The 57671-nt window shown below is 63.8% G+C and carries 55 protein-coding genes (1 of these 55 running past the window's edge); 29 read left to right on the forward strand and 26 right to left on the reverse strand.

Going from position 1 to position 57671, the window contains the following annotated elements; all coding sequences use genetic code 11:
- Positions 1–170: 170 nt before the first annotated feature.
- The 6 genes from MTR64_RS18285 to MTR64_RS18310 all read right to left on the reverse strand — a co-directional run bounded on the left by MTR64_RS18285 (position 171) and on the right by MTR64_RS18310 (position 4694).
- Positions 171–653: an NUDIX domain-containing protein gene (locus tag MTR64_RS18285; RefSeq protein ID WP_243995947.1), complete on the reverse strand. Its 483-nt coding sequence runs from the start codon at positions 651–653 to the stop codon at positions 171–173.
- The gene (locus MTR64_RS18290) at positions 641–1258 is read right to left on the reverse strand and encodes a 6-phosphogluconolactonase (protein WP_243995948.1); all 618 of its coding nucleotides are present in this window, start codon (positions 1256–1258) and stop codon (positions 641–643) included. The genes MTR64_RS18285 and MTR64_RS18290 overlap by 13 nt, the downstream gene beginning before the upstream one ends.
- A 38-nt stretch (positions 1259–1296) precedes the next feature.
- Positions 1297–1755, reverse strand: a complete 459-nt coding sequence (locus MTR64_RS18295; protein WP_243995949.1) for a Dps family protein — start codon at positions 1753–1755, stop codon at positions 1297–1299.
- 85 nt (positions 1756–1840) lie between these two features.
- Positions 1841–2398 carry a hypothetical protein gene (locus MTR64_RS18300; protein ID WP_243995950.1) on the reverse strand — a complete coding sequence of 186 codons (558 nt, stop codon included), beginning with the start codon at positions 2396–2398 and terminating at the stop codon, positions 1841–1843.
- A 34-nt stretch (positions 2399–2432) separates the two neighbouring features.
- Positions 2433–3185 (reverse strand): HAD-IIB family hydrolase, encoded by a 753-nt coding sequence (locus MTR64_RS18305; RefSeq protein WP_243995951.1) that lies wholly within the window; start codon positions 3183–3185, stop codon positions 2433–2435.
- 120 nt (positions 3186–3305) lie between these two features.
- On the reverse strand, positions 3306–4694 hold the full coding sequence (locus tag MTR64_RS18310; RefSeq protein ID WP_243995952.1) for a mechanosensitive ion channel family protein: 1389 nt from the start codon (positions 4692–4694) through the stop codon (positions 3306–3308).
- A gap of 164 nt (positions 4695–4858) precedes the next feature.
- Here MTR64_RS18310 and otsB point away from each other — a divergent pair, with 164 nt between their 5' ends.
- From otsB to galE, 5 genes are all read left to right on the forward strand, one after another.
- Positions 4859–5659, forward strand: a complete 801-nt coding sequence (gene otsB / locus MTR64_RS18315; RefSeq protein ID WP_243995953.1) for a trehalose-phosphatase — start codon at positions 4859–4861, stop codon at positions 5657–5659.
- Entirely contained in the window at positions 5656–7485 is a 1830-nt protein-coding gene (locus tag MTR64_RS18320) for a glycoside hydrolase family 15 protein (RefSeq protein WP_243995954.1), read from the forward strand. The genes otsB and MTR64_RS18320 overlap by 4 nt, the downstream gene beginning before the upstream one ends.
- Positions 7486–7534: 49 nt before the next feature.
- Entirely contained in the window at positions 7535–8947 is a 1413-nt protein-coding gene (gene otsA, locus MTR64_RS18325; protein WP_243995955.1) for an alpha,alpha-trehalose-phosphate synthase (UDP-forming), read from the forward strand.
- Between the two features lie 287 nt (positions 8948–9234).
- Positions 9235–9495 (forward strand): hypothetical protein, encoded by a 261-nt coding sequence (locus MTR64_RS18330; protein WP_243995956.1) that lies wholly within the window; start codon positions 9235–9237, stop codon positions 9493–9495.
- A 162-nt stretch (positions 9496–9657) separates the two neighbouring features.
- Positions 9658–10662 (forward strand): UDP-glucose 4-epimerase GalE, encoded by a 1005-nt coding sequence (gene galE / locus MTR64_RS18335; RefSeq protein WP_243995957.1) that lies wholly within the window; start codon positions 9658–9660, stop codon positions 10660–10662.
- Between the two features lie 51 nt (positions 10663–10713).
- Here the strand turns inward: galE and MTR64_RS18340 are convergent, their stop codons facing one another.
- The 6 genes from MTR64_RS18340 to MTR64_RS18365 all read right to left on the reverse strand — a co-directional run bounded on the left by MTR64_RS18340 (position 10714) and on the right by MTR64_RS18365 (position 19731).
- Entirely contained in the window at positions 10714–11793 is a 1080-nt protein-coding gene (locus MTR64_RS18340; protein ID WP_243995958.1) for a HupE/UreJ family protein, read from the reverse strand.
- 112 nt (positions 11794–11905) lie between these two features.
- Positions 11906–13081, reverse strand: a complete 1176-nt coding sequence (locus MTR64_RS18345; protein ID WP_243995959.1) for a DUF3500 domain-containing protein — start codon at positions 13079–13081, stop codon at positions 11906–11908.
- A gap of 149 nt (positions 13082–13230) precedes the next feature.
- Positions 13231–14607, reverse strand: coding sequence for a phospholipid carrier-dependent glycosyltransferase (locus MTR64_RS18350; protein WP_243995960.1), 1377 nt, complete (start codon positions 14605–14607; stop codon positions 13231–13233).
- Positions 14608–14659: 52 nt separating this feature from the next.
- Complete coding sequence (locus MTR64_RS18355) at positions 14660–17818, reverse strand: autotransporter outer membrane beta-barrel domain-containing protein (protein WP_243995961.1); 3159 nt, start codon at positions 17816–17818, stop codon at positions 14660–14662.
- Positions 17819–17892: 74 nt separating this feature from the next.
- Positions 17893–18807 carry an intradiol ring-cleavage dioxygenase gene (locus tag MTR64_RS18360; protein ID WP_243995962.1) on the reverse strand — a complete coding sequence of 305 codons (915 nt, stop codon included), beginning with the start codon at positions 18805–18807 and terminating at the stop codon, positions 17893–17895.
- A 171-nt stretch (positions 18808–18978) separates the two neighbouring features.
- Positions 18979–19731: a response regulator gene (locus tag MTR64_RS18365; RefSeq protein ID WP_243995963.1), complete on the reverse strand. Its 753-nt coding sequence runs from the start codon at positions 19729–19731 to the stop codon at positions 18979–18981.
- A gap of 717 nt (positions 19732–20448) precedes the next feature.
- On the opposite strand from MTR64_RS18365, the gene MTR64_RS18370 reads away from it, so the two are divergent.
- From MTR64_RS18370 to MTR64_RS18455, 18 genes are all read left to right on the forward strand, one after another.
- Entirely contained in the window at positions 20449–22590 is a 2142-nt protein-coding gene (locus MTR64_RS18370; RefSeq protein ID WP_243995964.1) for an ATP-binding protein, read from the forward strand.
- Entirely contained in the window at positions 22587–23522 is a 936-nt protein-coding gene (locus MTR64_RS18375; protein WP_243995965.1) for an autotransporter outer membrane beta-barrel domain-containing protein, read from the forward strand. The genes MTR64_RS18370 and MTR64_RS18375 overlap by 4 nt, the downstream gene beginning before the upstream one ends.
- Positions 23523–23645: 123 nt before the next feature.
- A complete protein-coding gene (locus tag MTR64_RS18380) occupies positions 23646–24662 on the forward strand; it encodes an NAD-dependent epimerase/dehydratase family protein (protein ID WP_243995966.1) in 1017 nt (338 codons plus the stop codon).
- Positions 24663–24737: 75 nt separating this feature from the next.
- Positions 24738–26048, forward strand: a complete 1311-nt coding sequence (locus MTR64_RS18385) for a UDP-glucose dehydrogenase family protein (RefSeq protein WP_243995967.1) — start codon at positions 24738–24740, stop codon at positions 26046–26048.
- Between the two features lie 196 nt (positions 26049–26244).
- Positions 26245–27357 carry a sensor domain-containing diguanylate cyclase gene (locus MTR64_RS18390; protein WP_243995968.1) on the forward strand — a complete coding sequence of 371 codons (1113 nt, stop codon included), beginning with the start codon at positions 26245–26247 and terminating at the stop codon, positions 27355–27357.
- Positions 27358–27835: 478 nt separating this feature from the next.
- The gene (locus tag MTR64_RS18395) at positions 27836–28282 is read left to right on the forward strand and encodes a MarR family winged helix-turn-helix transcriptional regulator (protein ID WP_243995969.1); all 447 of its coding nucleotides are present in this window, start codon (positions 27836–27838) and stop codon (positions 28280–28282) included.
- A 94-nt stretch (positions 28283–28376) separates the two neighbouring features.
- Positions 28377–29273, forward strand: coding sequence for a LysR family transcriptional regulator (locus tag MTR64_RS18400; protein WP_243995970.1), 897 nt, complete (start codon positions 28377–28379; stop codon positions 29271–29273).
- A gap of 80 nt (positions 29274–29353) precedes the next feature.
- Complete coding sequence (locus MTR64_RS18405) at positions 29354–29818, forward strand: NAD(P)H-dependent oxidoreductase subunit E (protein ID WP_243995971.1); 465 nt, start codon at positions 29354–29356, stop codon at positions 29816–29818.
- The gene (locus MTR64_RS18410; RefSeq protein ID WP_243995972.1) at positions 29815–31368 is read left to right on the forward strand and encodes a formate dehydrogenase beta subunit; all 1554 of its coding nucleotides are present in this window, start codon (positions 29815–29817) and stop codon (positions 31366–31368) included. The genes MTR64_RS18405 and MTR64_RS18410 overlap by 4 nt, the downstream gene beginning before the upstream one ends.
- Before the next feature lie 6 nt (positions 31369–31374).
- Positions 31375–34215 (forward strand): formate dehydrogenase subunit alpha, encoded by a 2841-nt coding sequence (gene fdhF / locus MTR64_RS18415; protein WP_243995973.1) that lies wholly within the window; start codon positions 31375–31377, stop codon positions 34213–34215.
- Positions 34216–34222: 7 nt separating this feature from the next.
- Positions 34223–34453 carry a formate dehydrogenase subunit delta gene (locus MTR64_RS18420; RefSeq protein ID WP_243995974.1) on the forward strand — a complete coding sequence of 77 codons (231 nt, stop codon included), beginning with the start codon at positions 34223–34225 and terminating at the stop codon, positions 34451–34453.
- Positions 34454–34536: 83 nt separating this feature from the next.
- A complete protein-coding gene (locus MTR64_RS18425; RefSeq protein ID WP_243995975.1) occupies positions 34537–35469 on the forward strand; it encodes an MBL fold metallo-hydrolase in 933 nt (310 codons plus the stop codon).
- A gap of 59 nt (positions 35470–35528) precedes the next feature.
- Entirely contained in the window at positions 35529–36341 is an 813-nt protein-coding gene (gene mutM, locus MTR64_RS18430; protein ID WP_243995976.1) for a bifunctional DNA-formamidopyrimidine glycosylase/DNA-(apurinic or apyrimidinic site) lyase, read from the forward strand.
- Positions 36342–36476: 135 nt separating this feature from the next.
- The gene (gene rpsT, locus MTR64_RS18435; protein WP_243995977.1) at positions 36477–36737 is read left to right on the forward strand and encodes a 30S ribosomal protein S20; all 261 of its coding nucleotides are present in this window, start codon (positions 36477–36479) and stop codon (positions 36735–36737) included.
- 528 nt (positions 36738–37265) lie between these two features.
- Positions 37266–38699, forward strand: a complete 1434-nt coding sequence (gene dnaA / locus MTR64_RS18440; protein WP_243996004.1) for a chromosomal replication initiator protein DnaA — start codon at positions 37266–37268, stop codon at positions 38697–38699.
- A 298-nt stretch (positions 38700–38997) separates the two neighbouring features.
- A complete protein-coding gene (locus MTR64_RS18445) occupies positions 38998–39849 on the forward strand; it encodes a GGDEF domain-containing protein (protein WP_243995978.1) in 852 nt (283 codons plus the stop codon).
- A 126-nt stretch (positions 39850–39975) separates the two neighbouring features.
- Positions 39976–40374 carry a DUF983 domain-containing protein gene (locus tag MTR64_RS18450; RefSeq protein WP_243995979.1) on the forward strand — a complete coding sequence of 133 codons (399 nt, stop codon included), beginning with the start codon at positions 39976–39978 and terminating at the stop codon, positions 40372–40374.
- Positions 40371–41141, forward strand: coding sequence for a HesA/MoeB/ThiF family protein (locus MTR64_RS18455; RefSeq protein ID WP_243995980.1), 771 nt, complete (start codon positions 40371–40373; stop codon positions 41139–41141). The genes MTR64_RS18450 and MTR64_RS18455 overlap by 4 nt, the downstream gene beginning before the upstream one ends.
- A 13-nt stretch (positions 41142–41154) precedes the next feature.
- Here the strand turns inward: MTR64_RS18455 and MTR64_RS18460 are convergent, their stop codons facing one another.
- Positions 41155–41874: an NAD-dependent deacylase gene (locus MTR64_RS18460; RefSeq protein ID WP_243995981.1), complete on the reverse strand. Its 720-nt coding sequence runs from the start codon at positions 41872–41874 to the stop codon at positions 41155–41157.
- 98 nt (positions 41875–41972) lie between these two features.
- Here MTR64_RS18460 and dapB point away from each other — a divergent pair, with 98 nt between their 5' ends.
- From dapB to MTR64_RS18475, 3 genes are read left to right on the forward strand one after another with little or no spacing between them, the layout of a single operon-like run.
- Entirely contained in the window at positions 41973–42701 is a 729-nt protein-coding gene (dapB, locus tag MTR64_RS18465) for a 4-hydroxy-tetrahydrodipicolinate reductase (protein ID WP_243995982.1), read from the forward strand.
- On the forward strand, positions 42698–43357 hold the full coding sequence (gene nth, locus MTR64_RS18470) for an endonuclease III (RefSeq protein ID WP_243995983.1): 660 nt from the start codon (positions 42698–42700) through the stop codon (positions 43355–43357). The genes dapB and nth overlap by 4 nt, the downstream gene beginning before the upstream one ends.
- Before the next feature lie 12 nt (positions 43358–43369).
- The gene (locus MTR64_RS18475) at positions 43370–43762 is read left to right on the forward strand and encodes a hypothetical protein (protein ID WP_243995984.1); all 393 of its coding nucleotides are present in this window, start codon (positions 43370–43372) and stop codon (positions 43760–43762) included.
- Here MTR64_RS18475 and MTR64_RS18480 read toward each other — a convergent pair.
- The 3 genes from MTR64_RS18480 to dapE form a co-directional block, all read right to left on the reverse strand.
- A complete protein-coding gene (locus MTR64_RS18480; protein WP_243995985.1) occupies positions 43755–45080 on the reverse strand; it encodes a dicarboxylate/amino acid:cation symporter in 1326 nt (441 codons plus the stop codon). The two genes, MTR64_RS18475 and MTR64_RS18480, sit on opposite strands and share 8 nt — an antisense overlap.
- Before the next feature lie 107 nt (positions 45081–45187).
- Positions 45188–46519, reverse strand: coding sequence for a dicarboxylate/amino acid:cation symporter (locus MTR64_RS18485; RefSeq protein ID WP_243995986.1), 1332 nt, complete (start codon positions 46517–46519; stop codon positions 45188–45190).
- Positions 46520–46585: 66 nt separating this feature from the next.
- Complete coding sequence (gene dapE, locus MTR64_RS18490; protein WP_243995987.1) at positions 46586–47746, reverse strand: succinyl-diaminopimelate desuccinylase; 1161 nt, start codon at positions 47744–47746, stop codon at positions 46586–46588.
- A 57-nt stretch (positions 47747–47803) separates the two neighbouring features.
- Here dapE and MTR64_RS18495 point away from each other — a divergent pair, with 57 nt between their 5' ends.
- Entirely contained in the window at positions 47804–48268 is a 465-nt protein-coding gene (locus tag MTR64_RS18495) for a cupin domain-containing protein (RefSeq protein ID WP_243995988.1), read from the forward strand.
- Between the two features lie 15 nt (positions 48269–48283).
- On the opposite strand, the gene MTR64_RS18500 is transcribed toward MTR64_RS18495, so the two are convergent.
- The gene (locus MTR64_RS18500) at positions 48284–49129 is read right to left on the reverse strand and encodes a S1/P1 nuclease (protein ID WP_243995989.1); all 846 of its coding nucleotides are present in this window, start codon (positions 49127–49129) and stop codon (positions 48284–48286) included.
- The gene (locus MTR64_RS18505; protein ID WP_243995990.1) at positions 49129–49794 is read right to left on the reverse strand and encodes a glutathione S-transferase family protein; all 666 of its coding nucleotides are present in this window, start codon (positions 49792–49794) and stop codon (positions 49129–49131) included. The genes MTR64_RS18500 and MTR64_RS18505 overlap by 1 nt, the downstream gene beginning before the upstream one ends.
- Positions 49795–49913: 119 nt before the next feature.
- Here MTR64_RS18505 and MTR64_RS18510 point away from each other — a divergent pair, with 119 nt between their 5' ends.
- The gene (locus MTR64_RS18510; protein ID WP_243995991.1) at positions 49914–50336 is read left to right on the forward strand and encodes a DUF2141 domain-containing protein; all 423 of its coding nucleotides are present in this window, start codon (positions 49914–49916) and stop codon (positions 50334–50336) included.
- A 4-nt stretch (positions 50337–50340) separates the two neighbouring features.
- On the opposite strand, the gene MTR64_RS18515 is transcribed toward MTR64_RS18510, so the two are convergent.
- From MTR64_RS18515 to MTR64_RS18550, 8 genes are all read right to left on the reverse strand, one after another.
- Positions 50341–51342 carry an inorganic phosphate transporter gene (locus MTR64_RS18515; protein WP_243995992.1) on the reverse strand — a complete coding sequence of 334 codons (1002 nt, stop codon included), beginning with the start codon at positions 51340–51342 and terminating at the stop codon, positions 50341–50343.
- Positions 51343–51349: 7 nt separating this feature from the next.
- Complete coding sequence (locus MTR64_RS18520; RefSeq protein WP_243995993.1) at positions 51350–52486, reverse strand: DUF47 family protein; 1137 nt, start codon at positions 52484–52486, stop codon at positions 51350–51352.
- A 122-nt stretch (positions 52487–52608) separates the two neighbouring features.
- Complete coding sequence (gene yihA, locus MTR64_RS18525) at positions 52609–53265, reverse strand: ribosome biogenesis GTP-binding protein YihA/YsxC (protein ID WP_243995994.1); 657 nt, start codon at positions 53263–53265, stop codon at positions 52609–52611.
- Position 53266: 1 nt separating this feature from the next.
- Positions 53267–55054, reverse strand: a complete 1788-nt coding sequence (gene yidC / locus MTR64_RS18530; protein ID WP_243995995.1) for a membrane protein insertase YidC — start codon at positions 55052–55054, stop codon at positions 53267–53269.
- 69 nt (positions 55055–55123) lie between these two features.
- On the reverse strand, positions 55124–55369 hold the full coding sequence (gene yidD / locus MTR64_RS18535) for a membrane protein insertion efficiency factor YidD (RefSeq protein ID WP_419144965.1): 246 nt from the start codon (positions 55367–55369) through the stop codon (positions 55124–55126).
- Entirely contained in the window at positions 55366–55749 is a 384-nt protein-coding gene (rnpA, locus tag MTR64_RS18540; RefSeq protein WP_243995996.1) for a ribonuclease P protein component, read from the reverse strand. The genes yidD and rnpA overlap by 4 nt, the downstream gene beginning before the upstream one ends.
- Before the next feature lie 173 nt (positions 55750–55922).
- A complete protein-coding gene (gene rpmH / locus MTR64_RS18545) occupies positions 55923–56057 on the reverse strand; it encodes a 50S ribosomal protein L34 (protein WP_039388288.1) in 135 nt (44 codons plus the stop codon).
- Positions 56058–56131: 74 nt separating this feature from the next.
- Complete coding sequence (locus MTR64_RS18550; protein ID WP_243995997.1) at positions 56132–56914, reverse strand: alpha/beta hydrolase; 783 nt, start codon at positions 56912–56914, stop codon at positions 56132–56134.
- A gap of 152 nt (positions 56915–57066) precedes the next feature.
- On the opposite strand from MTR64_RS18550, the gene MTR64_RS18555 reads away from it, so the two are divergent.
- Positions 57067–57671, forward strand: the 5' portion of a protein-coding gene (locus MTR64_RS18555; protein ID WP_243995998.1) for a YifB family Mg chelatase-like AAA ATPase. 904 nt of this gene lie beyond the right edge of the window; 605 of the gene's 1509 nt are visible here — the first part of the coding sequence; it begins with the start codon at positions 57067–57069; its stop codon lies off the right edge, out of view.

Raw genomic sequence — 57671 nt, forward strand, 5'->3', positions numbered from 1 at the left:
GGCGGATCGACCGAAAACAGCAGCGGATACTGAGGAAAAAGGCCGGGGCCAGACGGGCGGGGAAGACCTCGAACGACTGGTCCCACGCTGCCACGCCAAAAATTGAGTGACCGAGCGAATTTGCGGCAGACGCTTAGCATTGCAGCTTGCTGCATCAATGGGGCCTGCGCCTATCTGCCCCCGTAGGCTTGCACCCACTCCCTGATGTTTTCCGCCAGCCCGGCGCGCATGTTGCCTGGCAACGCGTCCAGCCGGAAAAAGCCTGCCTCGACGATCTCGCGCTCATCAGGGACCGCTGGTCCGCGGGCACACCCCACGACGACATGGACCCGGTTGTTGAGGCCATAAAGGTCCTCGTCGACGACGGCCACGAGTTGCGCCCTGTCCAGTACGCAGCTGGTCTCCTCGGCCAGTTCGCGCAGGCCTGCTGCGACCGGATCCTCGCCACTACCCAGACCTCCCCCCGGCGGCGCCCAGTTGCGCGAACCGTAGGAATGCCGAACGAGCAGCACGGCCCCGGCGTCGTTGAGCGCAAGGACGCGCACGCCGATCACGTTCGAATGCCAGGCCTTCCACGCCTGCTTTCGCCCCCAGTGCGCCAGACGGTAAAGTGCCCGGTGAAGCGGTGCAGGCAGTATCTTCAGCAGAAACACGTAACCTTGTGCCGCGCGGCCCTCAGCAGGCGTGCGACGGGCAGGTCATTCTCTCCCTTCACCGCTGCGTCGAATACCGCGCGCTTGTCCGCCCCCCGGATGACGAACATGATCTCGTCGCTGTCGGTCAGCGCGGGGAGGGTGAGGCTGAGACGGTCGAACGGGGCGCCCGGCGGCAACGGATCGGGCGTGAGACGGCGTACCGGGTGCGGATCGTCAGCCTTGGGATCGGTATTGGGAAACAGCGAGGCGACATGCCCGTCGTCGCCCATGCCAAGCCAGGCAATGGCGAAATGCGGTGGGCGGGCGTCCTCGGCCAGCGGGACAATCTGCGCCCCCACGGGCTCAAGCCGCGCGCGGATCTTGCCGACATTGCTGGCCGGATGGTCCTCTTCGACAATGCGGTCATCGCCCGGCCAGATCGAAATCCGCTCCCATGGCAGGTCTTCGTTCGCCAGCAGGTCGAAGATCGGGAATGGGGTCGAGCCGCCCGGCACGCTGATCGCGATCTCGGGCGACTGGGCCAGCGCAGCGCGCAAGCGCTGGGCCAGCCATGCAGCAATCACACCGTCCCCGGCCTGTTCGATGATTTCGATCCTGGGCATGGGGCGTGTCTAGCACTCCCGATGCCCTTGCGGAATGGTCAGGCCATAATTTCGCGCAGGAACCACGCGCGCTGCTCGGCCTGATCGGTCCAGTCGTCGATAATGCCGTCGGTAGCATTGTCGCCCGCCTCGCCTGCCAGTTCCTTCACCGACTTGAGCGTGGCGACGAATGCCGTGTTGTCCTCGAAAAGACGCTTTACCATCGCCATCGCATCAAGGCTGGTATCATCCTCGTCGGCGACCTTGGTCTTGGCGGCGATCGAGCCGATCGAGGTCATGGTCGTCCCGCCCAGCTTGCGCACGCGTTCGGCGATGAGGTCGGTAAGGCCGAAGATTTCGGTCGCGTGCGTATCGAACAGCAGGTGCAGGTCATGGAACTGCGGGCCGCGCACGTGCCAGTGGAAGTTCTTGGTCTTCAGGTAGAGCGCGAAAGTGTCTGCCAGCAGGCCGTTCAGGCTATCGATCAGGGCGGCCTTGGAATTGTCCTTGGAAGTCATGGTCGTCGTTCCCTCTTTGACGTGTTGAAATCAATCTATGAGGTAAAACACCGATTATAAGACTTTGTTCTATCGGTTTTTCCGATTAGAGAATCCCGATTTCCGACAGGAACATTCCGAGCGCTACGACGGCCAGCAAGGCTCCCACTATCCGCCGTAGCCACCGCGCGGCGGGCCTGTCCAGCATCTGCGGGAACGCCCAGGCAAACCCGGCCAGAACACAGCCACCGACGATCCCGGCCACGCCTGATGCCAACGGCGCGGCGAAACCCACGCCCATGCCGAAGACGAGGAAACGGGCCGCATCGGTAACCTGATGCGCCAGCAGCACCAGCGCAAGCGCGCCAAGCGAATGCGTCGGCTCGCGCGGTTCGCGCCGGGGGGGCAGTATCATCGATTCCAGCCCTGCCATGCCGAGCGCGATGGCAGCAAAGATCGTCCGGGCCGGCGGCGGCAGTTCGGCCAGCACGACTTGCGCCGCCCAGGCCGCGAAGACAGCCGTCAGTGCGGCGGAGAGCAGCGCCACGATCAGCACACCCGGCCGCTGCCCCTGCACGCGCGCCAGCCCGGCAATGGTCACCTGATCACGCGCGCCGATCCCGGCGAACAGAACCGCGATCAGCGTCAGATAGAAGGCAGGCATCGCGGCCTTTCCCGGACGGATGCCCGCACTTGCGTCAGCCGGGCTTCTGGCAGGCGACGATCGCCGTAATCACATTGGCCGTGTCGCCCGGATCGCGCACGCAGACTGTATCGAGCCCCATGGCCTTGGCCGGATAATCGTTGCCGCCGGGAAAGATGGCATCGCCGATGAACAGCATGTCCGCCTCGGCCACGCCGCTGTGTTCGGCAAGGCGCCGGAGACCCCAGGCCTTGTCGACGCCCGGCTGGGTCACGTCGACCGAGGTCGCACCGCCCAGATTGACCGAGACGCCCGGCAGACGCTTGACCAGATCGGCCTGGATGACCTTGCGCTTGGCAAAGTCGGGGTCCCAGACTTCCTTGGCATGGAGCGGGGCCTGCTGGCCCAGCGCGGAAAAGGTGATCTGGCTGCCGCGATCCTCGATCCGCTCGCCCCAGGTTTCCTCCGGGGTGAAGCCGGTTGCCTCGAGCGACGCATCGAAGGCTTCGAGAATTTCGCGTTTCTGCTCTTCAGTGAAGAGTTCGGCATAGACCGGCGTCCACGCCTCCTCACGATGGATGAAGAGCTTGGCGCCGCTGGTCGGCATCATCCACAGGCGCGAAAGGTCTGCATGAGCAGGCAGGCGGCTGGCCACCTGCTTGTCGAACTGTGGCCAGTCGCCGCCGGAAATGACCGCAACTTGCGCAACCGTCAGCAACCGGGCGATCAGATCTGCCATCTCGTCGGTCAGTGGCTGCTTGCTCAGCGCCAGTGTCCCGTCGAGATCGAACGCCACAATCTTCTTCATGCACAGCCTTTCAGGAAATTCGCTTCGTAACGGCGCAGTATTCGCACCACGCCAGCCGCCCGCGCCGAATTATCCATAGCTTGCGTCATTTACGTTGCAAGACGTCAACAAGCTTCCCGGTCATGCCTCGACCGTTTCATTTTGCGACGCCGTCTGCATGGCTCCCGGCGCGTCGTGCGAAAGGCAATCACCCAGACGGGCAAGATCGGCCCCGCCCGGCTGCTGGAACAGCCTCAGCCCGAACTGCGGCAGGATGGCGATGAGATGATCGAAGATGTCCGCCTGGATCGCCTCGTATTCGCCCCAGTCCACCGTGTCGGTAAAACAGTAGATCTCGAGCGGCAGGCCCTTTTCGGTCGGTTCGAGCTGGCGCACCAGCAGAGTGCCCCGTTTGGAAATGCGCGGATGGGCCTTGAGATAGGCAATTACATAGGCACGGAACGTCCCCGCATTGGTCGGCCGCCTGCGGTTGGCTGGACGGTCTCCCTCGCCCTCGCCATAGGCATGGGAGGCATTCCAGACCGCCAGTTCCTGTTCCTTGGCATCCATATAGGGCCGCAGGATCGCAAAGGCGCGCAAATCTTCCCACTGTTGCCGGGTGAGAAAGCTGACGGTGGTCTGGTCAAGCAGCAGTGCCCGCTTGATTCGCCGCCCGCCCCATTCGCGCATGAAACGCCAGTTGCGGTAGGAATCCGAAATCAGCTTGTGCGTGGGAATGGTGGTGACGGTCTTGTCGAAATTCTGCACTTTCACCGTGTGCAGCGCGATATCGATCACATCGCCATCGGCATTGAGCTGCGGCATCTCGATCCAGTCCCCCACGCGCAACATGTCGTTCGACCGCAACTGCACCGAAGCAACGAGCGATAGGATCGTGTCGCGAAAGATCAGCATAAGCACCGCTGCCAGCGCGCCGAGGCCGGACAGCAGCAGGAACGGCGACTGTCCGATCAGCGTGGCAGTGATGAGGATCGCCGCGGCAGCATAGATCACGATCTTGCCGACCTGCACATAGCCCTTGATCGGCCGGCTCGCCGCTTCGGGCTTCAGTTCGTAGGCATCGTTGGCGAGTTCGAGCAGGTCGGACAGCACCCGCGCCAGCGTGAACACCACGAAGGATTCCGCCACCACCTGCACGAACACCACGAACCGCTCAGGCAGGCCCGCAATGAGAGGAATCCCCTGCAACAGGATCACGGCAGGCACCACATTGGCAAGGTGCGTCACCAGCGCGCGCACGTCGCTGGCCTCGTTGCGCAGGGGGGTGCGCGCAATGATCCGGGTTATCGGACGAACAACCAGCTTCTTCGCCAGCCAGTTGGCGAACCATCCGAGCAGAACCAGCCCGGCCACCCCAAGCGCTGCACTGGCAAGTCCGCCCTCGAAGACACCGGCCCGGGCCAGCAACGACTGCGCATCATCGAAAATCGAGATCTGTTCCTCCTGGCGTAGCGGCCCTCGCGGCCCCTCGCAGGCGCGCACAATGGCGATCCATCCTGCTGTTTTCAACCGCATGCACCTGACGGAACCGTCGCTCCAGACATTCGTTTGACGGCTTCCGTGAGCTGTTTGGCAGGGCAAGACGGACCGACCAACCGCGATTTCGCACCTGCGGAATTTTCGTAAAGGGTGGGGGTGGCCATATCCTGTCCGATGGTGCAAGACTGAACACAATGACCGATCCAAGCGACACGACCTCGCTGGCGGAACATGGCGCCGAAAAGCGCGATCTCCCCCAGCCGCCACCGCTGCGGATTACCCCGCGGACCGCGCTGTTTCTCGACTTCGACGGCACTCTTGTCGACATCGCCGATCACCCCGATGCCGTTGTCGTCGCCCGCTCGCTTCCGGCGCTGATCGAAGCGCTGGCACGGCGCCTCGACGGCCGGCTGGCGCTTGTCAGTGGCCGTTCGCTCGGCGCGCTGGAAGCCTTGCTGGGCTCGCTTGACGTTGCCATGGCCGGTTCGCACGGCGGCGAGTTCCGGCCCGCCGCCGATGGCGGCATCCACGCCCTTGCCGATCCCTTGCCCGATGGCATCGTGGATGCACTCTCGGGCTTCGCACAGGCAAATGGTGGTCTGTTGGTGGAGCCCAAGCCGTTCAGCGTGGCAGTGCACTATCGTCACCATCCCCACGCCCGGGATGACCTGCTGGCCTGCGCCGAAGGCCTCGCCACGGCGCATGGCCTCAAGATGAAGCACGGCAAGCAGGTAGTCGAACTGGTCATGCCCGGATCGGACAAGGGCAGTGCCGTCGCCAGCTTCATGGAGCTTGACGGGTTCATCGGCACCCAGCCGCTCTTCGTGGGCGACGACGTGACCGACGAGGACGCCTTTCGCGCCGTTGCCCGCTTCGGCGGCAACGGCATTCTGGTGGGGCCGATGCGCGCCACCGCCGCCACCTGGCGCCTCGCGGACGTTGCCGCGGTCCACGAATGGCTTGCAGCGGCGCTTGAGGAGAAAGCCCACCCATGAGTTCGCCCGAACGCAACGCCCCCCAACACAGCACACTGGAACTCTGGCCCATCGGCAATTGCCAGGTCAGCGGGCTGATCGACCAGCGCGGTGCGCTCGTCTGGGGCTGCGTGCCGCGCGTCGATGGCGATCCGGCATTCTGTGCCCTGATGCGCGGGCAGGACGGGCAGGACGCAGGTACCTGGCGCTTCGAGCTGGAAAATCAGGTCTCGGTCCGCCAGCACTATTTACGCAACACCCCGATCCTCGTCACCCGGCTGGAAGATGTCAGCGGCGGTGCGGTCGACATCTACGACTTCTGCCCGCGCTTCAACCGCAGCGGCCGCACATACCGTCCGGTTGCCTATGCCCGGGTGGTCCGGCCGGTCACGGGCTCACCCCGTATTCGAACGGTGCTGACGCCGATGAGCGGATACGGTTCCCAGCTCGCGCAGATCACGCACGGCTCCAATCACATCCGCTACCTCGTCGAGCGCAATACCCTGCGCCTGACCACTGATGCGCCCGTCGGCTACGTGCTTGACGAGCGCTATTTCCGGGTCGAACGGGCGCTGCACTTCTTCCTCGGTCCCGACGAGCCGTTCGGCGGCAATGTCGAGCACGAACTGGACAACATGCTGCAGCTGACCGGCGACTACTGGCGCCTGTGGGTGCGCAGCCTTGCCACGCCGCTCGACTGGCAGGATGCAGTGATCCGGGCCGCAATCACGCTCAAGCTTTGCCAGCATGAGGAAACCGGCGCGATCGTAGCCGCGCTCACCACCTCGATCCCGGAGGCACCGCATTCGCAACGCAACTGGGACTACCGCTACTGCTGGATTCGCGACGCCTATTACACCGTGCAGGCGCTCAACCACCTCGGCGCGCTCGACGTGCTGGAAAAGTACCTCTCCTACTTGCGCAACATCGTCGACGATGCCGAAGGCGGTGCGATCCAGCCGCTCTATGCCGTCAGCGGTGCGCGTGAGATCATCGAGTGGGAAGCCAAGGACCTGCCTGGCTATCGTGGCATGGGCCCGGTGCGGGTCGGCAACGCCGCCTACTATCAGGTCCAGAACGACTGTTACGGGCAGATCGTTCTGCCCTCGATCCAGGCCTTCACCGACCAGCGCCTGCTGCGCATCGCCAACATGGACGATTTCGCCAGCCTCGAGGAAGTGGGCGAGATGGCGTGGAAGACGCACGACCAGCCCGATGCGGGCCTGTGGGAACTGCGCACGCGAACGGCCGTGCACACCTATTCGAGCGTGATGAACTGGGCGGCGTGCGACCGCCTTGCCAATGCCGCCGAGCATCTCGGTCTGACCGGCCGTGCAAAACTGTGGCGCGAGCGCGCCAACACCGTGCGCCAGCACATCGATGATAGCGCCTGGTGCAAAGTGGAAGGGCACGAAGCGGGCGGGCACTATGCCGCCAGCTTCGGTGGATCAGAGCTCGATGCCAGCCTCCTGCAGATGGTGGAACTGCGCTACGTCAAGGCCGAAGACCCGAAATTCCAGGCCACGCTGAAAGCCGTACAAAAGGCGTTGCGGCGCGGCGAGCACATGCTGCGCTATGCCAACGAGGACGATTTCGGACTCCCAGAAACGGCCTTCAACATCTGCACGTTCTGGCTGATCGAGGCGCTGCACCGCAGCGGCGACGATGACGAAGCACGGCGGCTGTTCGAGGCGATGCTTGGGCATCGCACGCGGTCGGGGTTGCTTTCGGAAGACATGGATTTCGAGACCGGCGAACTGTGGGGGAACTTCCCCCAGACCTATTCGCTCGTCGGCATAATCAACTGCGCCGGGCAATTGTCCCGGTCGTGGCGGGACTGGCGCTGACTCCCGCCGGACGGCGGCCAGCCGTCCGCGCTGCACAGGGGATACAGGAATGAGCAGGCTTATCGTCATATCGAACCGGGTCTCCGTGCCCAAGGCCGCCGGAGCGGCCGGTGCGCAGGGCGGTCTCGCGGTCGCGCTCAATTCGGCCCTGCGCGAGCATCGCGGCATCTGGTTCGGGTGGTCCGGACAGGAAACCGAGACGTTCACCGGCCATCTCAACATGCAGCGGATCGACGATGTCACCACCGCAACCATCGACCTCGAGCCGCAGGACATTGACGAGTACTACAACGGCTATGCCAACCGCACGCTGTGGCCGCTGTTCCACTACCGCATCGATCTGACCGAATACGACCGCAACTTCGGCGAAGGCTATGAGCGGGTCAACGCGCGCTTCGCCGATTCGGTACTGCCGCTGATCGAGCCCGACGATCTGGTCTGGGTGCATGACTACCACTTGCTGCCGCTCGGCTCGCTGCTGCGGCAGAAGGGCGTGAAGAACCGCATCGGCCTGTTCCTGCACACGCCCTGGCCGCCCGCGCGGCTGCTTGTTTCACTGCCATTCCACGAGCGGCTGGTGGGCTCGATGCTGGAATACGACGTCATCGGCTTCCAGACCACGGAATGGCTGGGGAGCTTCCTGCACTATGTCGAAAAGGAGATGGGCCTCACTATCAACGAGGACGGCACCATCGATTATGATGGGCGCCGCATCGTCGCCCGCGCCTTTCCGATCGGCATCGACTACAAGGAATTCGTCGAAGGAGCAGAGAGCGACGAAGCACAGGAAGCCTACGATCATCTCAAGGCCAGCGTGCGCGGACGCAAGATGCTGATCGGTGTGGACCGGCTCGATTATTCCAAGGGTCTGGGCGAACGCTTCGAGAGCTTCGGGCGGTTCCTGGGCGACTATCCGGACATCGCCAGCAAGGTGGTCCTGCTGCAGATCGCCCCGCCTTCGCGCGGGGACGTTGCAAGCTACCAGCAGATCCGCGAGGACCTTGAGCGGAAGACCGGGCACATCAACGGCGCCCATGCCGATGTCGCCTTCGTGCCGATCCGCTACGTGAACCGGGGCTATCCCCGCCGCCAGCTCGCGGGCTTCTACCGCGCATCCGACATCGGCCTCGTCACGCCCTTGCGCGACGGCATGAATCTGGTGGCAAAGGAATATGTCGCAGCCCAGAACCCGGAGTATCCGGGAGTGCTGATCCTCTCCCAGTTCGCGGGTGCCGCGTTGCAGCTGACCGACGCGCTGCTGGTCAACCCCCATTCGATCGACGATGTCAGCGAGGCGATCAAACAGGCGCTGGACATGCCGCTCACCGAACGGCGACAGCGCCACGAAAAACTGCTCGCGTCGGTGCGGGACGAAGATGTCGTGTACTGGCGGGACGCCTTCGTGAAGGCCCTGTTTGGCGAAAATGCCAACGGCAACAGCGCGAAAGAGGAACTCGCCTAGCGCCGGTGCTGAATCCGACAGCCTAGTGATATCGGCCAATTTATGTGGCCGCTCTCGTGGCACCGCGCCATTCCTGCTGCAAACCGCGACGACAATGGTAAGTCCTGCAACGGAAGGCACATTCAAGCTTTTGTCAGCATTGGTCATGTAATGAACACTGGCCTGAAACCGTTCTGACCTTTAGGGCGCGTAAGGGAGAGGAAGCGGGGCGACGTTCCCGCCCGCCAGACGGCATCAGCTGCGGCGGCAAATTGAATGGAAGGGTCCGGCTGATCCCGGACGCATGAATGCCTATGGCAACGATACTCTACGGCGAGTGCATCGCACCGGGCCAGACCGCCAAAGTCCGCATTTCGGGCCTCGCGGATCAGGGGTGCGATCTGGAAACCGACGCCTGCGAAACTGTCAGCGATGGCGATGTTTCGCTGTGGATCGGCGCCGTCGGCCCGTTCCATGCCAGCGCCACCCGCAAGGACGCCTGCCATGTCGCCGTGCGTTTCAAGGAGCCGATCGACGGCCGGATCCTCGAACATTTCCGCTGCGGCTGACCGTTGAGCTTGATTCAGCAAGACTGAAAACAGGACTGTTTGATCCGAACCGGACGTGCACTTTCGCCGCGCGGTTAGACAAATAGTCAGGAATCGGTGCTATTGGCCGCATCACCGCAGATGCGGCGTTGTCTTGCCTCAGGGAATCAGCCTTCCACAACCATGAGTACCAAACTCCCCGTCCTCGTTACTGGCGGCGCCGGCTACATCGGCAGCCATGCTGTTCTGGCACTCAAGGATGCCGGCTGGCCGGTCGCCGTGATCGACAATCTGACTACAGGATTCCGCTTTGCCATTCCCGACGGTGTGCCGCTCTATGAAGGCGATATCGAGAACGCGGAACTGCTCGCACGCATCTTTGCCGAGCAGAAGATCGGCGCGGTCATGCATTTTGCCGGATCGATCATCGTGCCTGAATCGGTCGAGAACCCGCTGAAATACTACCACAACAACACCGCCAAAAGCCGCGCGCTGATCGAAGCAGCGGTCTCGGTCGGCGTGAAGCATTTCATCTTCAGCTCGACAGCCGCGACTTACGGCATCCCCGAAGTATCGCCGGTCACCGAGGACAGCCCCAAGGAGCCGATCAACCCCTACGGCATGTCCAAGCTGATGACAGAAATCATGTTGGGCGATGTGGCGAAAGCGCACCCGTTCAACTTCTGCGCGCTGCGCTATTTCAACGTCGCGGGTGCCGATCCGCAGGCGCGCACGGGACAATCCACGGCGGGCGCGACGCACCTCATCAAGGTCGCGGTCGAGGCCGCGCTGGGCAAGCGCAACCATGTCGGGGTGTTCGGCACCGATTTCGACACGCCCGACGGCACCGGCGTGCGCGACTACATCCACGTGTCGGACCTTGCCAATGCCCATGTGCTGGCGCTGGAAGCGCTGATCGCTGACCCGGCGCAGTCGCTGACGATGAACTGCGGCTATGGCCGGGGCTTCTCGGTGCTCGAAGTGCTCGACGCGGTCGACCGGGTGACCAACAAGACAATCGACCGGCGCATGGAAGGCCGCCGTGCGGGCGATCCGGACTCGCTGATTTCGGACAACCGCCGGATCAAGGCGACCCTGCCCTGGGTGCCACGATATGCCGACCTGCCGGTGATCGTCGAACACGCGCTCGCCTGGGAACGCAAGCTCACCGAAATTCGGGGCGAATAAGCGCCGATGCCGCAAGAGGCCGGTGTATGCGCACCGGCCTCTTGCGGATGCTCACTCCCCGAGCATCCGGCTGACCGCCCACCAGACGGCCATTATCAGCGCTGCCGCCGCAACCGGGCGGCGGACCATGGGCTCGAACGTCCGCGTGCGCAGCCAGAGCAGCAGCGGCAGCACCACCGCGACAATGCCCAGCTGCACCAGTTCGATCCCCAGATTGAAACCCAGCGTTGCCGCAACGGTCTGGCCCGTCGAGAGATCCAGGTCGCGAATGGCGGTGGCAAAGGCCATGCCGTGGATGAGGCCGAAGCCGCCCGCGACCCAGGCCTCGCGGCGCGGGACAATCGGCGTGAGCGCATGCAGCGCCGTGACTGCGACCGAGATCGCAATCAGAACTTCGATCCCCTGCCCCGCCGCGGGCAGCCAGCGCAGAGAGGTTGCCAGCAGCGAAAGCGTGTGCCCGGCCGTGAAGGCCGACACCCGCCAGAGTGTGTTCGACAGGATCTTGCGGGGGCGGCGCTCGATGATCCAATGCCCCTGCCTCGCCGCCAGTGTCACCGTCAGAAGCAGTGTGAGCAGGAAGGCGATGTGATCGGCGCCTTCGAGGATGTGCCACACGCCCATGCCCACCATCTGGCCCAGCGCGGCAAGGCCGGTGCCATGGGCGCCGTCGATGGTGATCGTGCGGTCATCCTCGGACAACTTGCCGAGCAGGCGCGGCTGGCCGGGCAGGACGCCGCCCTGCCAGTCCTGATCGACGGCAATCACGGCCACATCCGGGATCACGTCGCGGATGATCACATCATAGGACAACACAGCCTTGCGCAGGTCTGCGCCCGTTGGAGCCACGGCATCAACATCTATGGACCAGTTGCGCGCGTTGGGGGCAGGCGGCGCCAGCGAAACGACCGAGAGGCGCCACGGCTGGCCATCGCGGCTGGCAAGGTGCAATTCGTCGAGCACGTAACGGGCAACGACGCGCTTGTCCGGCACCGGGTATTGCGTGAAACCGGGGCCGGGATCGGGAATACGGCCGGTCGAGATCAGCGCCATCGCCAGCCGGTCGAACGGCAGGGCAAGATGCAGCCGCCAGCGACCTTCGTGCATGCGCACAGACACCATGGAATCAGGCATCGGATGCGCGCGGACAGGCGTGCCAATGCACACCGCAAACACTGCGGCAAGCGTCAGAAGGAAAAGGAGCAGCCTTCCCGAAGGAAGACTGCTCCCGCGACCCGACGGTTCTTTAGAAGCTGAAGTTGCCGCCGTAATCATAGGTCTTGTCCCGCCAGACAGTGTGATAGTGGTTGGCGCTGAAGATCACGCCACTCTGGACCGAAAACTCAATCCACACGCGCGGGCCATCGATGCGCATGTAGGAACCGCGCGTTGCGAGATCCGAATAGTTCGACCACGAGATGTATGTGCTCGCCAGCGCACTGCTCGCGACATAGGCGTCATACTGGCCGGTGCCATTGGCATCGCCCGCGTATGCCGCGATCGCCGCCTTCACGAGATCCTGCTGACTGGACGACAGCGCGGACACCGCAATGCCCGACTGGGTCGAGGGGAAATTGCCGTCGTTCTGCGGACCGACCACCAGATCGCTGACCGAAGCCGAGAGCTTCGCCGCCGACAGCTGGCTGGAGCTGAAGGAATCAAGAATGGCCTTCATCGCATCGTGTTCCGAAGCCATCGGCGTCAGGGTGGACCCGCTCGAAGTGTAGCTCACGGGCTCCACGCCCACGAAGTTCGGCGTCAGGCTGACCGGCGTGTTTGACGCGTCCATGGCGTAGAACCAGGTATAGTGGTGGCCGGTGAATTCGAGGATCCAGGCGCTGCTCGTCGAAGGCGTGCCCAGGAACGAGATGTGGTAGATGTCCTCACCGTAGCTGGTGCCGCCGCCATTGGTGCGCAAGTACTGGTCCGCCGTCCGCAAGTTGGCCATGGTCGTCTGGCCCTGCGAAGTCAGTGCTGCATTGATCAGGAGTTCAGCCGCAGCATACTGGGTATCGGACAGGTCCGAAAGTGAAACGCCCTTGCGGTTGCTCGAACTGACCGGAAGGTTTGTCCAGTATTGTGTTGCGTTGGTTTCGGTGAGACTGAGCTGGACAGTCGATTGCTGCGACGTGCTCAGGGTGTTGTAGAATGCCTGCGCAAGACAGGTAACATAGGCGCCATTGTCCCCGCTGTCGGTGCAGGAAGACGACGTGGAACTGCTCGAGGAAGAGGACGACGAGCTTGAGCTGGAACTCGAACTGGAGCTCGACGACGAACTGCTGCTCGAGGTGCCCGACGAAGACGATGAACTGTCCCCGCCGCCGCAAGCGGCCAGCGTCAGAACGGCGGCAAGGCAGGCCCCCAGCCCTGAATACGTGATTGTCCGGCGGCCGGACGGTGATCGTTCGTTCAAGATATTCATAGATTCTCCCGCGTTGTTCGCCGGGCTGGCCAGGCTGCGTCCGGACAAGCCCGCTTGCCCACAGGAAATGGCGTTAAAAGGGCGGGTTTGCCGCCAGATTTCAGATGATTTCCAAATGATGCAGCGGACTTCAGCCGGCCCGGGCCGCTTCAGTCCTGCCGGGTTTGCCCGCAGTCCCCCAGCAGCAGGCGGCAATGCTCCCGCGAAACCGGCTGATGCAGCGCAAGTGGCAAGGCGAACATGGCATAACCGGTGAGCGCGGCGAGTATGGGCCATGTCATCCGATCGCTGCAGCTCATGCCACGCCAGGCCCTCGCCGCCAGGCCATAGCCCAGCACGAGCGGGATGAAATAATGATAGAGGTACATCACGCGCTGGCCATCGAGCCAGACGAGGGCAGCCATGCTGAGCAGCCAGCCGCCCAGCAGCAGCCCCGCTGCCGGGTCATCGCGCAAGTTGCGCCCCCTGCGCACCACAGATACCGCAAGCGCCCAAAGCACTCCCGCCAGCGAAACCAGCCAGGCCACGCGGTTCGGAACAAGCGCCACGGCCGAGACATGCCGGTCCGACGCGTCCCAGCGGTAAGTGATCGCACCGCCTCCCAGCAGCCATTGCACCGGATGCGAGGCATTCGTGTCGGTGCGCGCCATGCCATCAAGATCCGCACGCATGAACGCGGCATAATCCAGGCCATAGCTGGTGATCGCCGCGAACAGATTCTCCCGCGCATAGTCATGCTTGACATAAGCGGCATCAATGCGGCCCGCTTCCGTCGAAACATCGGGCGGCAGTGGCGAAACCATGAGCATGACCGCCAACACCCAACTCGCGGCGAGAATGGCGGCACCGGCACCCGCCCCCACACAGGCTATCGCGCCGCCCCAGTACCTGCGGCGCAAACACGGCACCGTGAGCAAAAGCCCGAGCGGCGCCAGCACCAGCGCGTTGGCACGCACCATCGCCGCCAGCATGAGAGCGGCGCCGAATCCGGCTGCCCAGGCGCGAGCCTGCACTCCATCTCTGCGCAGCGCCTTGACCGCGCAGATCAGGCTCGCCAGCACGAACGCCAGTTGAAAGGCATCAAGCTGTCCGGCCCTGAACTGCGCCAGAAGCGCTGGGTCACAGACAAACAATGGGGTCATCAGCAAACCGGCGCCGGTACTGCCGGTCAGGTCCGCCATCAGCAGGAAAAACAGCCCCGCAGACAGAGCACCGAAGATCACCGGGGCAAGCCGCGGGCCGCGCCAATCGAAACCCGGTGGCATGTCCTGGCCGCGGATCGACTTGGCCGCGGCGATCTTCCGCCAGTTCACATCCCGATTGAGACCGCTGGCGGCATCGCCACCCGCCATCAGCAAAATGCCGAGCGGCGGATGCGAAGCGAATTGAAGCTGGCCCTGGTGCACCCGGGCCTCCGCCGTCACGTAGTAGGATTCATCCCAGATGGGCCCGTTTACCGCATCGATCCGCCAGCCGAGCAAAAACCCGGCCAGCGCGGCGACCGTCCAGAAGGCAAGCCTGCGCACGCGGTGTTCCTGCAAGGCAGCGACACCGCGCGGCAGTTCTGGAAGTATGGCCTCAGAACGCGACACTGAGCGAGGCGCGGGCGGAAACGTCGGTGCTGTCCGAGGTCCGCTCCACCCGTGTGGTGAGCTTCCAGGTAAAGTCGTATCCGCCCGCCAGAACGCTGGCCTCGCCAATCCATGCGCCCTTCAGGCTGTCCGGCGTGATCGTGAAGCTCTCGCCCGCATCGTAGCTGTCACCTCCGTTGAAGTAGGCAGTGGTGCTGCCAAGGTTGCCGGAGAGCACTTCGCGGCGGCCGGCTTCAAGCTGGAACGTCAGCGGACGCCAGTCGGGCGACACCGTTCCCAGCGAATAGGCCGCGGTGACCGTCGGCGTCGCGGTCAGGGCCTTGCTCGTGCGGCTGGCAACGGTCAACGCGATGGCATCGCTGTCGGCCGTTTCCTCGTAGCCCTTTTCCTTAAGCCACATCTGCTCCAGCTCGACCTTGGGCTTGAGGCTGAAGCGGCGCGAGGCCTGATAACGGTAGGAAGCGCCGGCAAGGCCTGAGAGCAGCCAGCCCGACCACTTGCCATCGGCTTCATAAGTGAAATCGGTATCGTCGATGGTGCCGGTGAATGTCCGCGCCGAGTCGATCGAGACATGCGCGCCGCCCAGGCGGGCCCAGGCCATGAACGGCCCCTTGGCGGTCCGCCAGAACAGTCCGAAGTCGTGCTGGCCGAGGTCGAGCTTGCCCGTGCCGCCGTTGTCGGTGACCGAGCTCTGCAGCCATGCATAGGAGACACCGACATAGCCGATAGACGTGCGCCGTTCAGCACCCATCGAAATGCCCCAGCCCGAAACCTTGTAGGCCGCGGTATCGCCAGCATCGCGCGTGGTGTTCCAGTAGACCGGTTCCAGCCAGCCGCCGACATCCGAGATGTCGAACATCGTGGTGTCGTCGCTGATGTGGCGGGCGGCCAGGCGGTCGCCGGAGGTCACCGCGCTGAACACACCGCCGGCATGATCGGGCAACAGTCCGCCAACCTGGCTTTCGAGCGTTTCCGTGTCCTCCACCTGCAGCAGGCTGCTGGTAAGATCGTCGTCGTTCCCGGCCGTCGCATAAACCGCATCCCAAGCCGATGCCGCGGCGCGGGTGAGCCCCAGCTCACTGGCCGTCTTGCGTTCGATCGTGAGATAGATGCTGTTGGCATCGCTCGAAACCGTGCCGTCGAAAATGAAGGGCAGATCAACTGACGACGCGAGAGAGCCCTCTACATCAAGGCTGTCCGCCGTCAGCACCGTGTAGGTGCCTTCGGCATCGGCGAGGTCGCTGACGGTCGCGGTGATGCTGGCGCCATCCTCCAGCGTGGCATTCGTCACGTTGAAAGTGGAACTCTCGTCTCCATCAACGTATACGCCCAGCGTGCCGCCCGAAGCGACATAGAGCGTGCCAAAACTCACCGTCGAGGTATCAGCTGGCGTCAGCGTGCCCCCATTGACGGTGACAGTAAGATTGCCGGCGTTGGCGAAGTCACCTGAATAGGTGGCAGAATCGTTGAGTGTCAGCGTTCCGATTTCACCGGCGAAGTCCATCGTGCCCGTAAAGCTCGAGGTCCCGGCCATCGTCGCCGTTCCGGTGCCACTGCCGAAATAGACATCACCGGTGTAGGCCAAGTCGCCCGAAAGATTGAGCGTATCGTTGCCGTCACCGAAATAGGTGTTGCCCGCGATGGCGCCCGAAGAGGCATTGATGGTGTCGTCACCGCTTCCCAGAAGGATGTTGCCGGTAATCTTGGTATAGACCGTCGGGTCCACGTCGACGTCGTTGTCTTCAAGGTATTCCGCGCTGGTCTCGGCATCGTCGTCGTTGAGGTACTGGTTGATCGTCACGCCAGTGGTGTTGGCCGACAGGTCCAGCGCCACGCGCGTGTCCGTGCTCGACCCGCTGGCAGTAATGAAGCCGGTATTGTCGATCGTGGTCAGTGTGCCGGAAAGATCCTGAATGGCGGTGGTGCTGCCTTCGCCGGGCGAGCTGATGGTCGCCGCGATCGATCCGCTGTTGTAGAGGTAATTGACCGTGCTGCCCTCATTGATGAGCAGCGCCGTGGCCGACGAATCATAAGTCGTCGCCCGGACCGTGCCGCTGACGCCAATACCGTCGGTGAGCGTGACATTGCCGCCCTCACCACCGATCACCAGTCCATAGGCAGCGGTGTTGCTGTAATAGGCATTGCCGGCCACCGAACCTTCGATGGCAATGGAATAAGTGCCGACATTCGCATCGACTGCACCGATCGTGATGTCGTTGGTGCCGCCCACCTGCAACGCCGGGCCGTTGCCGTAGGACACGATCGCGCCGGTGCCCTCGTCCGAATCGTCCACCCCGTCGCCGTCTTCGTCGTCGTTGCTGCTGTCATCGTCTGCCGGCGGCGCAGCGACATAGATGCCCCCGTCGACATTGCCGCTGATCGAAACCGCCGCCGTTCCCGCGCGCAAGGCTGCGCGGGACAGATAAATCGTATCGCCGTCATCGTCCGTGTAGGACGCGGCCTGCGTGACCGTGCCTTGGATGGTGACCGTGCCAGTGACGTCACCATTGACGGCGACGCCGGTTGCGCCTTCACCGATGGCCTTCACCGTGCCTTCGACGGTCAGGTTGCCGTCGATCGCCTGGGTCGAAATGCCAGTGGAGTAGTCGCCGATGACCGTGATCGTACCGGTGTTGGTAACATTGCCAGTATAGGTCCCGTCGAGCACAATGCCGCCCGAGTTCAGCCCTTCAACCTTGATGATCCCTTCGTTGAGGATCGTGCCCGAAGCATCGCCGCCGACATAGACGCCATAGCGGTTGCTGGCCGATGCAATCGCACCGTCAGCGATGGAATTGCCGTCATCATCATCCGGGACATAGTCCTCAAGGACGTAGAGAGTCGCGTCTTCGCCAATGGTAATGGTGGAATTGGTGCCCGATCTCACCGTAATTCCGGTCGCGCCATCCGCGTCGCCCATCTCGATCCCACCGTCCGCATCGACGGCAGCATCTGTGTCGACCGTGATCGCTGTGCCGCTGTCCAGCGTGATCGTGCCATCCTCGGTCATCGTCACATTGCCTGCGCTGGATGTGACGAGAGCCGTGGTCGTGTCGGTCGAAACAGTAGTGTCGGCCAGCGCCGGACCCGCGGCCAGCGCAAGAACGAGAGCACTGAGACTCGTGGAAGCGTGAAGGGTGCGCATCAAAGGAACTTTCTGTTGAGATCTGCAACAAGCCAGGACCGCCGCCAGTCCCGGGCTTCATTCGGGAGGAAGGATCAGGCGGCGATGCCAATCAGGGCGCTGCCCGCGTATCCGGCGGCAACACTGCCGGAGAGCGTGGGCGTCATCTGCGAAATCTGGGCTGAGGTGTTGTCGCCGAAGACATTGTCTGACGAGAGCGAGATCGCATTGTAGTTGGCGATGCTGGCAGTGTAGCGGGTGTCGCCGGAAAACACGGCCGTGTTGGTCGCGGCGGGCATTGCGAGCTGCGAGATGAGATCGGCAGTCCGGCCGGTGCTGGCGGCCGTCAGCCCATCGAGAAAGACCTCGAAGTGGATGTGCGGCCAGCGACCGGAATAGCAGGCCGGATAGATCGTCGTGAAAGTGACCTTGCCGTCGCTGTCCGTCACCTGGACGCCACGCAGGTAGCTCTCCGTAGTAACGCCGCTCGAATAGAGCGAGTAACGCCCCCCGGCGTCGCAATGCCAGATATAGATCGCCGCGCCTTCGATCGGCGCGCACCCGGTGTTGACGCCGGCGAGTTGCAGTTCGAGATCGAACTGCAATCCATCGGCCACCGTTGTCGAGCCGATGAAACTGGAACGGATGTCCGAACGCACAATTCCGCTCTGGATCAGAACGTTCGATGTCGAGCCGCTCGAAGAGTTGGTGCCGTCCGCCGGGTAGGGACCGTTGGTCTCGGTGGGATCGGCAACGCAACTGCCCGTGGAGGAGCTTGCGGACGAGGAAGACGAGGAAGAACTCGACGAGCTGGAGCCCGTTGACGACGATGTGGACGAAGAGGATGTGGCCGAGGCCGCCGAACTCGCGCCAGAAGAGCCGCCGCCACATGCCGCGGCCGTCACGGCGGTTCCGGCGCTGGCCAGGAAAGCGAGCGCACGCCGCCGGGCAAGCATCTCGCAGCTCATGGCCTTGAGGTCCCGGTGAAGGCCATGGTCATGCCCTTGCATTGAAATCCCCTCTGCAAGCGCGACAGCACGGGGAGCACCGCCGCCAGAAGCGGCAGGAGTGGGCGCGGGCGTTTGCCGGAAGATTTCAGGAGAGTTGCAGCTAGTTTGCCATGCATCCGGGCAACCGCAGGCCTGCAACCCGCGCGCTGCCTGCCGGATTTCCGGCCATTTCTACTTTGCCGCCTGAGTCACCGTTACCGAAGGGACAAACAGATAGCCCTCGTTGCGCACGGTCCGGATGATGTCCTGCCCGCCCTCACCTTCGGCCAGCTTGCGGCGGAGGCGCGAAAGCTGGACGTCGATCGCCCGGTCATAATGATCGCTGTCCTCGCCGCGAGACCAGTCGAGCAACTGGTCACGGGTCAGCACACGGCGCGGATGTTCCGCAAAGGCCCGCAGCAGGCGGAATTCGCCATCGGACAGGGTGATCAACTGGCTGGCGGGATCGAACAGCAGCCGCAAGCCCAGATCCATCCGCCAACCGGCAAAGTGCAGCCCTTCGCCCGAATCAGCCTCGCGCGGCACAGGCACCTGCTCTTCCGCCACACGCACAGGCAGAGCATGGCGGCGCAGGACCGTCCGGATCCGGGCCAGCAGCTCGCGCGGATTGCAGGGCTTGGCGAGATAATCATCGGCGCCCATTTCCAGCCCGACGATCCGGTCAACATCGGTGCCAACCGCAGACAACATGATGACTGGCGGAGCATCAGGCCCGAGCTGGCGGAGTGCAGTCAGCCCATCTTCGCGCGGCATCATCACATCCAGCACGATAAGGTCGAAATGTTCACGCCCCAGCAGTTCACGCATGGCCGGCGGATCCGCAGCCACGGCGGTCTCATATCCGTGCTTCGCGAGAAATTCGCTGATCAGCGAGCGGATACCCTCGTCATCGTCAACGATGAGGATGCGGGTCTGCAGGTCCATCGGAGGCGTTTCTAATAGCATCCGGCCGCAATAGGAACCCCGTGTGCTCAATGCATTTCAGGCACCGAACGATTTCGCTCCGGCCATGAAATGCGATTGCAAAACCCGTGAAATGCAGCGGCAAACTGCCGGGCCCAGACCTCGGGTCATGGAAAGTCGAACCCGCTTAGAATCGTTTCGGGCGGCCGGCTTCGCGAAACACCTGGCTCTCGGCCTCCCCCCCGCTTTCGCGAAGCCTGCCATGGCCGGAACGTTCCAAGCCACCATCCGCTACGCCGCCGCCATGGCCGCGGGTGGTGCCGGGGCCGTTCGCCGGGCAGGAATCGAAGTCGCACCCGCCCTGCCCGGCGACGGTCCCGGATCCTTGTCCGACTATACTTTTTCGCCTGCCGGACAAACAAAATCTCACACGAACAATCGACCCAGAAGTGAAATAGGTAGATGGTATCTGCCACGCAGACGATTCGTCCGACTCAATACTTTCGGACAGGCGCAACAATATTATGCCTCAACACCGCGAGGACATAAGATTGCGGTGCAGGCAACACGAGGTGACCGTTCCCGCTTTTCTCCCATCCGGGCGAAAGTGGGAACGCGGAGCGGGAACAGGAGGGGAGTGTCCCTCTCTCCTGTACCCGCTCCGCAAATCCCTCCGCTGAGTGCGCGCGCCTTGCGTCGTACTCGCCTTCCCATCGAAATTCTGGCAAGTCCGCGGCCATGAACATGCCTGCTTTACCCCGGCGGCTTGGCCTGCCTCTGGCGATGCAGATGATCGCCATTCTCGTATGCGCCCTGCTCGCGGCACAGCTTGTCACGCTGGCTCTCACCGTCATCCTGCCGCCAAGCCCGGCTGCGCGGTGGAACATGGACGAAGTCGCCGCTGCATTGCAGGCCCACGATCTGCCCGATCGCCTCGAGCGGCGGACCATGAAGGGGCCACCAGACGTGAGCGGCCAGGGCTGGCTGGTCTCGGAATCCTCGCGCGAGGCACTGGCCCATCGTCTGGGCCGGGATCGCCAGGACGTGGTTCTGGCATTCTACACACAGTTGCCGGTCGGCGGTGTCGCCGTGCCGGCCAACAGCCGTTCACCGCTCGCAGTTGCGGAAAAATCTTCGCGTGGCCTGAGCGGCCTGCTGATCGATTCTGCCGAGGCCCACTCGATTCCGGGTGGACCGCCCGCCGGCGGCGCAACGGGGCCGGGCGGGGGCCCCGGTGGTGGTTTTCCGGGCGGTTTGCCTCCGGGCGGTTCCATGCCACACGGCCCGTCGATGCCGGGAGGCATGCCTCCCGGTGGTGCGCCGTCAAAAGGCATGCCCCAATCACCCGGAGGTTCGGGCCGCCCCGGCGGCATGCCTCCGGGTGGCGCGAATTCCGGCGGCACCTCTTCAGGCCAGGCCATGACGCCGCCTGTGGCAGCGCCAGCCACCCAGCCCAATGGCTCAGCCAATGCTGCTCCTGATGGCAACGCCGTGCCCGGCGGCATTCCGGGATCGAGCGCAGGCATTGGCCCGGCGGGCGCAGCTCCCGGCGGCAACGGTGGCGCCGGCGCTATGCCAGGCGGAGCACCGGGTGGGCGCAACCTCCCGGGCGGCGGCCCGGGTAGCGGCATCATCCCGGCCATCCCAGCAGGCACCGTGGCCCGTCAGGTCATTGTTCCACCCGCCATCGAGGCACCGGAACCTGCGAGGACCAACACCGCGGAGCCAGCCCTGCGCTCAAGGCAACCGGCCATCGAGGCCTCGACAGCGCTGCTGCCGCTGGCGGCAGCGACCGCGCACGCCGATACATCGCAAATCGCGTCACCTTCGCAGCACGCGGAGTTGGCTGGCGGTACGCCGCAGCCGATCCCGTTCCGCCGCACCCGCGATTCGGTGTTCGAAATCGCCTCGCCGCCCTTCATCGAAGGCGATTTCGTCGCCGCGGCGCGTCAGCCTGACGGCACCTGGCTCGCCGTTGCGCCACGCGCCGAACCCTTCCCCAACGCCTGGCAGAAGCGGGTCATGCTGTGGTTCGCGCTGTCACTCGCGGTGGTCAGCCCGCTGGCGTGGCTTTTCGCCCGCCGCATCGTGCTGCCGCTGCGGGATTTCGCGAGAGCCGCCGAACAGCTCGGCCGCGATCCTTCCGCCACGATCATCCCGCTGTCGGGTCCCGCCGAAATCGGCCGGGCAGCCAATGCCTTCAACCAGATGCGCAACCGCCTGCGCGCCTTCGTCGATGACCGCACGGCCATGGTCGGCGCGATCAGCCACGACTTGCGCACGCCGCTCACCCGCCTGCGCTTCCGCATCGAGGACGTGCCCGACGAGCAGCGCGACGCCCTGCTCAGAGAAGTCACCGAGATGGAAGCGATGATCAGCGAGGTCATTGCCTTTATCCGCGACGCATCGACGCCGGGCCCTCGCGAGAGGGCGGACTTTGCTGATCTCGTGCGCGGCAGCGTCGCCGACGCAAAGCTTGTCGGCGCCGATGTCGAGATCGAGCACAACGCCCATATTCCGGTTGACGTAGATCCGGTCGGCATCCGCCGCCTGCTCGGCAACCTGCTGGAAAACGCAGTGAAATACGGCGACCGCGCGCGCGTGCGCGTGTCACTGTCGGGCGGCGAGGCCATAGCCGAGATCGTCGATGCCGGGCCCGGCATCCCGGAAGACGAATTCGACCGGGCCTTCGAACCATTCTATCGCAGCGAATCCGCGCGCAAGTCCGGCCAGAACGGCAGCGGTCTCGGACTTGCCGTGTGCCGCTCGATCGCACGCGCCCATGGCGGTGATGTCTCCTTCGCGCACGCCAACGAAGGTTTCGTCGCCCGGGTTCGGGTTCCCGCTGCCTTCGACACGAAGCTGCGCCAGGCCGCATGATGGCCTTGTTTCGCGCAGGCCCGTGGCTGCTGGCGGCGGCCGCGGCGGCAACGACGCTTCCCGCGCAGGCGCAGGAAGCCGATAGTGCCCTAGCCCCGACGACGGCGGCGGCACCGAATGACACCACCGATGCCACGCTGATCGAGCCTCTGCCACTGTGGACCGTCGCCGCTTCGACCGGAATCAGCAACCGCGACGACGGCCCGGACGGGACATGGGAAGCCCTTTCGCTGACCCGCCAGCTCGGGCGGGGGTACGTGCGCGGTGCGCTGATGCGCTACCATGGCACTTTGCTGCAGGCCGACACTGCGCTGCCTTCCGACTACCTTGTCGGGACCGTGGCGGCAGGAGGCAATTTCAGCGGCTGGGTGACTGACGGTTGGCTAAGCCTGGGCCGCCAGGACTACGGAAAGATCAGCACCCCCGAAGGCAGCCGTTCCAGCACCGGCGCGACAGGCAGCACCTATTTCGCCATTGGCGGTGACTTCGGCAAAGTGCTGCCTCTGGGACATGACTGGTACCTGACGCCCACTGCCACCGCATCCTACGCGCACGGCAAGCTCCTGCGGCCCGCCCCCACGGAAACCACCTTCAAGGATGTGGAGACCGACGAGCCCACCTGGTCGCTCAGCGCGGCCGTGCGCCTCGATCATGCATTCGGCCCGGGTAAGCGCCACTACGCCGGGATCTCGGTCTCGCGGAACTGGACCAGCAACGCCGTGTCCGCTGTATATCCCGTATCGGTAGACGACGAGACCGGCACAGTGGATCTGGCCAGCAGGCACTACGCCGATAACTGGTTCGAAGCAGGCGTCACGGCGAACATGGAACTGACGCCGACTCTCCACCTCGACGTGTTCGCCACACGCGGCACGGGCATGTCATCGGGAAATACGACGTCGGCCGGCATCTCCCTGCGCAAGTCGTTCTGACCATCCGCGCCACTCTGGCGGGCCCCGGCGTTATGCTCTAGTGCACCTTTCGCGCTTAAGCCGCCCACCCGGAAACCGAACCGGGAAGTCCCGGGCACAGGCGGCCGGAGGTTTGGAGAGTTCATGGTTCGGGGAGGTTCGACAGTGCTGGTAACGGGCGCGGCAGGCTTCATCGGCGCCACCGTGTCCGAAGCGCTCATGGCACGCGGCCAGCCAGTGATCGGCATCGACAGCATGAACGACTACTATGCGGTATCGCTCAAGCAGGCCCGCCTTGACCGCCTGACGGCACGGTTCGGCGACCTGTTTCATTTCCACAAGGCCGACTTTTCCGACCTGGCGGCACTGACCGATGCCTTGGGGGAAAGCGAGTTCGGGACCATCATCCACCTGGGCGCGCAGGCGGGCGTTCGCTATTCGCTCGAAAATCCGCAGGCCTATGTCTCCGCGAACCTTGCCGGGCACGTCAACATACTCGAAATGGCTCGCGCGCGCAGCGTGGCGCACATGGTCTATGCCAGTTCCAGCTCGGTCTATGGCGGCAACACCAAGCTGCCCTTTGCTATCGAGGACCGCACCGACCACCCGGTCTCGCTCTATGCCGCCACGAAGCGGGCGGACGAGCTGATGAGCGAAACCTATGCCCATCTCTTCCGCATCCCGCTGACTGGCCTGCGCTTCTTCACCGTCTATGGTCCCTGGGGCCGGCCCGACATGGCGATGTGGAAATTCGCCGAGCGAATCCTGTCGGACCGCCCGATCGACGTGTACAATCACGGCGAGATGCATCGTGACTTCACGTACATCGATGATATCGTTGATGGCGTTGTAGCCTGTCTGGACCGGCCGCCCTTCGACGATGGCAAGGAAAAGGCGGGCGGGAGCGTCAAGCCTCACGCGTTATACAACATCGGCAACAACAAGTCCGAACATCTGATGCGGTTGATCGAGCTTCTCGAACAGGCCTGCGGCCGCAAGGCACGGCTCAACCTGCTGCCGATGCAGCCGGGCGACGTGCCTGCGACGTATGCCGACATCACCGCCCTGACCCGCGACACCGGCTATACCCCATCGACACCCATCGACGTGGGCGTTCCACGGTTCGTTAACTGGTTTCGTGCCTATCACGCCATAATATGATCACGAGGGATGGGATTGGACCTGACTAGATTTGCCCCCTAAAGGCAGGGTTAGTTTCGATCGAATGAGGTTTTCATGAAGATTGCAATGGTTGGCTCCGGCTACGTCGGACTGGTTTCGGGCGCGTGTTTTGCCGATTTCGGGCATGACGTGGTCTGCATCGACAAGGACCAGTCGAAGATCGACCGGCTGCACGAAGGCGTGATGCCGATCTACGAGCCGGGCCTCGATGCGCTGGTGGCCAGCAACGTCAAGGCCGGTCGGCTGTCCTTCACCACCGATCTGGCCGAAGGTATCAAGGGCGCGAGCGCAATCTTCATCGCGGTCGGCACGCCTTCGCGCCGCGGCGACGGCCATGCCGACCTTTCGTTTGTCTATGCTGTCGCGAGCGAAGTGGGCGAGAGCCTGTCGAACGAAGCCGTCATTGTCACCAAGTCGACAGTACCGGTGGGCACCGGGGACGAAGTGGAACGCATCCTCAGGGACAGCGGCACTCCCCACCGCGTGGCCGTCGTCTCCAACCCTGAATTCCTGCGCGAAGGCGCTGCTATCAGCGACTTCAAGCGCCCGGACCGTATCGTCATCGGCGCCGAGGACGATTTCGGCCGCGAGGTCATGCGCGAAGTCTATCGCCCGCTGTTCCTCAATGAATCGCCGATCCTGTTCACTTCTCGGCGGTCGTCCGAATTGATCAAGTATGCCGCCAACGCGTTTTTGGCGACCAAGATCACCTTCATCAACGAGATGGCCGACCTGTGCGAAAAAGTCGGCGGCAACGTTCAGGACGTGGCCCGCGGCATCGGCCTCGACGGGCGCATCGGCGGCAAGTTCCTCCATGCCGGCCCCGGTTATGGCGGTTCCTGCTTCCCCAAGGACACGCTCGCCCTGCTCAAGACGGCCGAGGACTATGAAAGCCCGGTGCGGATCGTCGAGGCGGTGGTGAAGGTCAACGACCTGCGCAAGCGGGCGATGGGCCGCAAGGTCCTCGAAGCGTTGGGAGGCACCGATGCGGCACGCGGCAAGCGGGTCGCCATGCTGGGCCTGACCTTCAAGCCCAATACCGACGACATGCGCGATTCCCCGGCCATCACCATTGCGCAGACGCTGGCCGACGCTGGCGTTTCGGTGGCCGCGTACGACCCGGAGGGCATGGAACTGGCAAAGCCGCTCATGCCCGAAGTGGAAATGGTCGCCGATCCCTACGCCGCGATCGAGGATGCCGATGCTATTGCGATCGTCACCGAATGGGATGCCTTCCGCGCACTCGATCTGGACCGGGTCAAGGGCCTGGCCAAGGCGCCCGTGCTGGTGGACTTGCGTAACATCTACCAGCCCGAGATGATGCGCGAAGCAGGCTTCTCCTACACGTCCGTCGGCAGGCACTGAACCTGGCATTGCGGGCTGGCAAGGCAGTCTGTTCATAGAGGAATTCCGGAAGGGGCTAACGGTCAATAAACAAGACTGACGAACGGTGGCCGGCAACCGGGGATAGCCCACGCCATCTGGCGGACACCGGCCACAAATTGTCTAACGCCGGCCCGGCACGATATAGTCGGAGATCCGATTTTCGAGGGTCCGACCATTGCCCGGCAGTTCCGCCGAGTCCCTGACCGACCGGGTCTATATCGAACAGGTTCGCAGTCTTTACCTGCATCTGTTACCGGCCGTGGCCATGTGGGCTGCGTTCGCGCTTACCTTCTGGCTGGCCTTTCGCCGCACGCCCGAACCTGGCTGGCTTCTGCTGGGTGTAGCGGGCCTGGCGGCAAGCTCGCTGCGCATCGGCCTGACCATAATTTTCCGTGACATGGCGCTGACCGGAGCCCTTGATCGCCCAAAGGCCCGGCGGCTGGAGATCATCTTCGCGCTACCCTACTTCGTCTTTGCTCTGGTTCTGGGCCTTCTGGGCGCGCTTATCTTCCGCTCTCCCGTGCCGGAAATTCACATGCTGACGATTTGCGTCATCGTGGGCTATTGCGCCGGCACCGCAACCAGTTGCGGCCTGAGGCCCCGGCTGGCCATAGCCAGCATGCTCGCCGCAGTCGGGCCGCCTATCCTCGTTTCCGTGTTCATTCCCGATCCCGCCTATCTTGCTATGGCCTTCATCGCGACGTCCTTCGTGTTGGGGGGAGCGCGCTCGATTCTGGTACGCTTTGAGGTCGCCAAGGCGGAAATCGCCAGACGCATGGTGTCGATTTCGCTCGCCCGGCGCGATGTTCTGACCACCCTGCCCAACCGGCTGGCGCTGCAGGAGTATTTCGACGAAAATGCGGTCCTGATTTCACCCCACCGGCCGATCGCGGTCCACTATCTCGATCTCGACGGGTTCAAACCTGTGAACGATCGGTATGGCCATGCGACCGGCGACGCATTGCTGCTCGCCATAGCCGACCGTTTGCGCGGTGCCATCCGCAGCGGAGACCTCGTTGCCCGCATCGGCGGCGACGAGTTCGCAATCATCCAGTTCAGCCTTCACCATGCTGACGAAGCTGCCTTGCTCGTCAGGCGGATCATCGCCGCCATCGAGCAGCCGTTCATCGTTGAGGGCCACAGCCTCACCATATCGGCAAGTATCGGCACAGTGGTCAGTCACGACCGGCACCAGCCACTGGAGTCGCTCCTGAAAGCGGCGGACGCCAGACTCTACGAACTCAAGCAGGCTCGCCGGCATTCCATTATGTTCGCCATGATTGCGTGAAATTCAGGAGAGATGGCTTGCGGGAGTCAGGGATGACCGCCTGGGACTACCACTCGTCCTTGACTACGTCCGTGGGGCCCGTGGGACTTCCTGGCGAATGTCGCACTCGGCAAGCATGCCTTCCTCCAGCGCAAAATGAGCGGCCTGCAGCGCCGTTGCAGCATGCACGGCCGGGAATGTGAGACCGAGCCGATCGTAGAGAGAGACGACCTGGTCCAGGACCACTATCGATGCACGAAGCGCGTCCTCCGGGGAATTCGCATTTGAGAACATGAACCCCACTTCCCTGTGAATCGAAAATCTTGTCTGGCTTCGACTTAGCGCACTACGGACAAGAGCCTAACGGATTTCCCTAAAGAGCTCCGGAAACATACCACCGGCAATCGTTTGCGCAGGACGAGCAAATAAATTTTAATTCCAAAACGGATCAAACTCGGCTTATTATCGGCACAGCGATCAGGTCGCGCGAGGGGCGCAAATGAACAGAAAAATGCCAGCCGAAGAGCTGCACACCGATCTGCCCAAGAAATTGGCAGAAATTGATCCGTCAATCACGACAGAATATCTAGAGAATATTACATTAAATAAAGAGCGAAATATAAAAAAAATCGCTCGGAAAATTTACAATATAAGACAGAAGAGAGGAATTTTTTTTAGAAAAAATCTATTCGGAGACCCTGCCTGGGACATTATCCTTGACCTTTACATAGCCGAAGAGGACGAGAAGGAAATTTCCATAACCAGTGCATGTGTCGCCGCAGGCGTTCCGACTTCAACTGGACTGCGCTGGATCACCATTCTGATCCAAAATGGATATGTCGATCGGCACGACGACCCGGCGGACGCGAGACGATCGTACCTCCGGCTGACCGCCACCGCCCGCGATTCCCTGGAAGCTCTTCTGAGCCAGTTCAGCGAAGACTGATCCAGCCCGACGCCGGGACACCGGAGCATGTTCCCTTTCCGCGCCATATTGATAGAATTCATCTATCAATATGGCATCCGAACGCAGACAGGACATGCAACTCAGAGCCCTGCGCTATTTCGTAACTCTCGCACGCGAACAACACTTTGCCCTGGCTGCAGAAGCCTGCGGTGTGACGCAGCCCACGCTGTCTTCGGCGATTGCCTCGCTCGAATCTCAGCTCGGCAAACGCCTCGTCGAACGGGACCGGCGCTTTATCGGCCTCACGCAGGAAGGGCGAGCCATGTTGCCCTGGGCCCAGCAACTGCTCGCGGCGCACGAGAGCATGGTCCATGCCGTGGACGCGCTCGACGGGCCGCTGCATGGAGAATTCCGGCTCGGCGTCATCCCGGCGGCGGCGCCTGAAACCGGCCGTTTCACAGAAGCGCTGCTGCACACCCACCCCGGCATGACGATCTCGGTCCGTTCGCAGACCTCGCGCGAGATCGTGCGCAGCATCGAGGCCTTCGAGATCGATGCCGGCATCACCTATCTCGACCACGAAAGCCCATCCAGCGTGATCAGCGTGCCGCTCTACGCGGAGACTTATGTCTTCGTCATGGCCCGCGGGAACAAGCCGCCACCGACAGGGCAGATGAGCTGGCAGGAGGCGGGACACTATCCGCTGTGCCTGCTCCATCAGGGCATGCAGAACCGGCGGATTCTAGACGGGCTGATGCGCGATTCCGGCGTAGCGGCCACACCGCGCGCCACCGCGGACAGCTATGTCGCCCTGCTCGCCATGGTCCGCTCCGGCGGTCTCGCGACGGTAATGCCGGAACGCTACACCGGCCTGATAAAGGGCGCGGACTGGGCCAGCGTGCACCCGCTCGCGATGGAAACGCCGGTCAGCCGCATCGGCCTGATCGTCGGCGACCGGGCGCCGCTGGATCCGGTGGCCGCTGCCGCGCTGGGATGCGCCCGCACGATAGCGGAACTGCCCTTTGATTGATTACTTCTATCAGGCATCACTCTAATCAATTTGACCGCCCCCGTGCGATGCCGCAGCGTGGCCGCAAAGAGAAGAGCGCCATGACCGATATTGCTGCAATCCAGACCCTGATCGACGGGGCCGTGCATCGCGATGCGCGCGGCGCCCTGCTTCCGCTGCTGCACGAATTGCAGGAGGAGTTTGGCTATATCGATCCGGCCGCCGTGCCGCTGATCGCTTCCGCCCTCAACCTCAGCCGCGCCGAAGTGCACGGGGTCATCAGCTTCTATCCCGAATTGCGCACCGAGGCCCCTGCCCGTCATGTGATAAAGCTGTGCCGCGCCGAAAGCTGCCAGGCGCGCGGCGGCGCGGCGATCGAGGCTGCGATGGCACAGCACCTCGGCGTTGCCATGGGTCATGCCCGCAAGGACGGGCAGGTGGCGCTGGAGCCGGTCTATTGCCTCGGCCTCTGCGCGATCGGCCCCAATGCGCTCGTCGACGGCCGTCCGGTGGCGCGCATCGACGGCGAGGCCGTCACCCGGATCAGCGCCGAGGTGGAAGCATGACCCGCATCTTCATCAGCAAGGACATGGCCTCGGTCGCGCTCGGTGCGGATCAGGTGGCGGACGCCTTTCGGCAGGCGGACTGCGAGGTAGTCCGCACCGGATCGCGCGGCCTCTTCACCATCGAGCCACTGGTCGAGGTAGAGACGTCTTCCGGACGCGTTGCCTATGGCCCGGTTGGCCCCGAAGACGTTGCCAAAGTGCTCGACGGCAGCCACCCGAACTGCATCGGCAGGATCGAGGAGCACCCGTTCTTTTCTGGCCAGCAGCGTTTCACCTTTGCCCGCTGCGGCGTGATCGATCCGCTCAGCATAAGTGACTACGCGGAAAACGGCGGGTGGAAAGGGCTGGAAGCGGCCTACGCCCTCTCCCCGCAGCAAGTCGTGGACGCGGTCAAAGCCTCGGGCCTGCGCGGCCGGGGCGGGGCGGGGTTTCCTACCGGGATCAAGTGGCAGACCGTGCTCGACACCGAGGCGGACGAGAAATTCATCGTCTGCAATGCCGACGAGGGCGACAGCGGCACTTTCGCCGACCGCATGCTGATGGAAGGCGATCCGTTCCACCTGATCGAAGGCATGGCGATCGCGGGGCACGCCGTGGGCGCGCGCCACGGCTATATCTATATCCGCAGCGAATATACCTTCGCGGTCAAGACCATGCGCGAAGCCATCGCCCGCTCGGCCGGAAAGATCGCGCCCTTCACGCTGGAAGTGCGCGTGGGCGCTGGCTCCTACGTCTGCGGCGAGGAAACCTCGCTGCTTGAATCCATCGAGGGCAAACGCGGCGAAGTGCGTGCCAAGCCGCCGCTGCCCGCAATCGAGGGCCTGTGGGGCCAGCCCACGGTCATCAACAACGTGCTCAGCCTCTCGGCGGTGCCCTTCATCCTGTCCGAAGGACCGCAGGCCTATGCCGATGTCGGCTTCGGCCGCTCGCGCGGGACCATGCCGATCCAGATCGCGGGGAACGTGAAGAACGGCGGGCTTTACGAGATCGGCTTCGGCGTGACGCTGGGCGAACTGGTCAGCCAGATCGGCGGCGGTACTGCCAGCGGCCGCCCGGTGCGCGCGGTGCAGGTCGGCGGGCCCCTGGGCGCTTATTTCCCGCCCTCGATGTTCCACCTGCCGTTCGACTATGAGGCTTTCGCCGAGGCGGGTGGGCTCATCGGCCATGCCGGGATCACCGTGTTCGACGACACCGTGGACATGGCGAAGATGGCGCGCTTCGCCATGGAATTCTGTGCGGCGGAAAGCTGCGGCAAGTGCACGCCCTGCCGCATCGGCTCGACGCGCGGCACTGAACTGATCGACCGTATCGTCGCCAAGGCCCCGCGCACGGCGGACATGCTCGAAACGCTGCCGCAAATGCGCAACGCCCGAACTATTGCACGCACCCACGACGAGGAAATCGAGCTGCTGCGCGACCTCTGCGACACCATGAAACACGGCTCGCTCTGCGCGCTGGGCGGCTTCACACCCTACCCGGTGCTGAGCGCGCTTGATCATTTCCCCGAAGACTTCGGCAGCACGCCCGCGCTGACCGAGGCGGCGGAGTAACGCGACATGACATTCACCCGCGAAAAGGATTTCGGAACGCCGGAAAAGCACGGCGAGACCGTATCGCTCACCATCGACGGCCAGCAGGTTTCGGTCCCCGCCGGGACCTCGATCATGCGCGCGGCGGCCATGGTCGACACCGCGATCCCCAAGCTCTGCGCCACCGACAGCCTCGAAAGCTTCGGCTCATGCCGCATGTGCCTCGTCGAGATCGACGGGCGCAGGGGCTATCCCGCCTCCTGCACCACCCCGGTCGCGCCGGACATGGTCGTGCGCACAGAGACCGACAAGCTGCGCAAGCTGCGGCGCGGGGTGATGGAGCTCTATATCTCCGACCACCCGCTCGACTGCCTGACCTGCTCGGCCAACGGCGACTGCGAGTTGCAGGACGTGGCGGGTTCGGTGGGCCTGCGCGATGTGCGCTTCGGCTATGAGGGCGCCAGCCACCTCGAAGGCTGCAAGGACGAGAGCAACCCCTACTTCACCTTCGATCCGGCCAAGTGCATCGTCTGCTCGCGCTGCGTGCGCGCCTGCGACGAGGTGCAGGGCACGCTGGCGCTCACGGTGGACGGGCGCGGCTTTGCCAGCAAGATTGCGGCAAGCCAGGACGAAGGCTTCCTCGCCTCCGAATGCGTCTCCTGCGGGGCCTGCGTGCAGGCCTGCCCGACCTCGGCGCTGATCGAGAATACCGTCATCGAAAAGGGCACGCCGGACAAGTCCGTCGTTACCACCTGCGCCTATTGCGGCGTGGGCTGCACCTTCCGCGCAGAAATGCGCGGCGAGGATCTGGTGCGCATGGTTCCGTGGAAAGAAGGCAAGGCCAACCATGGCCATTCCTGCGTGAAGGGCCGCTTCGCCTGGGGCTATGCCCAGCACCGCGACCGCATTCTCAATCCGATGGTGCGGAGCTCGGTGGACGAGCCCTGGCGCGAGGTTTCGTGGGACGAGGCTATCGCCCACGTCGCTTCCGAATTCCGCCGCATCCAGAGCAGCTACGGCACCCGCGCCATCGGCGGCATCACCTCCAGCCGCTGCACCAACGAGGAGACCTTCCTCGTCCAGAAGCTGATCCGGCAGGGCTTCGGCAACAACAATGTCGATACCTGCGCGCGCGTCTGCCACTCGCCGACCGGCTATGGCCTCAAGACCACCTTCGGCACCTCTGCGGGCACCCAGGACTTCGACAGCGTCGAGCAGGCCGATGTCGTCCTTGTCATCGGCGCCAACCCCACTGACGGCCACCCCGTCTTCGGCAGCCGCCTGAAGAAGCGCCTGCGTGAAGGGGCAAAGCTGATCGTCGTCGATCCACGTCGCATCGACCTCGTGCGATCGCCGCATATCGAGGCGGCGCACCACCTGCCGCTGCGCCCCGGCACCAATGTCGCGCTGCTGACCGCCATGGCGCATGTCATCGTGACCGAGGGGCTGGTGGACGAGACCTATGTCCGCGAGCGCTGCGACGGCGAGGCCTATGCCGAATGGGCTGCTTTCGCCTCCGATCCCGCCCGCTCACCCGAAGCGATCGAGGATCTCACCGGCATTCCCGCCGCCGACGTGCGCGCCGCTGCCCGGCTCTATGCCACCGGCGGCAACGGGGCGATCTATTACGGCCTCGGCGTGACGGAGCATTCGCAGGGCTCGTCCACCGTCATGGCCATTGCCAACCTTGCCATGGCGACGGGCAATGTCGGCAAGCCCGGCGCGGGCGTGAACCCGCTGCGCGGGCAGAACAATGTGCAGGGCTCATGCGACATGGGCAGCTTCCCGCACGAGCTGCCGGGCTACCGCCATGTCTCCGACAGCGCCACGCGCGCGCTGTTCGAGGCGGACTGGGGCACAGTGCTCGATGCCGAGCCGGGCCTGCGCATCCCCAACATGCTCGATGCCGCGACCGACGGCACCTTCAAGGGCATTTTCATCCAGGGCGAGGACATTCTCCAGTCCGATCCCAACACCAAGCACGTTGCGGCAGGACTCGCGGCAATGGAATGCGTCGTCGTGCAGGACCTGTTCCTCAACGAGACCGCCAATTACGCGCACGTCTTCCTGCCGGGTTCGACATTCCTTGAGAAGGACGGAACCTTCACCAATGCCGAACGCCGCATCCAGCGCGTGCGCAAGGTGATGGAGCCGAAGAACGGCTATGCGGATTGGGAAGTGGTCCAACTCGTGGCCAACGCCATGGGGCTGGACTGGACTTATACCCACCCCTCGCAGGTCATGGACGAGATCGCGCGGCTTACGCCGACCTTCGCGGGCGTGAACTACGATGTGCTGGATGAGCGCGGCTCGGTGCAGTGGCCGATGAACGCCGCCGCTCCCGAGGGCACGCCCACCATGCACATCGATCACTTCGTGCGCGGCAAGGGCCTGTTCGTCGTGACCGACTACGTGCCGACCGACGAGCGCACCGGCCCGCGCTTCCCGCTGCTGCTCACCACCGGGCGCATTCTCAGCCAGTACAATGTCGGCGCGCAGACAAGGCGCACGCCGAACGAGGCCTGGCACGCGGAGGACCGTCTGGAAATTCACCCGCACGATGCTGAAAACCGGGGCGTGCGGGACGGCGACTGGGTCTCACTCCGCTCCCGCGCGGGCGAGACCACCTTGCGCGCGCTCATTACCGACCGGGTGGCACCGGGCGTCGTCTACACGACCTTCCACCACCCGGACACGCAGGCCAACGTCATCACCACCGACTTTTCGGACTGGGCCACCAATTGCCCCGAGTACAAGGTGACGGCAGTGCAGGTTGCGCCCTCGAACGGGCCTTCCGAGTGGCAACAGAGCTACCGCGCGCAAGCCGAGCAGAGCCGCCGCATCGAACCGGCAGAACCCGCGGAGTGATGGCACGATGACGAGCACCGACGAGCGCCTCGCCTACATGGCCGCACAGATCCTGCGCAACTTCGCCGTGAAAGGGCAGAAGGCGGCCATAGAGGCCGCCACCGACCACATCGTACAGTTCTGGGACCCGGGCATGAAAGCGCGCGCCAGCGCCATGCTCGGGGATGCCGGTACCGATCTGTCCGAAGACGTGCGCGCTGTGTTCGAACGGCTACGGCAGGAACAGCCCGCACGCTAGCGCCTGCTCCTTGCGCCAGGGAGGGTTGCCGGCCGCCCCAGTATTACACTTGCGAATTTTGATATTAAACATACGCTGAGCGGATGCAGACCATCCCGCGCGCAGTAAGCCGTTTCGCCACCCTCACCCGCCTGCTCTTGCCCGCTGGCGCCGCCCTGCTGCTCGGCACACCGCCCGCGCACGCGGAAGCGCTGCATTTCGAACACTGGATCGACGGGACGGCGGAAAGCGAGCCGGAGATGCAGGTCCAGAAGATCGACGCGGACACTTTCGTCATCCGCCAATCGGTCAAGACCAACTTCGAGGCGCCGTTCCTGTACCTGCTGTTCGGGCAGGACCGGGCCCTGCTGCTCGACACCGGTGCGGGCGGCCTCGAGATCCGGCCGACCATCGACCATGTGATCAGCGACTGGCGAGCCGCACACGGTGGCCGCACCATCCGTCTCGTCGTCGCGCATTCGCACGGGCACGGCGATCATCACGCCGGTGACGACGAGTTCACCGACCGGCCGGACACCGATCTCGTGGGCCTTGCTCCCGAACAGGTCGCGGCGTTCTTCGGCATCGGCGACTGGCCGGACGCAACTGCGCGCTACGATCTGGGCCAGCGCGTGCTCGACATCATCCCGACCCCTGGCCACCAGAGCGCGCACATCATGGTCTACGACGAACGCACGCACCTGCTGTTCTCGGGCGACATGCTCTATCCCGGCAGGCTCTATGTACCGCATGGCGAGTTCGGCACATTCCGCGCGAGCGCCGACCGGCTTGCCGCGTTTGCGATGACCCATCCCGTCCGCGCGCTGCTGGGCGCGCATATCGAGATGACGACGACACCGGGCGAGGACTATGCGATGAAGGCGCCTGAACACCCTGCCGAACATCCCCTGCCCCTTGCGCCCGCGGTCATTACCGAACTGCAGGAGGCCACAGCCATGGCAGGCCCGGAGCCTGCGATCGACCGCCACGCGGACTTCATCGTCTACCCGCTCCCGCCGCGTCCTCCTGCGGAGTGAGCGCGCCCCGGCACGTGCCATCATGACACGGCGCGCCGATCCGGCTAACGCACGGGCCAATGCCTGAGCTTCCCGAAGTCGAAACCACCGTGCGCGGCCTTGCCCGTTTCCTTGAAGGGGAGCGAATCGCACGCGTGCAGGTGAACCGGCCGGACTTGCGCCGCCCTTTCCCGCCCGATCTGGTCCAGACGCTCACCGGCGCGCGGGTCACGTCGATGGGGCGGCGGGCCAAGTACGGCCTCATCCATACCGACCGCGATCAGACAATGGTCTTCCACCTCGGCATGTCGGGCCGCTGGCGGATCGAGCCCGAGAAGCCGGAGAAGCACGATCACCTCGTGCTGGAAACCGAAGCCGGTCACGTGCTGGCGCTCAACGATGCGCGGCGCTTTGGTTCAGTCGATCTGGTGGCGACTGACGCCCTCGACAACTGGGGCACCTTCGCCCAGCTTGGCCCCGAGCCGCTGGGCCCTGATCTGACGCCGCAGCACCTCAAGCGCGCCTTCAGCGGCCGCATTGCCCCCATCAAGCAAATGCTGCTGGACCAGACGATCGTCGCCGGGCTCGGCAACATCTACGTCTGCGAGGCGCTGTTCCGGTCCGGCATCCGCCCGGACAAGGAATCCGGGCGCGTTTCGCTCGCCGCGCTTACCCGGCTGGTGCCCGCCATCCAGCAGGTACTGTCCGAATCGATCGCAGCGGGCGGCTCTACGATTCGGGACTACGCACAGCCTTCAGGTGAACTCGGATACTTCGCCGCCTCCTGGCAGGTCTATGGCCGCGAGGGTGAACCCTGTACGTGCGGCGCCCCGGTGCTGCGTTTCGTTCAGGGCGGAAGAAGCACATTCTGGTGCCGTAAATGCCAGAAATAGGCGGCTTAGCACGACTTCTCCGGGTTGACGGAAGACGGGTGCACCGCTAAGGGGCGCGCTTTCCGGCGAGTCCGCTCGCCTCCCGCAGATTCGTTTAGGTAGGGGCCGCAGGTTCGGCCAGACAGAGGAAATTCGATGGCCAATACGCCGCAAGCCCGCAAGCGCATCCGCCGCAACGAGCGCCGCGCTGAAATCAATACCAACCGCATGAGCCGCATCCGCTCCTTCGTGAAGAAGGTGGAAAGCGCCATCGCCGGCGGCGACAAGACCGCTGCCGCTGACGCCCTCAAGGCTGCCCAGCCCGAGCTGGCACGCGGCGTTGCGCGCGGCGTGATTCACAAGAACACGGCTGCGCGCAAGATGTCGCGACTGACCAAGCGCGTCGCCTCGCTCTGAGTCGCACGCCGATTCGGCTTTGAGGGCAGATCCTAGACATCTGTCTTGAGCACGAAACAGGAACGGAGCCGGAGAGAAATTCTCCGGCTCCGTTTTGTTTTTTGCTGCGATGCAGCACTGTTTCAAGCAAAGCCGTGAAAATGCTGCGATTCGCGGCATCGCATTGCGGAAGATACTGATTTTTTGAGAAAAATTATTTTTCACGGCGGAACACCGCAGTCATCCGCGTGTCAACCATCATAATTTTTTTTATTTGATGACCCCCGTATTGCGCCCTGGCGAAACCCCTCCCAAAAGGGTTGCCGGCCGTTGCGGAACTGGCCGGGGAAAACATCGATAGAGTAGACTTCATGAGCTGCAAACCCAAGTTTGCGGCCACGGATAGTTATATCCACCGTCGGTGAAAGCCAGTTCCGGCAACGCTGCTTGGGGTCAGGCGGGCTAGGGGAGTTCGAGCGGGTGTCAGGGTCATCAACGGGTCAGAACGCTAATTCAGCGAACAGGAAGTCCAAGGCGGTGCGTGCAGTGATGGAAGAGGATCAGGAAGCCGTGAATCTGGCGGCCGACTGGGCAGATATCAGTCAGGGCCTGCGCAAGGATCTGGGCCATCAGGTCCACAGCCAGTGGATCAAGCCGATTCAGCCGGGCAATTACTGCAAGGAAACCGGCACTCTTGATCTTTACCTGCCGACCGAGTTCTCGTCGAACTGGGTGAACGACCGCTTCGCGGACCGTCTCTCGCTCGCGTGGAAGATCGCCCGGCCGGACGTGCGCCACGTGCGCATCCTCGTCCACCCGGGCCGCCGACAGCTGCCCGAACTGCGTTTGGGCAGCGGCGGCCGCCCGGGCAGCGCGCCGGCCAACGATTCGGCCCACGGCACAACCGACCCGCTCTCGGCTGCTCTGGCTGGTGAATCGTTCACCGCACTGGGTCAGGGCCCGGCGAGCATTGATGCGTCGCAGACCTTCGCCTCGTTCGTGACGGGCACTGCCAATGTGCTGGCGTTCAACGCCGCGCAGCGCATGGCCGCCAATGAAAAGCCGCAGTTCTCGCCACTCTACCTCAAGGCCGCTACCGGTCAGGGCAAGACGCATCTGCTGCACGCGATCGGCCATGCCTATCTGGCGAACCACCCGCACGCGCGCATCTTCTACTGCTCGGCCGAACGTTTCATGGTCGAATTCGTACAGGCGCTGCGCCAGAACCAGATGATCGAGTTCAAGGCCCGCCTGCGCGGCTTTGACCTGCTGCTGGTGGACGACATCCAGTTCATCATCGGCAAGGCATCGGCGCAGGAAGAACTGCTCTACACGATCGACGCGCTTCTGGCCGAGGGCAAGCGGCTGGTCTTTGCCGCCGACCGCGCACCGCAGGCGCTGGATGGCGTCGAGCCGCGGCTGCTCAGCCGCCTGTCGATGGGCCTTGTCGCCGACATCATGCCCGCCGACATCGAACTGCGCCGCTCGATCCTCGAAAATCGCCTGCAGCGCTTCGCCTCGATCGACGTGCCGGCCGATGTGATCGAGTTCCTCGCACGCACGATCAATCGCAACGTGCGCGAACTGGTGGGCGGTCTCAACAAGCTGATCGCTTATGCCCAACTGACCGGCCAGCAAGTTTCACTGCAGCTTGCCGAGGAACAGCTGACCGATATCCTTTCGGCCAATCGCCGCCGGATCACGATCGACGAGATCCAGCGCACGGTCTGCCAGTTCTACCGGATCGACCGCACCGAGATGAGCTCCAAGCGCCGCGCCCGCGCCGTCGTGCGCCCACGCCAGGTGGCGATGTACCTCGCCAAGGTGCTCACGCCGCGCTCCTACCCGGAAATCGGGCGCAAGTTCGGCGGACGTGATCACTCGACAGTGATCCACGCCGTTCGCCTGATCGAGGAACTGCGCACGCGCGATGCCGACATGGACGGAGACGTGCGCTCACTGCTGCGCCAGCTCGAAAGCTGATTTCATTCCCAGGTTGTCCCCGGAACCTCCCGGAATGGCCAACAGGTTTTTCAACAGGGCCTGCAAGCGAAACCCGCTTGCAGGCCCTGATTATTTCCGGCGAAAGTAAATTTAAACTATCTACGCCTCTGAAATGTCGAAATGTAAACACACCCGATATCGAAATATAATCGTTTTCTGACAGGTGATTGGGGTACGGCTAAAAATATTAACACTTTGCCAAGGCAATCACCATACTATCTTTCGATAGATCTGCGAACGAATCGTGGACTGCTACAACTGGAAGAGGCACCCCCCGATGCGCTTCTACAAAGCCACAGCCTTTCTGTTCCCGAGCCACTACGAGCGACGAATTTTTCTCGTCTGCCTCGGTGCAGCGCTTGTTCCCTTGATAGCCTGCGCGACGCTGCAGGCCGCCACGGGATACTGGGACATCACAACGCTTGCTACAGTGCTGGCCGCTGGCCTGATCGGTGCCGGCCTTGGAATTTGGGCGATCCAGGCCTTGCTTGCGCCGCTCGCCAATGCCACCGCCATCCTCGAAGCAGTCCAGACCGGCGATCCCGTCGAGCAGATCCCCGAAGGTGGTAATGACCTCGTGGGCCGGCTTCTGCGCGGCGTCACCACCGCAGCCAACGAATCGGCCGCACGCATCAGGCGTCTGGTGGATACCGCCGAGCGTGACCCGCTGACCGGCGTTCACAACCGGCGCGGGTTCATCGAGTCCGCGCGGGAAGTCCTTCTCGGCCAGCATACCGCCGTCCTCGCCATCGTCGCCGTCGATCACTTCGCGCTTATCCATGAACAGTTCGGCCGGGCGGTCGGAGACAAGGTGCTGCAAGCCGTAGGCCTGCGCCTCGAGAGCGAACTGCGCCGCACCGACCTGACCGCACGATGGACCAGCGAGACATTTGCCGTGCTGCTGCCTGACACCCTGCTAGACGAAGCGCGCCTGATCATGGAACGCCTGCGCGCCTCGGTCGCGCTGGACCAGAGCCTCGCCGACCAGGGCTGGCCAGTCACATTCTCCTGCGGCCTGGTGGCAATCCGGGACTACGCCCAGTTCGACGACGCCTGCAACCGGGCTGACGCCGCGCTAGACGATGCCAGAAGCGGCGGCCGCAACCGAATCCACGCTGCCACAGACTGAATCCATAGCCTATCCCCCCGGACCGGCCGGCCCCGCCCACCACGCGAGGCCGGCCGGTTTCCTTGCACTGAGCAAACGGGCCATTTCCGACTTCACCGGCCGTCCGGCTTGCTGTAGGCCCGCACCATGATTCCCGCTACCTTCGCCCAGGCCGCAGCGCGCGGCATCCGCGGCAAATGCCCTCGCTGCGGCGAGGGGCGCCTGTTCCGCAAATGGCTGAAGCCGCGCGAGCATTGCCCTGTCTGCACGCTTGACCTGACGCCACAACGCGCGGACGACTTTCCGGCCTACATCGCGATTCTCGTCACCGGCCATGTGATGGCGCCGCTGATCATCATGCTCTCGCTCGATTTCGAACTGGGCCCGCTCGCGATGGTTTCGATCCTGGTGCCGCTGGCACTCATCATGATGCTCGGGATGCTCCAGCCCGCCAAGGGCGCTGTTATCGCGGCGCAGTGGTGGTTCGGGCTGCACGGGTTCGTCAAGGAGCGCCTGCCAGAGGACAACGCCTCGGGTCCGGCATGAGCCTGAGCTCCGACCGGCTAGCCCGCTTCGCGCGGCACATCGTGCTTCCCGAAGTGGGCGGGGCCGGACAAGTGGCTCTGGCTGATGCGCACGTAGTGCTTGTCGGCTGCGGCGGGATTGGCAGTCCTGCCCTTCAGTATCTCGCCGCAGCCGGCATAGGACGGCTGACACTGGTTGACGATGACGTCATCGACGTCAGCAACCTCCAGCGCCAGACGATTTACACGCCGTCTGATCTCGGCAGGCCCAAGGCGGAAATGGCGGCCGAGTGGGTGCGGCGTTTTGATTTTGGCCTCGAGGTCGCGTCAGTCGTCGCGCGGGTAGGGGGTGACAACGCTGAGCAGGTCCTCTCCGGCGCGAGTCTCGTATTGGACGGTTGTGACAACTTCGCGACTCGGCTGGCAGTGTCAGATTCCTGTGTAAAACAGGAAATCCCGCTCACCAGTGCCGCAATCGGCCGGTTTCAGGGGCAGGTTGCGAACTTTGCCGGACACCTCCCGGACCAGCCCTGCTACCGCTGTTTCGTTGGCGATGCCTTCGATGCGCAGGATTGCGACACTTGCGCGGCGGACGGCGTGCTGGGGGCGATGGTCGGCATGGTCGGCACATTTGCCGTCATGCATGCGATTCGCGTGCTCCTCGCCGGGCACGCGGCTTTCGGCGATCCCCAGTTCGGCACGCTGCACCTGATCGACGGCATGGCGCCTTCCATGCGGCCGTTGCGAATCGCCAAGGACCCGGCCTGCAAGGGATGCGGGGCCCACTGAGCGCCCCAAACCGTCACAGCGCCAGCATTTCCTCGACCCATACGGGCACCACTTCAGTCGCCGGACCATGGCGGGCCTCATCGAACCAGGCCGTGCCTTGCGAGGGCTCGAGATTGAGTTCCAGCGTTGCGGCTCCCAGATCCCGCGCATTGCGCACGAAGCCGGCCGCCGGGTAGACCGCGCCCGAAGTGCCGATAGAAACGAACAGGTCCGCCTCGCGCAGAGCCTCGAAGATTTCGTCCATCCGGTAGGGCATCTCCCCAAACCAGACGATATCAGGGCGCAAGGAAGGCGCCCCGCATGACGGGCAGGCCGGGCGGGTGATCAGCGGCCCGGTCCAGAGCGCGCGCTGATCGCAGGCGGTGCACCAGGCGAGAAGATGTTCGCCGTGCATGTGGATGAGGTCCGGATCCGTTACGCCCAGCACCGCCGCTGCGCGGTCATGGAGGTCATCGACATTCTGCGTCACCAGCGTCACCCGCCCCGGCCACTGCGCCTGCAGCTTCGCCAGTGCCAGATGCGCGGCATTGGGCTGCTTGGTCTGGATCGCCTCGCGCCGCATGTCGTAGAAGCGCAGGACCAGATCTGGATCGCGCGCGAAGGCTTCGGGCGTCGCCACGTCCTCCACGCGGTGCTGTTCCCACAGGCCGCCCGAATCGCGGAAGGTGTCGATGCCGCTCTCGGCCGAAACCCCGGCGCCGGTGAGGATGACGATGTTGCGGATAGTGCCCATGACGCGACCATACCGCTCATCACGAGGTTGTCGAAGCGGCTTGTTTGCGCCATGCGGGCTTGCCGCAGCCCTCAGGCACGGCCCAGCGGAGAACACGAGTGAGCAGAATCGGCATCATCGGCAGCGAAGGACGCATGGGGCAGGCCATCGCCGAAGCCATCCGCGCTGCAGGCGAGGAACTGGCGGGCGGCATCGACCGCGATGGCGACGCAACAACCCTCACGCCAAAGTGCGATCTGCTTATCGATTTCTCGAGCCCGCACGGGCTCGAAAACACACTCGACGCAGCGGTCGCGGCAGGCATTCCGATCGTAATCGGCACCACCGGCCTCGAGGAACGTCATCACTGGCTGATCGACAACGCCGCGCAGACAATTCCCGTTCTGCAGACCGGCAATACCTCGCTGGGAGTGACCCTGCTCGCCCATCTCGTGCGCGAGGCGGCCAGCCGCCTCGGCGAGGACTGGGATATCGAGATTGTCGAGACCCACCACCGCATGAAGGTCGATGCTCCCAGCGGCACCGCGCTGCTGCTCGGCGAAGCGGCGGCCGAAGGGCGTGGCGTTGGCCTTGCCAACAGCGCAGTGCGCGGCCGCGACGGAATCACTGGAAAGCGCGAGGCAGGCACGATCGGCTTTGCCTCGTTGCGCGGTGGCTCGGTGTCGGGAGACCACACTGTCCACTTCCTGGCCGACAACGAGCGTCTGGCATTTTCGCACCTCGCGGAAAACCGGACCATCTTCGCCAAGGGCGCCGTCAAGGCGGCACAATGGCTGCTGGGCAAGGAGCCGGGCCGCTATACAATGCCCGAGGTGCTCGGTCTGTGAAGAAGGACCAGATTTTCGAATTCTTCCGCCGCCTCGCCGAGCTGAACCCCTCGCCCGAGACCGAGCTGGAATTCGGAAATACCTACCAGCTGCTGGTCGCCGTCGTGCTCTCGGCGCAGGCGACCGACGTTGGTGTGAACAAGGCGACGCGGGCGTTGTTCCGGGACGTGAAGACACCGCAGCAGATGGTTGATCTGGGCGAGGAAGGTCTCAAGGAGCACATCAAGACGATCGGCTTGTTCAATTCCAAGGCCAGGAACGTCATCCTGCTCTCGCAGATCCTCGTCGACCGCTATGGCGGTCAAGTGCCGGCAGACCGCGACGCGCTGGTTGAACTTCCCGGAGTCGGGCGCAAGACCGCCAACGTGGTGATGAACTGCGCCTTTGGGGCCGAGACTTTCGCAGTCGACACGCACATCTTCCGCGTCGGCAACCGCACGGGCCTGGCCAAGGGCAAGACCCCGCTCGCGGTCGAAAAGCAGCTCGAAAAGAAAGTGCCCGGCCCGTTCCGCGTCGGCGCGCATCACTGGCTGATCCTGCACGGACGCTACATCTGCAAGGCCCGTACGCCCGAATGCTGGCGCTGTCCGGTCGTTGACTTGTGCGGCTACAAGCCCAAGATCATGGAAAAGGGAGTCGGCAAGAAGGCTTCCTGAGAGGAGTATCTCATGAAAGCTGCGTTCCTGCCGATGCTCGTGCTTGCCCCGCTCGCTCTGACGGCCTGCTCCGAAGGTGAGCCGCGCAAGATGCCACCGCCGAGCCCCGCTGCCGAAGCCATTGGCCCGGCCGAGAACTGCCTGCCGATCACGCAGTTCTCCAGCAGCAAGATCCGCGACGACTGGACCATCGACTTCTTCGGCGCGGGCAGCAAGGTGTGGCGCGTAACCCTGCCCAACAAGTGCGGCGGCCTGAAATCAGCCGACACCTTCACCTACGAGACTTCGCTCTCGCAGCTGTGCAAGCAGGATATCATCTATCCGCTGAACCAGTACGGAGGCCACCTCCAGCGCGGCGCAGGCTGCGGCATGGGCCCGTTCGTGCCGGTAAAGCTGATCAAGTAGGCACGGGGTCTCCAGCGGCGGCATCGCCGCCGCTGATCGCCGAGATCACAGTCGCACAGACCAGATCGCCCACGACGTTAAGCGTGGTGCGGCACATGTCGAGGAAACGGTCGACGCCAAGGATCAGGCCAATGCCTTCGGGCGGGACTCCCACACCACCGAGGATCAACGCGATGACCGGCAAGGACCCCGCCGGAACACCGGCCGTGCCGATGCCTGCCAGTATGCACACGAGCATCACGAACAGCTGCTGGCCGAGATCGAGATCGACGCCGAAGAACTGCGCGAGGAACAGCACGGTGACGCCTTCGAACATGGCCGTGCCGTTCTGGTTGGCCGTCGCGCCGATGGTCAGGACAAAGCGGGCGATGCGTGGCGGCAGCCGCAACTCCTCGCTGGCGACGCGCAGCGCCGTGGGCAGCGTTGCGTTGGAACTTGAGGTCGAGAACGCCATGACCGCCGCCTCGCGCGTTTCGCGGAAAAACACGACCGGGTTCTTGCGGGCGATAAAGGCCAGCAGCATCGGGAACACCCCGAACATCTGGATGGCAAGGACCAGCAGCACCACCCCGACATAAGCTGCCAGCTTGATCAGCAGGTCCCACCCGAACTGGGCGGCCAGATTGAACATGAAGCAGAAGATCGCATAGGGCGCGAGCCGGATGACGATGCCGATCAGCAGCATCGACACCTCGAACACGCCTTCGATCGCGTCCTTGAGCGTCCTGGCCCTCGGGGTCGTGACCAGCAGCAGGCCGATCCCGAAAAACAGCGCAAAGAACATCACCGCCAGAATATCGTTGTTGCCCATGGCAGAGATGACGTTGGACGGAATCAGGCCGAGCACGGCATCGACGCCAGTCCTGGCCTGGGACGATGCCTGGACGATGCTGCCCGCGTTCGCGGCGCCTTGTGCCAGCAAGTCCCGGGCGGCCTGCCGGTCCACCCCATCGCCCGGCCGCAGCGTGTTGACCACCGCCAGGCTGAGCGCAACCGCGATGCCGGATACAGCGACAGTGTAGACGAGCGTCGCCACCCCGACTTTGCGCAAGGTTCGAATCTCGCCCATTTCGGCAATGCCGATGACCAGCGCGGAAAACAGCAGCGGGATCACCAGCATGAACAGCAACCGCAGGAATACCTGCCCCACCGGCACGGTCACGTAGGTGATGACAGGATCAATCCAGGCCCTGTCCTGCGCAAAAGTATAGACCAGCAGGCCAAGCACCAGACCTGCCACGAACCCGATCAGGATGCGCAACTGCGCACGGTTGCGGCCAACCGGAACCGGAGTGTCGCCTTGAGGTATACCGGCCATGCGCGTGCCTTCCCCGGACAACGTCCGGTTTCGCGTTCGGCACTACCGTCGCAATCGCAGCAATGATTGTCCAGTCCGGAGGACCCTGAAGGATACCTGCCCGTCCGTCAGGACACGCGGGTATCCTCGTAGAACTCGGGATCGACGTTGAGCCCTGCCCGCCCGTGCGAGGCGGTGTGCGACGGCGCGTGCGGGGGCTCCGCATCGTCGTCCATCAGCGGCTGCAACATGCCTTCGCTGCGGGTGATGACAGAAGTCGCCACGGCATTGCCGATGACATTGGTCGCCGAGCGCCCCATGTCTAGGAACGTGTCGATGCCCAGCAGCAGCGCGATGCCCTCCACCGGCAGGCCGAACTGGCTGAGCGTGGCGGCGATTACCACGAGGCTCGCCCGAGGCACGCCGGCGATACCCTTGGAACTGACCATCAGCGTCAGCAGCATCAGGATCTGCGTCTCGATGGGCACGTGGATGCCATAGGCCTGCGCCACGAAGAGTGTCGCGAAGCTCATGTACATCATCGAGCCATCGAGGTTGAACGAATAGCCCAGTGGCAGAATGAAGCCCGACACACGGCGCGGCACGCCGAAACGGTCGAGCTGCTCAAACAGCTTGGGCAGACCCGCTTCCGACGAGGCGGTGGAGAACGTCAGCAGCAGCGGCTCGCGGATATAGCGGATCAGTGTGAAGATGCGCCCTCGCAGGAATACCGCGCCGATCGACAGCAGGATTATCCAGAGGAGCAGAAGGCCGAAGTAGAACTCGCTCACCAGCACGCTGTAAGTCACGACGATGCCGAGGCCCTTGGTCGCGATCACGCTCGCGAGTGCGCCGAACACGGCGGCCGGGGCGAAGCGCATGACGTAGTCGGTGATCTGCAGCATGAGGTGCGAGAGTGACTCGCTGGCCTTGACCACCGGCGCGCCCTTTTCGCCGATGGCGGTGAGCGCGACGCCCACGAACAGCGAGAAGACCAGAATCTGCAGGATGTTGTTGTTCGCCATCGCATCGAAGGCGCTGGTCGGGAAGATTTCGAGCACGAAGTGGCGGAATGAAAGCTCACCTGTTGCCAGTTCACCAAGATCATCCGCGGTTTCGAGTCCCACGCCCACACCGGGGCGGAACAGGTTCACGAGCAGAAGGCCGAGCGCCAGCGACAGCAGGCTCGCCGAAATGAACCAGCCCAGCGCCTTGGCGCCGATGCGCCCGAGCGCAGCACTGTCGCCCATCCCGGCAATGCCTGTGACGATGGTCGCGAAGACCAGCGGGGCGATGATCATCTTGATCAGTTTCAGGAAAACGTCCGGCAGAAGCTTGAGATAGTCCGCCCAGACCTTCAGCGCCGGATCACCGGCGGCATGCGTGATATTGAGCACCCAGCCAACGAGAATGCCGAGTACCATGCCAGCGATAATCAAGAACGTCAGCCGTTTGGCCATGCAACCCCCGCGAGAAAATCGAGTGGACCGTAACAGGCGAACCTGTCGGGTCAATGTCACGGACTGTCAGGAATTTGCGCCGGAACCCGAAAGTGCAGCCTCGGTGACGCGGCGATAGATCCTGGCCAGCGCATCGAGATCGGCCATCGCTACGGCCTCGTCACGCTTGTGCATGGTGGCATTGCACAGGCCGAATTCGATCACCGGGCACAAGTCCTTCAGGAAGCGTGCGTCTGACGTGCCCCCACTGGTGGACAGTTCCGGATCGACGCCGGTCTCGGCACGGATCGCTTCGGCCAATATGGCGGAGAACGTGCCCGGCTCGGTGAGGAAAGCCTCGCCGGAGATCAGCGGACGAGCGGTGCCACCATGCTTTTCGGCAATAGCAGTGACCCGCGCGCCCAGTTCGGCGCCGGTGTGCAGGTCGTTGAAACGGATCGAAATACGCGCAGAAGCCTTGGCCGGGATCACATTATGCGCCGGGTTGCCGACGGTCAGATCGGTGATTTCCAGATTGCTCGCCTGGAACCAGTCAGTCCCCTCGTCGAGCACCTGTGCATCGAGCTCGGCCAGCATGCCGACCAGCTTGGTCACCGGATTGTCGGCAAGATGCGGATAAGCGACGTGTCCCTGTACGCCCTCGACATCGAGAAAGATGTTCACTGAGCCGCGGCGGCCGATCTTCATCGTGTCGCCCAGGCGGTTCACCGAAGTTGGCTCTCCAACAAGGCACAAGTCCGGGATTTCGCCCCGCTCGCGCATGAGGTCCATCAGCGCCAGCGTGCCATAGCGCGCGGGGCCTTCCTCGTCGCCGGTAATGACAAAGCTGATCGTCCCCGCTTCAGACGGAATCTCGCGCACGGCGGCAACCATGGCCGCGATCGAACCCTTCATGTCAACCGCGCCGCGCCCGTGGAGCAGGTCCCCGCGCCGCTCGGGCAGGAACGGTGCCGTCGTCCAGCCGTCGCCGGGAGGCACGACGTCGAGATGACCGGCGAAGGCAAAATGCCTGGAGCCGTCGGGCCCGCGCCGCACGGCAAACAGATTCTCGACAGGACCATCCGGTGCCTCGCCCGCGACGAAACGCGTCACTTCGAAACCCAACGGCGTGAGCTGCTTTTCAAGGCAATCGAACACCATACCCATGGCAGGCGTGACGCTCGGGCAGGCAATCAGGGCTTCGGCAAGGTCGGTAACACTTGCGGCGACGGGCGCGGTCTGGGACATATCCGGCGCTCATCGCACAAGCCGCCTGCGAAAACCATAGGCGCCGGAGAGACCCCCATGCCCAAGATCGATGTCGAAGCGCTCCCCCAGTCGAACCGGACGGGTTATCCGCCCCCCTTCGACGAGCCCGTGGCCGGCCGCTGGTGGCGGCGCCTCGCCCCGGCGGGCGGGCTGACCGAAATGGGCGCGAGCCATGTAGTCCTGAAACCCGGCGCCTGGTCCAGCCAACGCCACTGGCACGACAACGAAGACGAACTGCTGGTCATGCTAACCGGCGAGGCGGTACTGGTCGAGGATGACGGCCGGACCACGCTGAAACCCGGCGACGTCTGCGCATGGCCCAAGGGCGTCACCAACGGGCATCACCTGATCAACGAGAGCGACGCCGATTGCAGCTTCATCGCCATCGGTGCCGGCAACCAGAAAGGAACGGGCGCTTATTCGGACATCGACATGAAGTTCGATGACGAAGGGTATTTCCACAAGGACGGCGTGCCCTATCCCACTGAACGGATGAAATAGGCGCCGCGCGCCGGATCAGCCCAGCGCCTCGTCGAGCATCTTTGCAAGGCGCAAGCCGGCCCGTTCGATACGCTCGTCTACAATCGGGATGGCCGTTTCGATCGCCGCGTCCGTCCACACGACATGCTCCGGCTCGGAGCCGTTGCAGGGCAGCTTGCCGAAAGCGGCCGGGTAGAGGAAATCACGCGAGACTTCCCAGCTTTCCTTCGCCCAGTCGGTGACGGTGCCCGTCGCCAGACGGGCCTTCTCGTCCGCGCTGTAGCGCCGCACCAGCGGCGGGCTGGCCGAGGAAATGGCGCGCTCTGCCTCAGGCCCGTCCCAGATCGAGTGAAGGTTTAGGCCAGTGGCGATACCATAGTCGGCCTTGATCCTGTTCCCGCCAAGATCCTGATTTTCTCCCACGTGCAACGGCTGGTGCAGGTCGCCGACGAAATGGGTAAGGAAGATAAGCGCTTCCAGTCGCTGCTCCGCGGGCAGTCGCCGGTCCGCCAGCAATCGCGCGTTGCGGCCGACCTGAGCGGTAACGCAGGTGCCGTAGGAACAATTCGCCTTGATGTCGAACGGCTTGCACACCGAAATATTCTGGTAGTGCCAGGGAAAAGTATAGGCCCAACGGTCCCCGTCACGCCGAACGCAATCGGGCCAGACCGAAGCGTCTTCCAGACTCTTCACCGGGCAATCCGGCGTGACCAGTTCCGGTTCGGCATGCAGCAGTTTGCGGATCTGCGCCCGCGTTTCCGGTTTCACGTTCTCCAACGCTATCGAGGCAATCGTGCGATGACCGTAAGCACCCCAGGCGAGCACTGGCGAAGCGGCAAGCGACACCAGCGCCGCCATCACTACCAACAGGGAACGCACCATCAGGCTACCGGCATCTCGTATTGCTCGATCACCCAGTCCTCAGCTTCCGCTGCAGCGATCCACTGCTGCAGCCATTCGTGCTCCCAAACGGCTTGCATGTAGGCCTGGGCGAAGCCGGGCACGGCAATGCCATAGGTCAGGAAGCGGCTGACGACGGGCGCATAGATCACGTCGGCCGCGCTGAATGTGCCGAACAGGAACGGCCCGCCCTTGCCGAAGCGGGCACGTGCCTCGGCCCACAGGGTCAGGATGCGCACGATGTCGGCCCGCACATCCTCGTCAATTTGAGCCCCCTGCACCTGCGCGCGGATATTCATCGGGCACGAACGGCGCAACGGCAGGTAGCTGGAATGCATTTCCGCCACCATCGAACGCGCCATCGCGCGGGCATCATCCGCCTTGGGCCAGAACCGGTCGCGTCCCACCTTGTCGGCCAGATATTCGATGATCGCGAGACTGTCCCACACCACGGCCTCACCATCCCACAGGATCGGCACTTTGCCATGGCTGGGCGCCAGATCGTCCGAGGTCTGCTTGAGGTGTTCCCAGTCCTCGCCGAACAGCGGCACGGTCAGTTCGTCGAAATGCAGACCAGACTGCTTGCAGGCCAGCCAGCCGCGCAGCGACCAGCTCGAATAGTTCTTGTTGCCGATGATGAGCTTCACGGGGTGGGGGTTCCCTTTGGCTTGAGCCGGTGGGCCTAATCGCTGGAACGGGCCCTGTCGAGGGCGGAGCAAGATTTGTGACGCTGGACTTGTGACATACGCAGGATCATAAATACCTCATGCGCAGACTCGCCATTCTCCTTGCCTGCCCGCTTGTGCTGGGCGCCGCTTCGACGGGAGCCCCGGTGGAAGTGGCCGTGTCGGGCATTGGTGCCACCAAGGGACAGGTTCACGTGGACATCTGCCCGGTCGCCCAGTTTACGCGCGAGGATTGCCCTTGGTCGGCCAATGCCGTCGCCCATGCCGGCACGACTGTCATCACCGTGCCCGGGGTGCCGCCCGGCCGCTACGCCGCGCAGGCCTATTGGGATGCCAACGGCAACGGCAAGGCGGATCGCAACTTCATCGGCATGCCGCTCGAACTCGTCGGCTTTTCCAACGACGTACGGGTGAAGATGTCACGTCCCAAGTTCGATGCCGCCGCCTTTACCCATGGAGCTGGCACGACGCGCATCGCCTTCACCGTTCACAAGATCCCATGAGGGATCAGAACAGGCGCGTGATCGCGTAGAACAGTGCGCCGACCGCGGCACTGGCCGGAATGGTGATGACCCAGGCCACGATCACCCGGCTGGCCACCGACCAGCGCACCGCACTCGCGCGGCGGGCCGCGCCGGTGCCGACCACCGATCCGGTGATCGCATGGGTGGTCGAAACCGGAATGCCGAGCGCGCTGGCGCCGAACACCACGCACGAACCCGCCGTCGAAGCGCAGAAGCCCGAGTGATGATTGAGCTTGGTCAGCCGCGTGCCCATTGTCTTGATGATCTTCCAGCCGCCCGACAGCGTGCCGAGCGCGATCGCCGTATAGCAGGAAAGCACGACCCATTCAGGCACATGGAAATCGCCGGTGAGGTGCCCGGTCGAATAAAGCAGCACGGCAATGATACCCATGGTCTTCTGTGCGTCGTTACCGCCGTGACTGATCGAATAGGCCGCACTGGACAGCAGGTGCAGCCCCCTGAACGTGCGGTTGGACCCTCGCGGGGAAATGCCCTGAAACAGCCAGCTGGTGGCCAGCATCAGCAGCATGGCGATGGCAAAGCCAATCATTGGCGAAGCAACAATGGCGATGACGGTCTTGGTCGTGCCAGAACTCTCGACCACGGCGAAACCGCCATGCGCCATGCCCGCGCCGAGCAGCCCGCCGATCAGCGCGTGGCTGGAACTGGAGGGAATGCCCTTCACCCAGGTCACGACATTCCAGAACATCGCGCCCACCAGCGCCCCGAAGACAACCGCCGGGGTCACCGCGTCCTTGTCGATGATCCCCTTGCCCACGGTTTCTGCGACATGCAGCCCCACGAACCAGTACGCCGCGAAGTTGCCCGCGGCCGCGAAAAGCACCGCCGCGACCGGCGACAGCAGCCGCGTCGCCACCACCGTGGCAATCGCATTGGCCGCGTCGTGCAGACCGTTCAGGAAGTCGAACGCCAGCGCCAGCAGAACAAGGCCGATCAGCAGCGGCAGGGCAAGACTGTGGTCCATGGCCAGCTCAGGCGTGATCGATCACGAGACCATCGATCTCGTTCGCCAGATCCTCGAAGCGGTCGACCACGCGCTCGAGCCGCTTGAACATCTCCTGGCGCACGACGAAGTGCAGCGGGTCCTTGCCGCTGCTCGCCTTGAACACCCGCTTGAGGCCCTGCGCGTGGATTTCGTCGGCATGGCCTTCCATGCGCACGAGTCGTTCGGTCAGCTCGTGCAGGCGGTGGCCGTTATCGGCGATCTTGCGCAACAGCGGCATGGCCTCGGCGGTCAGGCGCGCGGCATCGACGATGATCGCGGCCATGTCGCGCATTTCCGGCTCGAACTCTATCACTTCATAGAGATCGGCGGCACCTGCGGTCTGCTGCATTTCGTCGATGGCATCGTCCATCGTCGTGATCAGGCTGGTGATCGCCGACCGGTCGAAGGGCGTCAGGAAGCTGCGGCGCACGGCATGGAGAACGTCGCGGGTGATATCGTCGGCATCGTGCTCGCGCTCTTCGATCTCGCGGATGTGCTGCACGCGCCCGGAGCCGCCCTGTGCAAGCCGCGCCAGCGCGTCGGCACCTGCAACCAGCGTCGCAGCCTGCCGCTCGAACAGATCGAAGAACTGGGTCTGCTGCGGCAGCAGCTTCTGGAACCACGCAAACATCGTATTGACCCCTGTCTTGTCAGCCATCTTGCCTGCCACGGCCCCGATCATCCGGGCAGGACTGGCAGCGGCGCGAAACTCGCGCGCGCCGAAGGAACGGATAAGCGCGCGCAAGTCGTCCTCGTCGACAGCCTTGGCTGCCTCTGCCAGCGAGAACCAGCGGCGCTCACGCTGGTGCTGCTCGTCCCATGTCTCGAGTTCCTCGGTGACCGCAAAAGGAAACACATCAACATCAGCCCAGACGAAGGCCCCCGAATTGCGCTTCTTGCGATACCGGTACGAACCCAGTGGCGTCGGGCAGGCAGCGCCCAGCACGCCAGCTTCCTCTTCCGCCTCCACCGCCGCAGCAGCATGCGGCGGCAGGCCCTTCATCAGCCCGCCCTTTGGAATGACCCAGCGCCGCGTCTCGCGCGAGGTGATCAGCAGGATCTGGATCGGTGCATCGACCGCAGGTCCGACAGTGCGGTAGGGAAGAACGGCAATCTGGCGCATCGGCGAGACATCCTCCCTTTTCCGGCGCGTGAAAGCGCGAGCCCATAAGCGAGCCTCTTATGTCACGCAATCGTCATAATGACGGAGATCCGCAGTTTTCCGGAGAAAACTGCAGCCTTATATCAAAGTTCCGCGTCACCCAGAACAGCCGCGCGCAGTTCTTCTATGCCCATGCCCTTTTCCGAACTCGTGACATGAACGTCCGGAAAGGCCGCGGGATGCTTGCGCGCCTCGGCCACCGTCGCCGCGTGAACCTTTTCGAGTTCGCTGGCCTTGATCTTGTCCGCCTTGGTGAGAACGATGCGATAGCCGACGGCGGCCTCGTCCAGCATCTTCATCATCTCGGCGTCGACCGGCTTCACGCCGTGCCGGCTGTCCACCAGCAGCAGCGTGCGCTTGAGCACCACGCGGCCACGCAGGAACTCGCGCACCAGCCGCCGCCACTTCTCGACGACAGCCGGAGGCGCCTTGGCGAAGCCGTAGCCAGGCATGTCGACAAGGCGGAACTGCAACGGTTCGCCCACGTCGAAAAAGTTCAGTTCCTGCGTTCGCCCCGGCGTCACCGAGGTACGCGCGATCGCCTTGCGGCCGGTCAGCGCGTTGAGCAGCGAGGACTTGCCGACGTTGGATCGGCCGCAGAAAGCAATCTCCGGCACCTCCGGATCGGGCAGGAACTTGAGCGCGGGCGCGCTCTTCAGGAACGTCACCGGTCCTGAAAACAGCTTGCGCGCGCGCTCGATCAGTTCACCGGCGCCGGTATCCTCCGGAGTCTGGTCCACCTCAGGCCTTGCTCTTCTCGCGGTCGAGAGCGCGCTGCTTGTCCTGCGCGTCCTTTTCCGCCTGGGCCTTCAGCTGCGGATGGCGGCTGTAGAGATACTTCTGCTGCGCGATCGTCAGCAGGTTCGAGGTAATCCAGTAGATCAGCAGGCCTGAAGCGAACGGCGCCATGATGAACATCATGAACCAGGGCATCAGCGCGAAGATCTGCTGCTGCGCCGGATCCATCTGGGCCGGGTTGAGCTTGAACTGGAAGTACATCGTCACGCCCAGCAGCAGCGCGAGAATGCCAATGGCAAGGAAGCCCGGCGGATCGAACGGCAGCAGGCCGAACAGATTGAGGATGTGCAGCGGATCGGGCGAGGACAGGTCCTTGATCCACAGCACGAAGGGCTGGTGGCGCATCTCGATCGAGAGGATCAGCGTCTTGTAGAGCGCGAAGAACACCGGAACCTGAAGGAACATCGGCAGGCAGCCCGCAAGCGGGTTGACGCCTTCCTCCTTGTACAGCTTCATCACTTCCTGCTGCTGCTTCTGCTTGTCGTCCTTGTAGCGGTCCTGCAGCGCCTTCATTTTCGGCTGAATCGCGCGCATGGCGGCCATCGAGGCGAACTGACGCTGGGCAACCGGGAACATCATGCCGCGCACGATCACTGTCAGCAGGATGATCGCGACACCGAAGTTGCCGGTCAGACTGAAGAGCTTGGTGAGCAGCCAGAAGATTGGCTTCTCGAACCAGCGGAACCAGCCCCAGTCGATGGCGAGGCTGAAATTGGCGATGCCCTGCTTCTCGTAGCCATCGAGCACCGAGTGCTCCTTGGCGCCTGCGAACAGCCTGGTCTCCTGCGTCAGGATCTTGCCCGGCTGGACGACTGACGGGCCGTAGACGACGTCCGCGCGGAAGATGTGATTGCCCAGCGATCGGAAAGTGCCTTCCGCCTTGGCCTTCACCGGGATCAGCGTCGACATCCAGTAGACGTCGGTGAAGCCGATCCAGTCGGTACTGCCGGTCTCCTTGACCGTCTGGGCGTCGGAAACGTCGCTGTAATTGGTGCCGAAGGTCACCGAACCGTCGAAAGCGCCGATCGGACCGGAATGGACGTTCCAGGTATCGAGGCTGGCGGTTTCGTCAGTGCGGTTGACGAGGCCGAAAGGCTTTACCGAAACCGGCGCGCCGCTCTTGTTGGCCACGCTCTGGTCGGCCGTGATCATGTAGTTGTCGTCGATCCTGAACGTGATCGAATAGACCTGCCCCTTGCCGTTGTCCCAGGTCAGCGTCACCGGCGTGGACGGCGTCAGCCTGGCACCGGCGGGTGCGCTCCAGACAGTCTGGGCAGCCGGGGTCACGCCCTTGTCACCGACCCAGCCGAACTGCGCGAACTGCTGCGCGGGGGTGCCGGCAGGCGAATAGATGCGCACCGGACCGGAACCCTTCTTCACCGTTTCGGTGTGACGATTGATCACCAGATCGTCGATCAGCGCACCGGAGAGGTTGATCGAACCCGAAAGGCCCGGCGCCGCGATCGGCACGCGGCCGCCCGTGGTGAGTGCGGTCTTCAGGTCCTGCTTTTCGAGCGCCACTTCCGCCGCATCGCGCAGGCCACCCTCGCGGGTCGGCTTGATCTTGCTGGCATCGGCCGCCGGCTTTGCGGCGTCTGCCGTACTGCCCGACTGCTCGACCTGCGCCGGTGCCTTGGCCTGCGGATAGAAATAGCCGACGCCGGCCTCCCATCCGAAGAGGACAAGCGCGGTCAGAACGACCGCCAGGATGATGTTGCGCTGATTATCCACGAAGGCTTTTCCTGTCGTATTCCCGTCGGCAGCGGCACCGTTGGCCGCCCGCTTCTCGTCAGTCGTTATTCAGTCGGGGACCGGATCGTGCCCGTGCCCACCCCAAGGCTGGCAGCGCAATAGACGCCATATCGCCAGGCATCCACCCTTAATCGCACCGTGCCTGCGCACCGCCTCGATCGCATATTGCGAGCACGATGGCGTGTAGCGGCAAGTCGGCGGCATCAGGCGCGAAGGCCCCAGTTGCCACGCACGGGCGATGCCGATCAGCAGCAGGCCCGGCAGCGAGACGATAAAGGCGAGCACCTTCTTCACCGGCGGCCTTTTCGCGGCCCGCCCTTGCGGCGGGCAGGATCGCCCTTGCCGTCACGCGCGCGGCCAAGCGCGGCCACCAGTTCCTCACGCAGCAAGGCAAAGTCACGCTCGATGCCGTTTTCGCGGCCGATCAGCACATGATCGGTATCGACGAGGCCATGCTCGGGCAGCACCTCACGCAGCAGCGCGCGGAAGCGGCGCTTCATGCGGTTGCGCACGACGGCGTTGCCGATCTTCTTGGTGACGGTGATGCCTGCCCGCTGCCCCTGCCCGCCATTGGCATTGGCCAGCAGGACGAATCCGGCACGCGCGACTCTCAGGCCGCGATTGGCGGCGAGAAAGTCCGACCGGCGAGTCATCGTCTGGTAGGCGGCGGTCATGACGAGCGGTCTACAGCGATTGCCCGGGCAGGGAAACCGGACCGGCCGATTCGTCCGCTGCTCCAAGCAAAACGGCACCAGCCCACGCCTCCGTCCTCGCCGCAAGGGCCAAACGGGGGCGTGGGCTGGTGCCGAAAGGCAAGGGCCGAAGCCCCCGCCCACAGCCGTGCAGATTACGCCGAGAGCTTCTTGCGGCCGCGGGCGCGGCGGGCGCGAAGCACCTTGCGGCCACCGACGGTCGCCGTGCGGGCGCGGAAGCCGTGACGGCGGGCGCGGACAAGGCGGCTGGGCTGGAAAGTGCGCTTCATGTCAGTCCTCGAAATTCCAATATCGGCCCCGAAGGACCTGAACAAAAAAGGCCATCCGCGCGGCGGACAGCCGATTACAGACGCGCGCCGTTACTGGAGCTGTAAGAGAGAGTCAAGGACGAGACGTCCTGATAGGCCAAGTTTGCAGCCAGATTTTCCGGCATGTCACGGTCCAGATTGACCCACAGGCCCATCGTACCGGTGCCGAACCACTTGGCCGATTCGAACGGCACCGAATTGGTCATGGCATAAAAGGCCTCGGCCTCAAGCGGACTCATGCCCATTTGCGTGTAGTAATCAAGGTACCGGCGGTTCTCGGGCGAATTGATCGCATAGTCTGCCGCCTCGAGTCCGGTGTCGTCCTTCCAGGAATGCACCGCGAACTCGGCGCCGGGATCGGCATAGCGGCGAGCCCCGGCCAGGAACAACTCCACGCCGCCCGAACGAACCGAACCGCCAACGGGAACGTGCGTGGCAAGGCCACGCTCGCGAATCATCCGGCCCAGCCGCAGGTTGGCAAGGTCATCCTCGGTGCCGGGACATTCGACCATTTCGATTTCGGCGATGCCGGGGTGATCGCGCAGCATCGCGGCGAACTGGGCCGGGCTGCGCGAATCGGTGACATCGACCAGCGCGGCGCGGCCTGCATCGAGCACGCGGAACGGCCCGTAGCTGGCGAGACCCTCCGGGACCGGTGCAGAGGGCAACGATTGCCAGTGTGCGGAAAGGCTGCGCTCGCCACCGCCGTGAATGTAGTCGGCATCCACCTCCACAGCCTCGTAGTCGATCGTCTGGGCCGACGCAGGGGACACAGCAGCCAGACTCAACAACCCGAAGAGAACAATGGACGAGCGCATGAATCAAAGTTGCGCCGCCCCGCCTTACCCAATTCATGCGCGAATTGGTTAAAACGTTGTAAGGTATAAATTAAGTATGCCCATTCAGCACTGAATGCGTTAGAAAAAGCCAGTCTGTTAATTAGAACATCAAAGAAATAGAGGAGCTCCTCGTGGTCGCGCTGGTTTCGACCGTGGCCTATCTCGGCCTGGAAGCCCGAGCGGTCGAAGTCCAGTGTCAAATTGCCCCCGGCCTTCCCGCCTTCGCGCTGGTCGGCCTGCCCGACAAGGCGGTCAGCGAGAGCCGCCAGCGGGTTTCTGCCGCGCTGACCGCGATGGGTCTCGCGCTGCCGCCCAAGCGTATCACGGTCAACCTCTCGCCGGCTGACCTGCCCAAGGACGGCTCACACTATGACTTGCCTGTGGCGCTCGCCCTGCTGAGCGCCATGGGCATTGTCGATGGCGAACAAATCGCGGATTTCATCGCGGTAGGTGAGCTTGCCCTCGATGGGCGGATCATCCCCTCGCCCGGGGTTCTGCTGGCGGCGCTGCACGCCAGCGAACAGGACAAGGGACTGATTTGCCCAGCCGCGCAGGGCAGCGAGGCAAGCTGGGCCAGTGGCGTCCCCGTGGTGGCGGCACCCAACCTGATCAGCCTGCTCAATCACCTCAAGGGGCGACAGGTTCTACTTCCGCCCCTTCCTGGCCGGGCCGATCCGCCGGAGCGGGGGCCAGACCTGAAACAGGTCAAGGGGCAGGAGACGGCCCGGCGTGCACT

Origin of the sequence: Novosphingobium album (ex Hu et al. 2023), from assembly GCF_022832385.1 — a bacterium.
Lineage (GTDB): Bacteria > Pseudomonadota > Alphaproteobacteria > Sphingomonadales > Sphingomonadaceae > Novosphingobium > Novosphingobium album.

Coding starts and splice junctions, on each gene's coding strand:
- MTR64_RS18370 (WP_243995964.1), top strand. CDS start 20,449: ATGAACATGCCTGCTTTACCCCGGCGGCTTGGCCTGCCTCTGGCGATG.
- MTR64_RS18405 (WP_243995971.1), top strand. CDS start 29,354: ATGACCGATATTGCTGCAATCCAGACCCTGATCGACGGGGCCGTGCAT.
- MTR64_RS18355 (WP_243995961.1), bottom strand. CDS start 17,818: ATGCGCACCCTTCACGCTTCCACGAGTCTCAGTGCTCTCGTTCTTGCG.
- MTR64_RS18495 (WP_243995988.1), top strand. CDS start 47,804: ATGCCCAAGATCGATGTCGAAGCGCTCCCCCAGTCGAACCGGACGGGT.
- MTR64_RS18400 (WP_243995970.1), top strand. CDS start 28,377: ATGCAACTCAGAGCCCTGCGCTATTTCGTAACTCTCGCACGCGAACAA.
- MTR64_RS18500 (WP_243995989.1), bottom strand. CDS start 49,129: ATGGTGCGTTCCCTGTTGGTAGTGATGGCGGCGCTGGTGTCGCTTGCC.
- MTR64_RS18475 (WP_243995984.1), top strand. CDS start 43,370: ATGAAAGCTGCGTTCCTGCCGATGCTCGTGCTTGCCCCGCTCGCTCTG.
- rpsT (WP_243995977.1), top strand. CDS start 36,477: ATGGCCAATACGCCGCAAGCCCGCAAGCGCATCCGCCGCAACGAGCGC.
- mutM (WP_243995976.1), top strand. CDS start 35,529: ATGCCTGAGCTTCCCGAAGTCGAAACCACCGTGCGCGGCCTTGCCCGT.
- MTR64_RS18305 (WP_243995951.1), bottom strand. CDS start 3,185: ATGAAGAAGATTGTGGCGTTCGATCTCGACGGGACACTGGCGCTGAGC.
- MTR64_RS18345 (WP_243995959.1), bottom strand. CDS start 13,081: ATGAATATCTTGAACGAACGATCACCGTCCGGCCGCCGGACAATCACG.
- otsB (WP_243995953.1), top strand. CDS start 4,859: ATGACCGATCCAAGCGACACGACCTCGCTGGCGGAACATGGCGCCGAA.
- MTR64_RS18550 (WP_243995997.1), bottom strand. CDS start 56,914: ATGCGCTCGTCCATTGTTCTCTTCGGGTTGTTGAGTCTGGCTGCTGTG.
- MTR64_RS18445 (WP_243995978.1), top strand. CDS start 38,998: ATGCGCTTCTACAAAGCCACAGCCTTTCTGTTCCCGAGCCACTACGAG.
- otsA (WP_243995955.1), top strand. CDS start 7,535: ATGAGCAGGCTTATCGTCATATCGAACCGGGTCTCCGTGCCCAAGGCC.
- dnaA (WP_243996004.1), top strand. CDS start 37,266: ATGGAAGAGGATCAGGAAGCCGTGAATCTGGCGGCCGACTGGGCAGAT.
- MTR64_RS18330 (WP_243995956.1), top strand. CDS start 9,235: ATGCCTATGGCAACGATACTCTACGGCGAGTGCATCGCACCGGGCCAG.
- MTR64_RS18300 (WP_243995950.1), bottom strand. CDS start 2,398: ATGCCTGCCTTCTATCTGACGCTGATCGCGGTTCTGTTCGCCGGGATC.
- MTR64_RS18515 (WP_243995992.1), bottom strand. CDS start 51,342: ATGGACCACAGTCTTGCCCTGCCGCTGCTGATCGGCCTTGTTCTGCTG.
- MTR64_RS18420 (WP_243995974.1), top strand. CDS start 34,223: ATGACGAGCACCGACGAGCGCCTCGCCTACATGGCCGCACAGATCCTG.
- MTR64_RS18455 (WP_243995980.1), top strand. CDS start 40,371: ATGAGCCTGAGCTCCGACCGGCTAGCCCGCTTCGCGCGGCACATCGTG.
- MTR64_RS18365 (WP_243995963.1), bottom strand. CDS start 19,731: ATGGACCTGCAGACCCGCATCCTCATCGTTGACGATGACGAGGGTATC.
- MTR64_RS18450 (WP_243995979.1), top strand. CDS start 39,976: ATGATTCCCGCTACCTTCGCCCAGGCCGCAGCGCGCGGCATCCGCGGC.
- MTR64_RS18360 (WP_243995962.1), bottom strand. CDS start 18,807: ATGCAAGGGCATGACCATGGCCTTCACCGGGACCTCAAGGCCATGAGC.
- MTR64_RS18395 (WP_243995969.1), top strand. CDS start 27,836: ATGAACAGAAAAATGCCAGCCGAAGAGCTGCACACCGATCTGCCCAAG.
- MTR64_RS18375 (WP_243995965.1), top strand. CDS start 22,587: ATGATGGCCTTGTTTCGCGCAGGCCCGTGGCTGCTGGCGGCGGCCGCG.
- MTR64_RS18410 (WP_243995972.1), top strand. CDS start 29,815: ATGACCCGCATCTTCATCAGCAAGGACATGGCCTCGGTCGCGCTCGGT.
- MTR64_RS18385 (WP_243995967.1), top strand. CDS start 24,738: ATGAAGATTGCAATGGTTGGCTCCGGCTACGTCGGACTGGTTTCGGGC.
- galE (WP_243995957.1), top strand. CDS start 9,658: ATGAGTACCAAACTCCCCGTCCTCGTTACTGGCGGCGCCGGCTACATC.
- MTR64_RS18290 (WP_243995948.1), bottom strand. CDS start 1,258: ATGCCCAGGATCGAAATCATCGAACAGGCCGGGGACGGTGTGATTGCT.
- MTR64_RS18295 (WP_243995949.1), bottom strand. CDS start 1,755: ATGACTTCCAAGGACAATTCCAAGGCCGCCCTGATCGATAGCCTGAAC.
- dapE (WP_243995987.1), bottom strand. CDS start 47,746: ATGTCCCAGACCGCGCCCGTCGCCGCAAGTGTTACCGACCTTGCCGAA.
- MTR64_RS18480 (WP_243995985.1), bottom strand. CDS start 45,080: ATGGCCGGTATACCTCAAGGCGACACTCCGGTTCCGGTTGGCCGCAAC.
- MTR64_RS18380 (WP_243995966.1), top strand. CDS start 23,646: ATGGTTCGGGGAGGTTCGACAGTGCTGGTAACGGGCGCGGCAGGCTTC.
- MTR64_RS18510 (WP_243995991.1), top strand. CDS start 49,914: ATGCGCAGACTCGCCATTCTCCTTGCCTGCCCGCTTGTGCTGGGCGCC.
- fdhF (WP_243995973.1), top strand. CDS start 31,375: ATGACATTCACCCGCGAAAAGGATTTCGGAACGCCGGAAAAGCACGGC.
- MTR64_RS18340 (WP_243995958.1), bottom strand. CDS start 11,793: ATGCCTGATTCCATGGTGTCTGTGCGCATGCACGAAGGTCGCTGGCGG.
- MTR64_RS18460 (WP_243995981.1), bottom strand. CDS start 41,874: ATGGGCACTATCCGCAACATCGTCATCCTCACCGGCGCCGGGGTTTCG.
- MTR64_RS18485 (WP_243995986.1), bottom strand. CDS start 46,519: ATGGCCAAACGGCTGACGTTCTTGATTATCGCTGGCATGGTACTCGGC.
- MTR64_RS18425 (WP_243995975.1), top strand. CDS start 34,537: ATGCAGACCATCCCGCGCGCAGTAAGCCGTTTCGCCACCCTCACCCGC.
- MTR64_RS18520 (WP_243995993.1), bottom strand. CDS start 52,486: ATGCGCCAGATTGCCGTTCTTCCCTACCGCACTGTCGGACCTGCGGTC.
- rnpA (WP_243995996.1), bottom strand. CDS start 55,749: ATGACCGCCGCCTACCAGACGATGACTCGCCGGTCGGACTTTCTCGCC.
- rpmH (WP_039388288.1), bottom strand. CDS start 56,057: ATGAAGCGCACTTTCCAGCCCAGCCGCCTTGTCCGCGCCCGCCGTCAC.
- MTR64_RS18320 (WP_243995954.1), top strand. CDS start 5,656: ATGAGTTCGCCCGAACGCAACGCCCCCCAACACAGCACACTGGAACTC.